The sequence below is a fragment of the Coprococcus sp. AM11-30B genome (genome assembly GCF_027674365.1).
In the GTDB taxonomy this organism is placed as follows: domain Bacteria; phylum Bacillota; class Clostridia; order Lachnospirales; family Lachnospiraceae; genus Allocoprococcus; species Allocoprococcus comes.
The window spans coordinates 54,607-112,245 of the sequence record NZ_JAQDVB010000010.1; the positions used below are offsets into that span (position 1 = coordinate 54,607).

The 57,639-nt window shown below is 41.9% G+C and carries 57 protein-coding genes, 1 tRNA gene, 1 pseudogene and 1 riboswitch (1 of these 60 only partly in view); of the genes and pseudogenes, 55 read left to right on the top strand and 4 right to left on the bottom strand.

Annotated features, from left to right (window positions below; translation table 11 throughout):
• The 13 genes from PGU50_RS08305 to PGU50_RS08365 all read left to right on the top strand — a co-directional run.
• On the top strand, positions 1 to 101 hold the end of the coding sequence (locus PGU50_RS08305; protein ID WP_270246670.1) for a Gp19/Gp15/Gp42 family protein. The gene continues 277 nt to the left of window position 1, outside the view; only the last 101 of its 378 coding nucleotides appear in the window; its start codon lies off the left edge, out of view; the stop codon is at positions 99 to 101.
• A complete protein-coding gene (locus PGU50_RS08310) occupies positions 94 to 426 on the top strand; it encodes a hypothetical protein (RefSeq protein ID WP_055296988.1) in 333 nt (110 codons plus the stop codon). Before PGU50_RS08305 ends, PGU50_RS08310 begins: the two co-directional genes overlap by 8 nt.
• Positions 419 to 643 carry a hypothetical protein gene (locus PGU50_RS08315; RefSeq protein WP_270246671.1) on the top strand — a complete coding sequence of 75 codons (225 nt, stop codon included), beginning with the start codon at positions 419 to 421 and terminating at the stop codon, positions 641 to 643. Before PGU50_RS08310 ends, PGU50_RS08315 begins: the two co-directional genes overlap by 8 nt.
• On the top strand, positions 624 to 959 hold the full coding sequence (locus tag PGU50_RS08320) for a hypothetical protein (protein WP_270246672.1): 336 nt from the start codon (positions 624 to 626) through the stop codon (positions 957 to 959). The genes PGU50_RS08315 and PGU50_RS08320 overlap by 20 nt, the downstream gene beginning before the upstream one ends.
• 15 nt (positions 960 to 974) lie before the next feature.
• Positions 975 to 1,529 carry a phage tail tube protein gene (locus PGU50_RS08325; RefSeq protein WP_270246673.1) on the top strand — a complete coding sequence of 185 codons (555 nt, stop codon included), beginning with the start codon at positions 975 to 977 and terminating at the stop codon, positions 1,527 to 1,529.
• Positions 1,529 to 1,792 (top strand): hypothetical protein, encoded by a 264-nt coding sequence (locus PGU50_RS08330; RefSeq protein ID WP_270246674.1) that lies wholly within the window; start codon positions 1,529 to 1,531, stop codon positions 1,790 to 1,792. Before PGU50_RS08325 ends, PGU50_RS08330 begins: the two co-directional genes overlap by 1 nt.
• A 185-nt stretch (positions 1,793 to 1,977) precedes the next feature.
• The gene (locus PGU50_RS08335; protein WP_270246675.1) at positions 1,978 to 2,175 is read left to right on the top strand and encodes a DUF5361 domain-containing protein; all 198 of its coding nucleotides are present in this window, start codon (positions 1,978 to 1,980) and stop codon (positions 2,173 to 2,175) included.
• Position 2,176: 1 nt separating this feature from the next.
• Positions 2,177 to 4,129, top strand: coding sequence for a phage tail protein (locus PGU50_RS08340; protein ID WP_270246676.1), 1,953 nt, complete (start codon positions 2,177 to 2,179; stop codon positions 4,127 to 4,129).
• The gene (locus tag PGU50_RS08345; protein WP_270246677.1) at positions 4,126 to 4,965 is read left to right on the top strand and encodes a hypothetical protein; all 840 of its coding nucleotides are present in this window, start codon (positions 4,126 to 4,128) and stop codon (positions 4,963 to 4,965) included. The genes PGU50_RS08340 and PGU50_RS08345 overlap by 4 nt, the downstream gene beginning before the upstream one ends.
• Positions 4,956 to 5,960, top strand: a complete 1,005-nt coding sequence (locus tag PGU50_RS08350) for a Gp37-like protein (protein ID WP_270246678.1) — start codon at positions 4,956 to 4,958, stop codon at positions 5,958 to 5,960. Before PGU50_RS08345 ends, PGU50_RS08350 begins: the two co-directional genes overlap by 10 nt.
• Positions 5,960 to 6,865, top strand: a complete 906-nt coding sequence (locus PGU50_RS08355; RefSeq protein ID WP_270246679.1) for a hypothetical protein — start codon at positions 5,960 to 5,962, stop codon at positions 6,863 to 6,865. The genes PGU50_RS08350 and PGU50_RS08355 overlap by 1 nt, the downstream gene beginning before the upstream one ends.
• Positions 6,866 to 7,297: 432 nt before the next feature.
• Positions 7,298 to 8,287, top strand: a complete 990-nt coding sequence (locus tag PGU50_RS08360) for a tyrosine-type recombinase/integrase (RefSeq protein ID WP_118199360.1) — start codon at positions 7,298 to 7,300, stop codon at positions 8,285 to 8,287.
• A gap of 239 nt (positions 8,288 to 8,526) precedes the next feature.
• Positions 8,527 to 8,772 (top strand): hypothetical protein, encoded by a 246-nt coding sequence (locus PGU50_RS08365; protein ID WP_270246680.1) that lies wholly within the window; start codon positions 8,527 to 8,529, stop codon positions 8,770 to 8,772.
• 5 nt (positions 8,773 to 8,777) lie between these two features.
• Here PGU50_RS08365 and PGU50_RS08370 read toward each other — a convergent pair whose 3' ends face one another.
• Positions 8,778 to 9,107 (bottom strand): hypothetical protein, encoded by a 330-nt coding sequence (locus tag PGU50_RS08370; protein ID WP_270246681.1) that lies wholly within the window; start codon positions 9,105 to 9,107, stop codon positions 8,778 to 8,780.
• Between the two features lie 119 nt (positions 9,108 to 9,226).
• On the opposite strand from PGU50_RS08370, the gene PGU50_RS08375 reads away from it, so the two are divergent.
• The 10 genes and pseudogenes from PGU50_RS08375 (at position 9,227) to PGU50_RS08420 (ending at position 14,121) form a co-directional block, all read left to right on the top strand.
• A complete protein-coding gene (locus PGU50_RS08375) occupies positions 9,227 to 9,598 on the top strand; it encodes a hypothetical protein (RefSeq protein WP_270246683.1) in 372 nt (123 codons plus the stop codon).
• 64 nt (positions 9,599 to 9,662) lie between these two features.
• Positions 9,663 to 9,803: a CD1375 family protein gene (locus tag PGU50_RS08380; protein ID WP_172676495.1), complete on the top strand. Its 141-nt coding sequence runs from the start codon at positions 9,663 to 9,665 to the stop codon at positions 9,801 to 9,803.
• A gap of 13 nt (positions 9,804 to 9,816) precedes the next feature.
• Positions 9,817 to 10,698 carry an Ig-like domain-containing protein gene (locus PGU50_RS08385; protein ID WP_270246684.1) on the top strand — a complete coding sequence of 294 codons (882 nt, stop codon included), beginning with the start codon at positions 9,817 to 9,819 and terminating at the stop codon, positions 10,696 to 10,698.
• An 11-nt stretch (positions 10,699 to 10,709) separates the two neighbouring features.
• Complete coding sequence (locus tag PGU50_RS08390) at positions 10,710 to 11,093, top strand: PF13754 domain-containing protein (RefSeq protein WP_270246685.1); 384 nt, start codon at positions 10,710 to 10,712, stop codon at positions 11,091 to 11,093.
• A complete protein-coding gene (locus PGU50_RS08395) occupies positions 11,080 to 11,346 on the top strand; it encodes a hypothetical protein (RefSeq protein WP_173684920.1) in 267 nt (88 codons plus the stop codon). The genes PGU50_RS08390 and PGU50_RS08395 overlap by 14 nt, the downstream gene beginning before the upstream one ends.
• The gene (locus tag PGU50_RS08400) at positions 11,346 to 11,507 is read left to right on the top strand and encodes a hypothetical protein (protein ID WP_172676494.1); all 162 of its coding nucleotides are present in this window, start codon (positions 11,346 to 11,348) and stop codon (positions 11,505 to 11,507) included. The genes PGU50_RS08395 and PGU50_RS08400 overlap by 1 nt, the downstream gene beginning before the upstream one ends.
• Before the next feature lie 16 nt (positions 11,508 to 11,523).
• Complete coding sequence (locus PGU50_RS08405) at positions 11,524 to 11,997, top strand: phage holin family protein (RefSeq protein WP_118199353.1); 474 nt, start codon at positions 11,524 to 11,526, stop codon at positions 11,995 to 11,997.
• A gap of 28 nt (positions 11,998 to 12,025) precedes the next feature.
• Positions 12,026 to 13,216 carry a GH25 family lysozyme gene (locus PGU50_RS08410; RefSeq protein WP_270246686.1) on the top strand — a complete coding sequence of 397 codons (1,191 nt, stop codon included), beginning with the start codon at positions 12,026 to 12,028 and terminating at the stop codon, positions 13,214 to 13,216.
• Positions 13,217 to 13,296: 80 nt separating this feature from the next.
• Positions 13,297 to 13,686, top strand: a pseudogene (locus PGU50_RS08415) (peptidoglycan-binding protein); the annotation flags it as partial.
• A gap of 228 nt (positions 13,687 to 13,914) precedes the next feature.
• Entirely contained in the window at positions 13,915 to 14,121 is a 207-nt protein-coding gene (locus PGU50_RS08420; protein ID WP_022220917.1) for an alpha/beta-type small acid-soluble spore protein, read from the top strand.
• Positions 14,122 to 14,211: 90 nt separating this feature from the next.
• Here the strand turns inward: PGU50_RS08420 and PGU50_RS08425 are convergent.
• Positions 14,212 to 14,284, bottom strand: a tRNA-Thr gene (locus tag PGU50_RS08425).
• 237 nt (positions 14,285 to 14,521) lie between these two features.
• Here PGU50_RS08425 and PGU50_RS08430 point away from each other — a divergent pair.
• The 6 genes from PGU50_RS08430 (at position 14,522) to PGU50_RS08455 (ending at position 22,258) form a co-directional block, all read left to right on the top strand.
• Entirely contained in the window at positions 14,522 to 15,592 is a 1,071-nt protein-coding gene (locus tag PGU50_RS08430) for a carbamoyl phosphate synthase small subunit (protein WP_117558244.1), read from the top strand.
• The gene (gene carB / locus PGU50_RS08435; RefSeq protein ID WP_270246688.1) at positions 15,592 to 18,792 is read left to right on the top strand and encodes a carbamoyl-phosphate synthase large subunit; all 3,201 of its coding nucleotides are present in this window, start codon (positions 15,592 to 15,594) and stop codon (positions 18,790 to 18,792) included. The genes PGU50_RS08430 and carB overlap by 1 nt, the downstream gene beginning before the upstream one ends.
• Before the next feature lie 156 nt (positions 18,793 to 18,948).
• Positions 18,949 to 19,440, top strand: a complete 492-nt coding sequence (locus PGU50_RS08440) for a ribonuclease Z (RefSeq protein ID WP_270246689.1) — start codon at positions 18,949 to 18,951, stop codon at positions 19,438 to 19,440.
• Positions 19,437 to 20,420 (top strand): DNA/RNA non-specific endonuclease, encoded by a 984-nt coding sequence (locus PGU50_RS08445; protein WP_270246690.1) that lies wholly within the window; start codon positions 19,437 to 19,439, stop codon positions 20,418 to 20,420. Before PGU50_RS08440 ends, PGU50_RS08445 begins: the two co-directional genes overlap by 4 nt.
• Positions 20,421 to 20,574: 154 nt before the next feature.
• The gene (locus PGU50_RS08450) at positions 20,575 to 21,861 is read left to right on the top strand and encodes an O-acetylhomoserine aminocarboxypropyltransferase/cysteine synthase family protein (protein ID WP_117558238.1); all 1,287 of its coding nucleotides are present in this window, start codon (positions 20,575 to 20,577) and stop codon (positions 21,859 to 21,861) included.
• Positions 21,862 to 21,913: 52 nt separating this feature from the next.
• Positions 21,914 to 22,258 carry a cupin domain-containing protein gene (locus PGU50_RS08455; protein ID WP_008375282.1) on the top strand — a complete coding sequence of 115 codons (345 nt, stop codon included), beginning with the start codon at positions 21,914 to 21,916 and terminating at the stop codon, positions 22,256 to 22,258.
• A 267-nt stretch (positions 22,259 to 22,525) separates the two neighbouring features.
• Here PGU50_RS08455 and PGU50_RS08460 read toward each other — a convergent pair whose 3' ends face one another.
• Entirely contained in the window at positions 22,526 to 23,620 is a 1,095-nt protein-coding gene (locus PGU50_RS08460) for a pyridoxal phosphate-dependent aminotransferase (RefSeq protein ID WP_270246691.1), read from the bottom strand.
• Positions 23,621 to 23,752: 132 nt separating this feature from the next.
• On the opposite strand from PGU50_RS08460, the gene PGU50_RS08465 reads away from it, so the two are divergent.
• The 18 genes from PGU50_RS08465 (at position 23,753) to PGU50_RS08550 (ending at position 47,513) form a co-directional block, all read left to right on the top strand.
• Entirely contained in the window at positions 23,753 to 27,046 is a 3,294-nt protein-coding gene (locus tag PGU50_RS08465) for a DUF5717 family protein (RefSeq protein ID WP_270246692.1), read from the top strand.
• A 15-nt stretch (positions 27,047 to 27,061) separates the two neighbouring features.
• Positions 27,062 to 28,351: a DUF5716 family protein gene (locus tag PGU50_RS08470; protein WP_270246693.1), complete on the top strand. Its 1,290-nt coding sequence runs from the start codon at positions 27,062 to 27,064 to the stop codon at positions 28,349 to 28,351.
• Positions 28,326 to 29,087: a hypothetical protein gene (locus PGU50_RS08475; RefSeq protein WP_008375292.1), complete on the top strand. Its 762-nt coding sequence runs from the start codon at positions 28,326 to 28,328 to the stop codon at positions 29,085 to 29,087. Before PGU50_RS08470 ends, PGU50_RS08475 begins: the two co-directional genes overlap by 26 nt.
• A gap of 104 nt (positions 29,088 to 29,191) precedes the next feature.
• Positions 29,192 to 30,628, top strand: a complete 1,437-nt coding sequence (gene purF / locus PGU50_RS08480) for an amidophosphoribosyltransferase (RefSeq protein ID WP_022220912.1) — start codon at positions 29,192 to 29,194, stop codon at positions 30,626 to 30,628.
• A gap of 13 nt (positions 30,629 to 30,641) precedes the next feature.
• A complete protein-coding gene (purB, locus tag PGU50_RS08485) occupies positions 30,642 to 32,075 on the top strand; it encodes an adenylosuccinate lyase (RefSeq protein ID WP_044999258.1) in 1,434 nt (477 codons plus the stop codon).
• A 425-nt stretch (positions 32,076 to 32,500) separates the two neighbouring features.
• The gene (locus PGU50_RS08490; protein WP_270203800.1) at positions 32,501 to 33,874 is read left to right on the top strand and encodes an alanine/glycine:cation symporter family protein; all 1,374 of its coding nucleotides are present in this window, start codon (positions 32,501 to 32,503) and stop codon (positions 33,872 to 33,874) included.
• A gap of 168 nt (positions 33,875 to 34,042) precedes the next feature.
• Positions 34,043 to 34,167, top strand: a riboswitch (glycine riboswitch).
• Between the two features lie 183 nt (positions 34,168 to 34,350).
• Positions 34,351 to 34,737, top strand: a complete 387-nt coding sequence (locus tag PGU50_RS08495; RefSeq protein ID WP_117823617.1) for a GrdX family protein — start codon at positions 34,351 to 34,353, stop codon at positions 34,735 to 34,737.
• A gap of 81 nt (positions 34,738 to 34,818) precedes the next feature.
• Entirely contained in the window at positions 34,819 to 36,099 is a 1,281-nt protein-coding gene (locus tag PGU50_RS08500) for a glycine/sarcosine/betaine reductase component B subunit (protein WP_173825755.1), read from the top strand.
• Positions 36,100 to 36,119: 20 nt separating this feature from the next.
• Complete coding sequence (gene grdB, locus PGU50_RS08505) at positions 36,120 to 37,433, top strand: glycine reductase complex selenoprotein B (protein WP_270203798.1); 1,314 nt, start codon at positions 36,120 to 36,122, stop codon at positions 37,431 to 37,433.
• Between the two features lie 48 nt (positions 37,434 to 37,481).
• Positions 37,482 to 38,429 carry a thioredoxin-disulfide reductase gene (trxB, locus tag PGU50_RS08510; protein WP_008375312.1) on the top strand — a complete coding sequence of 316 codons (948 nt, stop codon included), beginning with the start codon at positions 37,482 to 37,484 and terminating at the stop codon, positions 38,427 to 38,429.
• A 36-nt stretch (positions 38,430 to 38,465) separates the two neighbouring features.
• On the top strand, positions 38,466 to 38,783 hold the full coding sequence (gene trxA, locus PGU50_RS08515) for a thioredoxin TrxA (protein ID WP_008375313.1): 318 nt from the start codon (positions 38,466 to 38,468) through the stop codon (positions 38,781 to 38,783).
• Positions 38,784 to 38,922: 139 nt separating this feature from the next.
• Positions 38,923 to 39,396 (top strand): glycine/sarcosine/betaine reductase complex selenoprotein A, encoded by a 474-nt coding sequence (grdA, locus tag PGU50_RS08520; protein WP_117558227.1) that lies wholly within the window; start codon positions 38,923 to 38,925, stop codon positions 39,394 to 39,396.
• Between the two features lie 295 nt (positions 39,397 to 39,691).
• The gene (gene grdC / locus PGU50_RS08525) at positions 39,692 to 41,230 is read left to right on the top strand and encodes a glycine/sarcosine/betaine reductase complex component C subunit beta (RefSeq protein WP_117558301.1); all 1,539 of its coding nucleotides are present in this window, start codon (positions 39,692 to 39,694) and stop codon (positions 41,228 to 41,230) included.
• A gap of 18 nt (positions 41,231 to 41,248) precedes the next feature.
• Positions 41,249 to 42,403, top strand: a complete 1,155-nt coding sequence (grdD, locus tag PGU50_RS08530; RefSeq protein WP_118217888.1) for a glycine/sarcosine/betaine reductase complex component C subunit alpha — start codon at positions 41,249 to 41,251, stop codon at positions 42,401 to 42,403.
• Positions 42,404 to 42,649: 246 nt separating this feature from the next.
• Positions 42,650 to 43,411, top strand: coding sequence for a threonine/serine exporter family protein (locus PGU50_RS08535; protein ID WP_055297034.1), 762 nt, complete (start codon positions 42,650 to 42,652; stop codon positions 43,409 to 43,411).
• Positions 43,412 to 43,429: 18 nt separating this feature from the next.
• Positions 43,430 to 43,954 carry a threonine/serine exporter family protein gene (locus PGU50_RS08540; RefSeq protein WP_270246695.1) on the top strand — a complete coding sequence of 175 codons (525 nt, stop codon included), beginning with the start codon at positions 43,430 to 43,432 and terminating at the stop codon, positions 43,952 to 43,954.
• A 139-nt stretch (positions 43,955 to 44,093) separates the two neighbouring features.
• Positions 44,094 to 45,551 (top strand): glutamate--tRNA ligase, encoded by a 1,458-nt coding sequence (gltX, locus tag PGU50_RS08545; RefSeq protein WP_270246697.1) that lies wholly within the window; start codon positions 44,094 to 44,096, stop codon positions 45,549 to 45,551.
• A 99-nt stretch (positions 45,552 to 45,650) separates the two neighbouring features.
• Complete coding sequence (locus tag PGU50_RS08550) at positions 45,651 to 47,513, top strand: ATP-dependent helicase (protein ID WP_270246699.1); 1,863 nt, start codon at positions 45,651 to 45,653, stop codon at positions 47,511 to 47,513.
• On the opposite strand, the gene PGU50_RS08555 is transcribed toward PGU50_RS08550, so the two are convergent.
• Positions 47,514 to 47,828 (bottom strand): DUF1292 domain-containing protein, encoded by a 315-nt coding sequence (locus PGU50_RS08555; RefSeq protein ID WP_008375343.1) that lies wholly within the window; start codon positions 47,826 to 47,828, stop codon positions 47,514 to 47,516.
• 129 nt (positions 47,829 to 47,957) lie between these two features.
• Here PGU50_RS08555 and PGU50_RS08560 point away from each other — a divergent pair, with 129 nt between their 5' ends.
• The 8 genes from PGU50_RS08560 (at position 47,958) to PGU50_RS08595 (ending at position 57,257) form a co-directional block, all read left to right on the top strand.
• Positions 47,958 to 48,950 carry a sugar ABC transporter substrate-binding protein gene (locus PGU50_RS08560; RefSeq protein WP_117558217.1) on the top strand — a complete coding sequence of 331 codons (993 nt, stop codon included), beginning with the start codon at positions 47,958 to 47,960 and terminating at the stop codon, positions 48,948 to 48,950.
• Entirely contained in the window at positions 48,941 to 50,662 is a 1,722-nt protein-coding gene (locus PGU50_RS08565) for an alpha-amylase family glycosyl hydrolase (protein WP_270246700.1), read from the top strand. The genes PGU50_RS08560 and PGU50_RS08565 overlap by 10 nt, the downstream gene beginning before the upstream one ends.
• Entirely contained in the window at positions 50,659 to 51,198 is a 540-nt protein-coding gene (locus tag PGU50_RS08570) for a DUF5662 family protein (protein WP_008375346.1), read from the top strand. Before PGU50_RS08565 ends, PGU50_RS08570 begins: the two co-directional genes overlap by 4 nt.
• Positions 51,199 to 51,215: 17 nt before the next feature.
• Positions 51,216 to 51,395 (top strand): DUF4250 domain-containing protein, encoded by a 180-nt coding sequence (locus tag PGU50_RS08575; RefSeq protein ID WP_008375347.1) that lies wholly within the window; start codon positions 51,216 to 51,218, stop codon positions 51,393 to 51,395.
• Between the two features lie 15 nt (positions 51,396 to 51,410).
• Positions 51,411 to 52,859: a tRNA (N6-isopentenyl adenosine(37)-C2)-methylthiotransferase MiaB gene (miaB, locus tag PGU50_RS08580; RefSeq protein ID WP_270246701.1), complete on the top strand. Its 1,449-nt coding sequence runs from the start codon at positions 51,411 to 51,413 to the stop codon at positions 52,857 to 52,859.
• A gap of 75 nt (positions 52,860 to 52,934) precedes the next feature.
• Positions 52,935 to 53,366, top strand: coding sequence for a putative ABC transporter permease (locus PGU50_RS08585; protein WP_118217878.1), 432 nt, complete (start codon positions 52,935 to 52,937; stop codon positions 53,364 to 53,366).
• A gap of 298 nt (positions 53,367 to 53,664) precedes the next feature.
• Positions 53,665 to 55,146 (top strand): peptide MFS transporter, encoded by a 1,482-nt coding sequence (locus PGU50_RS08590; RefSeq protein WP_270246702.1) that lies wholly within the window; start codon positions 53,665 to 53,667, stop codon positions 55,144 to 55,146.
• A 335-nt stretch (positions 55,147 to 55,481) separates the two neighbouring features.
• A complete protein-coding gene (locus PGU50_RS08595) occupies positions 55,482 to 57,257 on the top strand; it encodes a helix-turn-helix domain-containing protein (protein ID WP_270246703.1) in 1,776 nt (591 codons plus the stop codon).
• Positions 57,258 to 57,639: the final 382 nt, after the last annotated feature.

Here is a 57,639-nt window from a genome sequence, read left to right on the forward strand (position 1 = left end):
ATCTGACTAAATTGGATAAGAAAATCCTTGGTGTCGGGAATCGAATTGGCTATTTTAATCCATATTCGGATTTGATGCAGGAGGAAGAGGCTGATGATTAAAGGAATACCGGTGAAGCTCTACGAACGGACCGCAAGTGGGACAGATACATTCGGACATCCGATATATACAGAGACACCTGTGACCGTGGAAGACGTGTTGGTTGCTCCGGCGTCGACAACAGAAGTGCTGGATATGCTTAATATTACTGGAAAAAAAGCAGTCTACAATATCGCAATTCCAAAAGGAGATACGCACGACTGGCAAGACTGCAGAGTGGATTTTTTTGGCACATCATGGCGGGTAATTGGATTCCCACAGCAAGGAATTGAAGAAAATATTCCAGGAAGATGGAATCAGAGATGGATGGTGGAGCGTTATGGTTAAAACGAAAGTTGAGTTAAATCGATCCGGTGTAAGAGAGTTGATGAAATCTGCAGAGATGCAGGCAATTTTACTGGAACAGGCAAATCAAATATCATCCGATGCAGAAAAAGAGTCGTATGTTGCGCAAACAAGAGCGGTTGTAAAAATAAATGGAGATGATGGAAACAACAGCTTGTTGAAAGCGATGGGTAGAAAAAATGATCGAAGAAAAGGTTAGAAAATATCTGGAAGCCATGCTTGATATTCCGGTAAGGATGGAAGAAGAGCCGGGACTTCCAGAGGAATATATTCTAATTGAAAAGACTGGATCCGGTGAAGAAAATCATATTGCATCAGCAACTCTTGCAATCCAGTCTTATTCAGGATCCCTTTATGGGGCGGCATCACTCAATGAAAGAGTGAAAGAAGCAATGGAAAAAATTGTTGAAATGGATGATATCAGTAAGTGCCAGCTTAACAGCGACTACAACTATACGGATACAACAAGGAAGAAATATCGGTATCAGGCTGTATATGATATGGTTCATTTCTGATGAAGGAGGATAAAAATGTCAGATGCTAAAAATGTAAGTACAGGCAAGCCGAAAGTAGGCGGCGCGATTTTTAGAGCACCGCTCGGAACAACATTGCCAACAGATGCAACCACAGCATTAGATGCAGCATTTAAGTCACTTGGATATTGTTCGGAGGATGGACTCACTAATTCTAATAGTCCGGAAACTGACAACAAAAATGCTTGGGGCGGCGACACAGTATTGAATATGCAGACCAGTAAGAAAGATAATTTTAAGTTTACGATGATCGAAGCCTTGAATGTAGAGGTCCTGAAGAGCGTTTACGGAGATGATAATGTTACCGGAACACTTGAGGAAGGGATTACGGTAAAAGTAAATGCAGATGAAGCGGAACAGAATGCGTGGGCTGTGGATATGATTCTGAAAGACGCAGTGAAGCGTATCGTTATTCCGTGTGCAAGCATTACGGAAGTCGGAGACATTGTATATAAGGACGATGATGCGATTGGATACGAGACAACGTTATCGGCAGTACCGGATGCGGACGGACAGACACATTACGAATATATTAAGGGGAATAAGAAATAATGAAGGGAAAAACAAGCAGTGGTTTTGAGTATGAGTTAGATGAAGCGGCGTTGGATGATTATGAACTTCTGGAAGATCTATGTGAAATGGATGAAGGAAATGTGGCGAAAATGAGTAGCATGCTGAATCGTCTGATTGGTACAGAACAGAAGGAGCGCTTAAAAGAACATTTGCGGACAGAAAATGGAAGGGTTCCAATGTCGAAAATGATGATCGAAATAGAGGAAATTTTCAAAAATGCAAAAGCAGGAAAAAACTCTTAATCCTCGCTCACATGCTTAATTTTGACAAGGATGCACTTTTGTGCGACCTTGCAGAAACATATCATATTTATGACTATAAGTCGTTACCGTGCAGAATGGTAGCGACTTTTTCTTGTGGGTTGAGGGAAAATTCAAGAATCAAAATGAAAATGGCAGGGATAGATCCTATACCGGAACAAATTCTTATGGCAGCTATTGCGGATGGAACACGGATGACTGCATGGCTACAGTCAAAAGACGGAACCACGGGAGAAAACAGACCTAAGTCCTTACTCGGAATGCTAATTGGCGATGATTCAGAACCAGATAAGGATATTCGTACATTTGCTTCTGGAGAAGAATTTGACCGAGAATGGAAGAGATTAACAGGAGAGGAGGGATAAGATGGCAACGGAACTTGCAAAGGCATATGTGCAGATCATACCTTCCGCACAAGGCATCAGTGGAAAAATTCAACAGGCGATAGAACCAGAGGCAGAAGTGGCCGGAACCTCTTTTGGCGGAAAACTTGTCAATACAATCAAGAATGTGATTGCGACTGCAGCTATCGGTAAAGCACTTGCATCGACAATCAATGAGGGTGCGGCGATCGAACAGAGCATGGGCGGAATTGAAACGTTGTTTAAGGAATCTGCGGAAAAGATGCATCAAAATGCTATCAACGCATATAAAACAGCGGGATTATCTGCAAATGCCTATATGGAGCAGTCGACATCATTTGCAGCATCTCTGTTAAGCTCGCTTGGAAATGATACGTCAAAAGCCGCTGATATAGCTGATATGGCAATGACGGACATGTCAGACAATGCAAACAAAATGGGAACCAACATGGAAGACGTCACGAATGCGTATCAGGGATTCGCAAAGCAGAATTATACGATGTTGGACAACCTAAAGCTCGGCTATGGCGGAACAAAAGGGGAGATGCAAAGGCTCCTTGATAAAGCGCAGGAACTCAGTGGAGTAGAATACAACATCGATAATCTGGCAGATGTCTATAGTGCGATTCATGTAATTCAAGGAGAACTCGGTATTACCGGAACAACGGCTGTGGAAGCGGAAGGAACAATATCCGGTTCATTTAATATGATGAAAGCATCTGCGACTAATTTCTTAGCGTCTTTAACTGGTGTGAAAGACGGAAGCGGAAATGCGATTCTTTCCGTACAAGATTCCATGAACGATCTTGTGAATTCTGCGGTTTCTTTTGCATCAAATGTCATTCCGGCGATAGGTAGTGTGATGACATCACTACCGAAAGTCATAGTGCAGGCGATACAAACCTATGGCCCGCAAGCAATAGTGGAAGTGCAAGGAATGCTGACAAATTTGTTAACATACATACCAAGTATGCTGACGAGTTTTACAACGGTTGGCGTTGAGTTACTTAATCAAATATCGAGCGGACTTGCATCTGGAATACCGATGCTTTGTGCGCAGTTTCTTCCAATGCTTGTGACGATTTCAGAAAATTTGAGAGCAAACGCCGGACAATTGATAGATGCCGGACTTAACCTGATTGAAAATCTGGCTCAGGGAATAGCGAATTCTCTACCGACTTTAATCGCAACCGTACCGCAGATCATCACCAATATTGCCGGAATCATCAATGATAACATGCCGAAAATCCTTTCGATAGGGATAGAAATCCTCATAACACTGACAAAAGGAATTATAAATGCAATTCCGACATTGATCGCAAATCTTCCGAAGATATTTACGGCAGCAGAAAGCGTATTGAGTGCGATGAACTGGCTTGGAGTTGGAAAGAATCTTATGAATCTCCTTGTTAACGGAGTAAAAGCACTAGTACATTTGCCTGGACAAATCCTTAAAGGAGCGTTTAACACGGCTAAGCAAATGATCACGACAGGCTTTTCGTGGGGAAGCGTTGGGCACAATATCATACACGGAATTGCGAACGGACTAAGTGCAGCTGGACATATGTTGTGGGACACTGTAAAAGGAATTCTCGGAAGCTTTAAGGACAATGTGCTCAGTTTTTTTGGAATTCATTCTCCGGCACGTTGGGGTGTATTTGTTGGAAAAATGATCGATGCAGGACTTGCGAATGGTTTGATCGACAACACATCACTCGTATCGAAGGCAGCAGATGAATTACAAAGGTCGCTTAAAAACCCATTCAAGGCAAGTGCGGACCTTATTACCGGAAGCACGGTTGCGAACAGCGAAAAAGATAATATTTTGTCGGCAAAACTGGAACAGCTGCTTGAATACTTAAAGCAGAAATCCAGAGGAAGTGACAAGATTGTGATCAACATGAATGACAGAGAAGTAGCAAGAGCTTTGAGAGAAATGGGGGTTGTGTTTGAATGATCGAGATTAAATATGTATGTTCCAATGGAGAAGAATACAATCTGATCGGAGACAAAATGAGAGCAACCTCCGGATATTTCCATGCTTATGAGTGGAAACCCAATACAACAGAAAGAGAAATGGGTGTAACGGTGAATGCTTTTGCAAAAGAACCGGTGACGTATGATATTACTCTTACCGTGAGAGGCAAAGAAAAAGAAAGAAAGCAGATCCTTAATAGGCTTACGAATGCTTTTGAATACGATGTGGTCAATCTGACTCCAGGAAGAATTTACTATGGCGAATACTACATTGATGGATATGTAAAAAAATCAAGCAATGAAGTATCGAGTGAAAATAATAGTCGTACAGATTGCAAGATAGAAATATACTGCCCGTATCCATTCTGGTCGATGGAGCAACAGGAAAGCTTTTATCCTGATTCTGCAAATAAAGGAAAGCCATATACATTCTTAGACTATCCGATAACGTATAATTATGATTATTCAAGAAAGAGTGCCGGAACGCAGAACTGGATTATCGATCATTTCCGAGATAATAACTTTGAAATGGTAATATATGGTCCATGCACTGATCCAAGAATACTGATAAACGGTTATCCTTATCAGATTTATGAGACGTTAGAAGCAGGTGAATATATATTAATCGCCAGCAGAGAGAAGACGATCACAAAGCATCTGAGAAATGGAACTGTGCAAAATATTTTCGCAAAAAGAGCGAAAGACAAAAGCGTATTTGCACTGATTCCGTCTGGCGTACTGACTCTTAACTGGAGTGGTGAATTCGGCTTTGATATTAAGGTATACAAAGAAAGGAGCGTGCCGGAATGGAACTGATCTATACGGATCCGATAGGCAAAGAGCTCGGATATATCTTAAATGCAAATGTAGACATGGAAATCGGAGAAGATGAGAAAAGCTCAATCAATGATTTTGAGATCGAATTTAAGAGATCCGGTTGGAATGGTACGGTTGAGTTCGGAAGTCAGGTGTATGTTCCGGACACAGAGTATGGCGGAATAGTTCGGGAGGTAACTACAAGCACAAAAGCGAATAGTATCACCGTAAAGGGATATACCTGGCGTGGAATGATGACGAAAAAAATAATCAAGCCGGAAGAAGGACAGGATTATGCGATAGCATCCGGAGAAATAAATGAAATCATCAAAGGAAAAGTAGAAGAAGCATTTCCGGGCTTTTTCTACGGAGTTGTTGAAGATACAGGCATTCAGTTGATGAACTATCAGTTTGACCGATATTGTACGTTACATGAAGGTTTAAGGAAGATGCTGCAATCCGTAGGTTACCGCTTGGAAATCAAGTATATTCAAGGCGATAAATACGAAATGGGCTATGTTCAAGTAAGGGCTGTTCCTATCGTAGATTATTCATCAGAATACGAATTTTCAAACGATCAGAACATGAATTTTACGATGGATGACAACAAAAGAGGCGTGAATCACTTAGTATGCCTTGGAAAAGGAGAGTTAAAAGACCGCCTGGTTATCCATTTGTATGTCGACGAAAAGGGAAATGTAGGACAAACGCAGTACTATCGAGGAATTGATGAAATCGAAGAAACTTACGATAGCTCCGGATCAGAATACGATGATCTACTCAAAAATGGAATTGCGAAACTTACAAATTCCAAGAATAAGACGGAATATGACATGACGATGGAGAAAATAGAAGGAAGTATGGATATTGGAGACATCGTTGGTGGCCGAGATTATCTAACCGGTGCCAGCATGAAAAAGCCGATCGGAAGGAAGATATGGACGATTTCAGCTGGCAAAGAAAAAGTAGAGTATAAATTGGAAGGAGAGTCTTAATGGATATAATTACAGGATATACCGGAAGTCCACATGTTACTGCAGAACAGGACAGAGATATCAATATTGGAATTTTTGGAAATGAATCTTATGTGCTGCAAACAGGATCACGGTTGGCTGCGGAAGTATCGTCAAACAATGAGATTAAAGTAAGAGACGGTGTGATCATGCATCAGGGGTGTTCTGCATCGATTAAAAAGAACACATACGATTCTCTCGCTATTACAAATGGATCACAGGGAATGAAAAGGGTAGACCTTATCGTTGCCAGATACAGTAGAGATCCAAGTACAAATGTAGAATCACTTGCCTTGAAAGTAATCCAGGGAACACCAAGCGAAAACAGTCCGACTGTACCAGGGTATACCACTGGAGATATACAGTCAGGAGATCTTGTAGCAGACATGCCACTTTACCAGGTCATCCTCAATGGACTTAATATCACGGAAGTTAAGAAGTTATTTAGTGTGCAGGGATCTATTGCTGAATTAAGTAGCAATTTAACAAAAGCAAATACAAAAATATCTGCTTTGAGCACAGAATTAGCAACTACAAATACCAATTTGAAAACGGCAACTGCCGATTCAGGTTGGAAATATATGACTGCGAATAATCTTTCAGAAAAGCTAAAATTTCGCAAAATAGGTCACGTGGTATTTGTTGCCGGATCGATAAGATTTTCAGATAATGGAAAATTTGCAAACGATCAATATCTAGGAAATGTCCCGTCAGGAATGACACCAAATGGTTATAACACATACGAGTGTCTTATCCCGATAGCTATGCATAATGGTGGATCTGCTGGAACACAAGCACGTATATACATAAAAAATGGTGGAGTATATATCAGCGGTACAGATAGTGCCTCATTCGTAATGATTGCAGCAACGGCTTATTTTAGCTAACTGGTATAAAAATAGCTCTTGTCGCAAAAAGAGTCCATGTACCTCCATTTTTGTACGAAGTAATATGAAGCTTATCGCCTTTGCTACATTTTCCTGCAAAAGTAGAAACTAATTTGTAATAGTTTCCGTTATTTCCCATATTTACATTGTTTAATGCACAAGAGATTTCCTGTTTATAGCTTTCACTGCTGATATTGGAGGAAACTGTAACGATAAAGGCATATGTAATGCCAGCTTTCAAAAAGCTATTGGTATCCCAATTTACTGTTCCTTGCGCAGTTGAATCAATGATTATTGGTTTTCTGTTTTCTAAAACAGTGTTAGTTTTGGCTAAATTCGCATTCGTGGTTGTTATTTTGGAATTTATATTTACTAATTTGCTACTTAATTCAGTACGCCAGTTGATATACTGAAAGCAAAAAGGAGCAATGTATGGAAGCGAAAATAATGGATGTATTGCGAAGAATGCAACCGGTTTTAGATGAAATGCAACTACGTGAGCTGAAAGAAGTGTTACAGATGACATTTACCGGATGCAGAGTAATCCAGGAAACGGACCTGCAGGTTGTAGACAGGAGCTGGGAAGTGGATCTGGAAGAGTTTCTGATGAGTAAAGCACTGGAAGGAAAAGCATCAAAGACAGTGAAGCAATATCGGTATGAACTGGTTCGGTTACTGACCTATATCAATAAGCCGGTGAAGAACATAGATTCAGGAGATATCTCTGGATTCATGCGGGCTTATAAAATGATCCGCAAGGTAGCAAACCAGACACTAAAGAACGTCCGGGCGGTGTATAGTAGCTTTTTCGGATGGCTGCGAGATCGTGACCGGATTCGGAGAAATCCGATGGTGCTGGTGGAATCTATCAAGGTAGAAAAGAAGATCCGGAAACCATATACTGATGAAGAACGGGAGCGGATGCTGCGTAAATGCAGCAGTCTTCGGGATAAAGCGTTACTAGAATTCCTATATAGCACAGCAGTCAGAGTATCGGAGCTTTCAGAGATTAACAGGGAAGATATCCGGTATGCGAATAAAGAGCTGATTGTATATGGAAAAGGAGCGAAAGAAAGGACGGTGTATATCAATGAACGAACCAACATGTACCTGAAAGAATATCTGGAAAGCAGAAAAGACAATGATCCGGCGCTATTTGTCGGAAGCAAGAAACCGAATAGCCGGCTGACGAAAACAGGAATTGAGGATATCATCCGGCGGATTGGAGAGAAGGCGGGCGTAGAAAATGCGCATCCGCATCGATTCCGGAGGACGGCTCTGACAAATGCATTGAACCGCGGAATGCCTCTGCAGGAGGCTATGATATTTGCGGGACACGCAAAGTCAGAGACAACCATGCGATATTGTACAGTGAATCAGGAAGGCGTACGGTATCATCACTTTAAATATTTAAGCGCATAAGTAAATAAACTTATTTATTTACACTCGGCATTGGTCGGGTGTTTTTGTTATGCGCTTTTATATATGTAACTTTATCAACCAGTCAAAGGAGGGATTCTGAACTAAGTAGCAAATTATCAACGGCTAATGCCTCTTTAAACGCTCTAAATAGTGTTAGTACTGTTGGTATAACGCTGAATACTACAAATGTTAAGTCTGGAGATTCGTGGGTAGAATGCAATAAGATCGGAAAAATTGTAATGGTAACAGGGTATGTTAAGATAACAAAAGCAGTAAACTCATGGACTGGATTAAATATCGCCAGAAAGCTACCTATTCCAGTTTACAATAAAGCGTTTTATACTTTTGCAGCAGCTCAAGATAACGCATTTTCAAGCTGCTTTTTTAATATTGGAAGCGCCGGTGACTTAGAACTTTTGGTAAGACATCAAAAAGCAACAGCAGGTGATACTTTTGTTTTTCAATTTTGTTATATTTGCAAATAATAAAGTTACTTAATCCGAATGGCTTGAAGCTCAATAGCATTTACATTTCTATTATGGCTACTCCAAAAAGCCACCCCGTAAGTTCCGGCAGCAACCGTTTCAACGCATACACTTTTTAAAATCGGATAAAATCCATTTCCAAAATTGATAAGATGAGAAGTTTGTGTTCTTGTCGAGCTAATACCAGATATGCCAATAGTAAACACGTCATAACTTTGCCCTTTTGCACAAGGAGCGGCTTTTGCCACAAAAATATACACGCCGGCAGGAAGTGTAAGCTTAACTGGTGTGTTGTCCCAATTGTTTTCTTTTGAGTATGAGTAATTATCTTTCACTCCGCTGTAGTATGTTTTTCCGATTATATTTTTAAAAGACGTTAAATTGTCGTTTACAGACTTTAAATTGCTATTTAATTCAGAATCCCTCTAAAAAGAAGAAAGGGGCAAACAGAAAAATGAAAATCACATTCAATGATGGTCAGGAACTGCAGATCCAGCAGGTCACTGAGCAGACGGATGGCGCACTTCTGATCAAGACCATTTCAGCATCCGAGGATCAACTGAAGACTTTATTCTCTGATCAGACAACAACTAAGAGAATGTCTGTGAGCGAACGGGATGCAGATACCGTTGTGTATGAAAATTACACGAAGCTCGATGCAATCGTGAAGTACACGGCCGGCATTCTTGGTGCGTTAATGTATCGGGAAGGAGAAGATCCGGACAGCCGGATAGCAGCTCTGGAGGCACGACTTAAAAAAGCGGAGGAGAAAAATGAAATGCTCGAGGGATGCATTCTGGAAATGTCTGAAACGGTATATCAGTAAAACGATAATTGTATTAACCATTTTATTTTTATTCATATTATTACAAATTTCAGGAGGAAAAGAAATGATGGCAATGTTATGGGCACAGCAGATTATGTTAGGAAAGAAAACTTATTCACAGGTACCGAGACTTTTAAAGGACAAGGTAAAAGAGGTCCTGATTGATTCCGGAGCAGAAGATCTGGTAACAGAAGACAAGCAGTAGAGGTGAAGCGTAGATGGCAGTAAAAACAGCTCAATATATATTTAATGGTCAGGCATACAATCTGACCTATAATTCGACCTCCGGGAAATGGGAAGCTACGGTTACAGCTCCAAGTAAGTCGAGTTACAATCAGTCGGATCATGTTCTTGGCGGAACTGTAAAAGCTACGGACATTGCTGGTAATACAACAACCGTGGATCAGAGCCATGCAACCCTTGGAGCTTCGCTGAAGGTTCGTGTAAAAGAAAAAGTGGCTCCAGTGATTTCTATTACAGCACCATCTTTAGGAGCTTATATCACAAGTACAACTCCATCCATCGAATTTACGGTCACAGATGCGGATTCCGGAGTGGCATCCATTGCAGTAACGCTTGATGGAACAGCGATTTCTTCAATTACCAAGACTGTAGTTACGGGTGGATATAAATGCACATGCAAGCCGGCATACGCACTCAAAGATGGAAGTCATACGATTTCTATTACGGCGACAGACAATGACGGCAATACATCCGCTGCGAAAACATCCACGTTCATGGTTGATACTGTACCGCCAACCTTATCCATTACCGCACCAGCAGAAGGTCTTGTAACCAATAAGACAACGGTTACGGTAACAGGTAAGACAGATGATGCAACATCCAAACCGGTTACAGTCACGGTAAATGGCGCTGTGGCTACGGTAGGAACAGATGGATCATTCAGCAAGGATGTATCTTTATCCAATGGCGCGAACAAGATTACGATTATCGCTACAGACAAGGCAGGAAAGACTACCACTGTAGTAAGAAACGTAACCTTAGACACGGCAGCGCCGGTGATCAAGTCCATCTCGATTACACCGAATCCGGTAGATTGCGGAAAGACATTTATTATTTCTGTTGAAATTACAGATTAGGCGGTGAGCCTATGATTGTAAAAGTAAGCGGAAAAGTAGATGGACAGGATGTAATCTTTGAACGTTCAGAGGGGAACCAGTGGAACATCACGGTTCCCTATGATCTGGACGGAATGTATGTGATTGAGGTGACAGCGGAAAATGACGCAGGCAATGTCGCGTACTGTACGAAGATGCTTCTGATCGTGGATCCGGCAACCTTATGTGTAAAATTAGTTCCATTGGATTACATGGTAGAAGTAGTTCCGGAAGAGTATGAGACACATATAATTCCGGAAGATTATCTGGTGGAAGTAATGGAAGAGCAGTACCAAGTTGCAACTCTTCCTGATTTGTTTTACGTAGAAGTAGTTTATCCGATACACGGAAAGGGGTGTTGTTGTGAACAAAATTAGATTTATCCTGGGCGAAGACAAGCACGTTAAGCTATTGGTGCGAAGTCCTAACGATGAGCCATTTACGATTCTGACAGCATCTTATGAGCTGGCACGTTACACAGACATCGTGGTGCAGGGAGAGTGTGATATCAATGGTCATTATCTTGACTGCAAGATCGCTCCGAAAGAAAAAGGAACACATATATTGGAAGTAACGTACACGGTTGCGGATTCGATCAGGAAGGCAAGGATAGAAGTAGAGGTGGTTTAATGCTTAAAATTACAGATGTGAAATTAAGTAAAAATACGGTTGCGACCGGGGAAAAATTTACGATTTCTGTACAGATCCAGGAAACGGTTGATTATCCGTATGACTATCCATACGATTATCCGATATCTTATACCGGAACAGCAAAGCCGGTAAATTCATAAAGAAAGAATGAGGTATATGAAAGTGGAACAGGCAAATTATATCAAAGCAATTTTTACGGCAGTATTTGCTTTCCTGTCGGCGCTTCTTGGAGTGCTTGCAGTGCCGGTGATCCTGCTGGTGGCATGTAATCTGATTGATTATGCTACCGGACTTATGGCAAGCAAATACAGAGCACAGGATATCAATTCCTATAAAAGCATCAGAGGAATCTTCAAAAAGGTATCCATGTGGCTATTGGTTGTTGTAGGAGCAATAATTGACGAAATGCTTCTATATGCATCCGCCTCAATCGGCTGGAAGTCACCGGTTACATTTCTGGTGGCGTGTGTCGTGGCAATGTGGCTGATCTGCAATGAGATTATCAGTATTTTAGAAAATATTCAGGACATGGGAGTGAATATCCCGGCATTTATGCAGCCGCTTGTGAAACACATCCGATCGCAGGTGGAAGATCAGGTGAAAGTAGATAATGATTCAGAGGGCGAATAGTCGCCCTCTTTTTGAAAGGAGAAACATTATGGCAATGAATGGAATTGATATTGCAAGTTATCAGGCAGGAATTGACCTCAGTGTGGTCCCGTGCGATTTTGTGATCGTAAAGGCAACAGAGGGAACAGGCTACGTGAATCCAGATTTCACAAGAGCTTACGCACAGGCTAAGAACGCCGGAAAGTGTCTCGGTATCTACCATTATGCGAATGGTGGAGATTACCAGAAAGAAGCAGATTACTTCCTTGATAGAATCGGAAAACGTGTAGGCGAAGCAATTCTCTGTCTTGACTGGGAGGGGAAGAGCAACCCGGCATTCGGTAGCTCGGATTTTGCATGGTGCAAGAGCTGGCTTGACTATGTATACCAGAAAACAGGCGTAAGACCTCTTTTGTATTGTTCGCAGTCTGTAGCCTATAAATTCAACAATATCGGAAACTATGGACTCTGGATTGCACAGTACGCAGACATGAACGCCACAGGCTATCAGGATAAGCCGTGGAATGAGGGAGCTTATACTTGTGTTATCCGGCAGTATAGCTCTTGTGGTAGATTGAATGGATGGGGCGGTAATCTCGATCTGGATAAATTCTACGGCGACAAGGATGCATGGAACAAGTACGCCGGAAAAGGAAACACAACCAAACCGGCAGAAACACCGAAACCGACAGTGAATACTCCGGGCGGATCCACGCTCGATCTGGTTGCTGGAGTTATGCAGGGCAAGTACGGTGATGGTGACAACCGCAAGAACGTCCTCGGAACACGGTATACGGAAGTGCAGAGCTTCATCGACCATATCTATTCTGCATCTGTAGATACACTGGTGAACGAAGTGAAAGCTGGTAAATATGGTAACGGTGACACAAGAAAGGTTGTTCTCGGTAGTCGTTACACAGAAGTCCAGAACAAGATCAACGCTGCGTCTGCCAGAAAATCAAATGAGCAGATCGCACAGGAAGTTCTTGCCGGTAAATGGGGCAACGGAAACGACAGAAAGAATCGTCTTTCAGCTGCCGGATATGACTACAATACAATTCAGAATATTGTGAATGGTAAATCCGGTGCTTCATCCGCACAGTATTACACTGTCCAGTCTGGAGATACGCTTTCTGGTATTGCAGCTAAATACGGCACGTCCTACCAGAAGGTTGCGCAGCTTAATGGGCTATCCAACCCTAATTTGATCTATGTTGGTCAGAGACTGCGGGTGAAATAAATCACGGTTGACAGCACCAAACATGAGGACTTATAATTCCCTTAAAATAAGAAGAAATAACTTTATCGGTTGTGGCAAAATGGTTGACCCAATGGGGTTCTAAAGCACTTGGTGATCAGGGGTATTCTCCGTCGGAAATCCTCCGCTATTATTACGGAGATGATATTTACATCAATACCGCTGAAGAAATTTCAGGCATTCCGTCTTCATGGCCAGGGTATACCCTTTCCCAGGGCTCTTCTGGTACAAAAGTCCGGCAAATGCAGGAACAGCTAAATGTCATTGCCGGTGCATACCCGGCAATTCCGAAAATCACAGTTGACGGTATTTATGGTCCGGCAACAGCATCGTCCGTCAGAAAATTCCAGTCGGTGTTCGGGCTTCCGGTAACCGGAACTGTTGATTACCGTACATGGTATAAAATTTCCGAAATTTATGTAGGTGTGTCCAGAATTGCAGAATTATCCTGACTTGGATTTTATATTATGATCTAAGTTTTCTCCCAAAGTCTGCTTTTATGCAAAGAATACCAAATGTGTCATGCTTCAGTTTAAAATGTTTCATACTCATCTGGTGCAGATTACTGCAAAATAAAAAATGCTAAAATTAACAAAACCTCCCAGTGTAATCTGAATTTATTCTCCATATACTAGGAGCGTAACACAAAACAAAATGTTACAAAAAAGGAGGAAATGAATATGGCAAGTCGTTCATCAAACAGAGCAGCCGTGCCAGAAGCAAAAGGTGCACTGGACAAATTTAAATACGAGGTTGCAAGCGAACTGGGAGTACCGTTATCAGACGGGTACAACGGAGACTTAACTTCAAGACAGAACGGATCTGTCGGAGGTTATATGGTCAAGAAAATGATCGAAGAACAGGAAAAACAGATGTCCGGTCGATAGGGACAGTCAGTGAAGGTATCACAGGCATTTCTGCCGGATACAAAAAGGGAATGTCTGATAAACAGGCACTCCCTTTTTCTCTGATCACTAAGCTGGAAATCGGACTTGAACCGACGACCCCTTCATTACGAGTGAAGTGCTCTACCGACTGAGCTATTCCAGCATTCGTACTGCTTTCGCAGTCACGAATTATATTATATCAAATTTTTGAATAAAAGCAACTCTTTTTTAAAAAAATTACACTTTAAAATAAACATAAAAAATAGGTATTGAAATCTGTAACCAGATATGGTAAACTTTTTACAATTTGAGAAAGTGTGGGCGCTCTGGAATTGAAAAGACTCCAAGAGTGCCCCTTTTTTGAGAATAAAAGAGTATTACGAAGGGATAAGGTGAACATATGAAAGCGTTTCTAATTTTAGAAGACGGAACTGTGTTTGAAGGCACAAGCATCGGCTCAACAAAAGATATGATTAGTGAGATTGTATTCAATACTTCAATGACTGGATACTTAGAGGTGCTGACAGACCCTTCTTACGCCGGACAGGCCGTTGTCATGACATATCCGCTGATCGGAAACTATGGTATTACACCGGATATGGAGTCCAAGAAGGCGTGGCCGGATGGTTATATTGTAAGAGAATTGTCCAGAATGCCAAGCAACTTCCGTTGTGAAGGTACAATTCAGGATTTCCTGAAAGAACAGGATATTCCGGGAATTGCAGGAATTGATACCAGAGCACTTACCAAAATCCTCCGCGAAAAGGGTACAATGAATGGTATGATCACAACGAATGAAAATTACAATCTGGACGAGGTACTTCCGAAACTTCATGCATACAAAGTAGGAGATGTAGTTTCCAAAGTAACTTGCAGTGAAAAATATGTCTTAGAAGGCAATGGACCAAAAGTTGCATTGATGGACTTTGGTGCTAAGAACAACATTGCAAGGTCTTTAAATGATCGTGGATGTGAAGTTACCGTTTACCCGGCAAATACACCTGCAGAAGAGATCATTTCCGCAAATCCGGACGGTATCATGCTGTCGAACGGACCTGGCGATCCGGCGGATTGCACTTCCATTATTAAAGAAATCAGAAAATTATACGATTCAGAGATCCCAATCTTTGCAATCTGTCTGGGACATCAGCTGATGGCACTCGCCAACGGTGGTAAGACCTATAAGTTGAAATACGGACACAGGGGCGGAAACCATCCGGTAAAAGATCTGCAGACAGGAAGAGTTTATATTTCTTCCCAGAACCATGGTTATGCTGTAGATGCTGATAGCATTCCGGAAAGCGTTGCAGTACCTGCATTTGTGAACGTAAATGACAATACAAACGAAGGAATGTCATACGTTGGAAAGAATATTTTCACAGTACAGTTCCATCCGGAAGCTTGCCCGGGACCACAGGATTCTGGTTACTTGTTTGACAGATTTATGGATATGATGGGAGGAACAAAATAATGCCAAGAAATAAAGACATAAAGAAAGTATTAGTTATTGGTTCCGGTCCAATCGTAATCGGACAGGCAGCAGAATTTGACTATGCCGGAACACAGGCATGCCGTTCACTGAAGGAAGAAGGACTTGAAGTTGTACTTCTGAATTCGAACCCGGCAACGATCATGACGGACAAAGATATTGCAGACCGCGTTTATATCGAACCACTTACGGTAGAAGTTGTAGAACAGCTGATCCTTAAAGAAAAACCGGACAGCGTACTTCCTACCCTTGGAGGCCAGGCCGGACTGAACCTTGCAATGGAACTGGAAGAAGCAGGATTCCTTAAGGAACATAATGTGAGACTGATCGGTACAACGGCGGAAACCATCAAGAAAGCAGAAGACCGTCTGGAATTTAAAGATACCATGGAAAAGATCGGTGAGCCGGTTGCAGCTTCGCTGGTCGTTGAAAATATAGAAGATGGTGTCGCGTTTGCAGATAAGATCGGATATCCTGTTGTTCTTCGTCCGGCATATACCCTCGGCGGAAGCGGTGGTGGTATCGCACATGATCAGGAACAATTGGAAGAAATCCTTGAGAACGGACTCCGTCTGTCACGTGTAGGACAGGTTCTTGTAGAGCGCTGCATTGCAGGATGGAAAGAAATCGAGTACGAAGTAATGCGAGACAGTGCCGGAAACTGTATTACTGTATGTAATATGGAAAATATTGATCCGGTCGGAGTTCATACCGGTGACAGTATCGTTGTTGCACCTTCCCAGACTCTTGGAGATAAAGAATATCAGATGCTGCGTACTTCGGCACTGAATATCATTACAGAACTGAATATTACTGGTGGATGTAACGTACAATACGCATTACATCCAGACTCTTTTGAATATTGTGTAATTGAGGTAAACCCGCGTGTAAGCCGTTCTTCTGCACTGGCTTCCAAAGCGACAGGATACCCGATCGCAAAGGTTGCTGCAAAGATTGCCCTTGGATATACACTGGACGAGATCAAGAATGCAGTTACAAAGAAAACTTATGCAAGCTTCGAGCCAATGCTTGACTACTGTGTTGTTAAGATGCCGAGACTTCCGTTCGATAAATTTATCAGTGCAAAGAGAACGTTGACGACACAGATGAAAGCTACCGGAGAAGTTATGAGTATTTGCGATAACTTTGAAGGAGCTCTTATGAAAGCAATCCGTTCTCTGGAGCAGCATGTAGACTGCCTGCTTTCTTATGATTTCTCAGCACTTTCCAAAGAAGAAATTCTGGAAAAACTGGAAATCGTAGATGACCGCAGAATCTGGATGATCGCAGAAGCACTCCGCAAAGGAATTTCTTATGACGAGATCCATGCGATCACAAAGATCGACAAATGGTTCATCGACAAGATCGCAATCCTTGTTGAGATGGAACAGGCTCTGAAGACACAGGAACTCACACCGGAACTTCTGAAAGAAGCAAAACGTATTGAATTCCCGGATAATGTTATTGCACGACTGATCGGAAAAGATGAGAGAGAAATCCACGATATGCGTCATGCAAACGGAATCGTTGCAGCATACAAGATGGTTGATACCTGTGCGGCTGAGTTCGCGGCAGAGACCCCATATTATTATTCTGTATTCGGAAGCCAGAACGAAGTAGAAGAGACTTCCGGCAAAAAGAAAGTTCTAGTACTTGGATCAGGACCGATCCGTATCGGACAGGGTATCGAGTTCGACTTCTGTTCTGTACATTGTACATGGGCATTTGCAAAAGAAGGATACGAGACTATTATCGTAAATAACAACCCGGAAACTGTAAGTACCGATTTCGATATCGCAGATAAGCTGTATTTCGAACCACTTACTCCGGAAGATGTAGAGAGCATTGTAGACCTGGAAAAACCGGACGGAGCAGTTGTTCAGTTTGGTGGACAGACTGCGATCAAATTAACAGAATCCCTGATGAAGATGGGAGTGCCGATTCTTGGAACTTCCGCAGAAGATGTAGATGCTGCAGAGGACAGAGAGCTCTTTGACGAGATCCTTGCACAGTGCAATATTCCACGTCCGAAGGGAGATACAGTATTTACCGCTGAAGAAGCAAAAGAGGTTGCCAACCGTCTTGGATATCCGGTACTGGTTCGTCCTTCTTATGTACTTGGCGGACAGGGAATGCAGATTGCAATCAACGATCATGATATTGATGAATTTATCGGAATCATCAACCGTATTGCACAGGATCACCCGATTCTGGTTGATAAGTATCTGGTCGGTAAAGAAATTGAGGTCGATGCAGTATGTGATGGAACAGACATTCTGATCCCTGGTATTATGGAACATATTGAGCGTGCCGGAATCCATTCTGGTGACAGTATTTCTGTATATCCTGCGCAGAGCATTTCTGAAGTGACAAAGCGTAAAATTGAAGAATATACAAAGCGTCTTGCAAAAGCCCTTCACGTAATTGGTATGATCAACATCCAGTTCATCGTATGTGGCGAAGATGTTTATGTCATCGAAGTAAACCCACGTTCAAGTCGTACCGTTCCTTATATCAGTAAGGTAACAGGTATCCCGATCGTTCCGCTTGCTACAAGAGCGATCATCGGACATAAGATCAGAGAAATGGGTTACACACCGGGACTTCAGAAAGAAGCTGATTATATTGCAATCAAGATGCCGGTATTCTCATTTGAGAAGATCCGTGGTGCAGATATCAGCCTTGGACCGGAAATGAAATCTACAGGTGAGTGTCTGGGAATTGCAACTACATTTAACGAGGCACTTTACAAAGCGTTCCTTGGAGCTGGAATCAACCTTCCAAAATATAAGAACATGATCATGACTGTTCGTGATGAGGATAAGGGAGAAGCTGTCGAGATCGGACGCAGATTTGAGGCACTTGGCTACCGCATCTTTGCAACACGCGGTACAGCTGATGCATTAAAAGAAGGTGGCGTAAAAGCAATTCCGGTCAATAAGATTGAGCAGGAATCACCGAACCTGATGGATCTGATCCTTGGACACGAGATCGACCTTGTAATTGATACTCCTCCACAGGGAGCAGATCATGCACGAGATGGATTTGTAATCCGTCGTAATGCAATCGAGACAGGTGTCAATGTACTGACAGCTATGGATACTGCAAGAGCACTTGTGACAAGTCTGGAAAATACAGATATCCGTCAGCTTACACTGATTGATATTGCGAAAGTTGAATAAGATGTTATGAATACGGACAGGCAGGGATTGGATTCTCTGCCTGTTTGTGTTATGGAAAATGCAGGGACGAGACGGACGCTACAGTGGCAAAAGAATGTGAAGCTGTGTAGAGAATTTCGGATATTGGCCGGAATTGCGGGGAAGGAGTTTTGTAGTGTGAAAACTATTGTATGTGTGGATAACCGGATGGGGATATGCTTTAATGGCAGGAGAGTGAGCCGGGACCGGATGGTGTCAGAGGATATTCTTGAGATGACGAGAGGGAATGTGCTCTGGATGGCGCCGGAGGCAGATAAGCTTTTTAAAGAAGTCTTTAAAGCAAAAGAAGAGGTATGCCAGGAAACTGGGACTGGGAAGAAAATACAGGACGCAGGGCACCTGGAGGATGAAAAAATGTGGAAGGTTGACCGGAATTTTCTGGAAAAGGCAGAAGAAGAGGATTTCTGTTTTGTTGAGGGGGAGAATCTGGCTGGATATGAGGGGAAGATTACAGAGATTGTTCTGTATAAATGGAACCGGGATTATCCGGCAGATGTATTTTTTGAGGTAGATTTAAGCAAGTGGAGACTGGAAGAGAGAAAAGATTTTTCCGGTTACTCCCATGATAAAATTACAAAAGAAATTTACAGTAGGCAGGGATTGCTATGAAGAAGAAAATTGGGAAAATGAGAGGTGTACTGCTTCTGGCATGTGCATTGTTTCTGACAGCGTGTGGCGTAGGTGGAACAGATGCACAAAGTGTATCGTATGAAAACAGTCGGGCAGCAGTAGTTGAAAGGAAGTCAGGTAGCGGAGAAAATGAATCGGTAGCAGATGGCAGCCAGGAGCCGGTGAATGCTACATTGGATAATATTCCGGTATACAGCGGAACGCCGTATGTAGTGATCGATGATAATGAACCGGATTTTACCGAAGATGAGCTGACAGATCAGTCTTATGAAAGCTACAGTGATCTGGATGAGCTGGGGCGGTGCGGTGTTGCCGAGTCCAGCATTGGGACAGATCTGATGCCGACTGGGAAAAGAGGAAAGATTGGACAGATAAAACCGTCCGGGTGGCAGACAATAAAATTTGACAATGTGGATGGAAAATATCTTTACAACCGTTGTCATCTGATAGGCTATCAGCTGACGGCAGAAAATGCAAACGAAAAGAATCTGATTACAGGAACCCGCTATATGAATGTGGATGGGATGCTGCCATTTGAAAATATGGTTGCCGACTACATCAAAGAGACAGATAATCATGTAATGTATCGTGTCACACCGGTATTTGAAGGGGAGAATCTGGTTGCATCCGGAGTTTTAATGGAAGCAGAATCAGTGGAGGATCATGGAGAAGGTGTGAAATTTAATGTGTATGTCTATAATGTACAGCCGGGAATTACGATTGATTATGCAACGGGAAAGGCAGTGCTTTCCGATACGGATGCGTCAGCGGGTACGGGAAAAACCAGTGGAAATACAGAGAAAAAGACGTATGTGTTGAATGAAAATACAAAGAAGTTCCATACGCCGGAGTGCTCAGGAGTAAAAGATATCAAAGAAGGAAATAAAAAAACATTTACAGGTTCAAGAGAAGAACTGATTAAAGAGGGGTATAGCCCGTGTGGGAGATGTAAACCGTAAGAGGAAAATAAAAGAAAAACTGCATATTCTACGAAAAATATAAAACAAACGGGAGATTTTTAAACAAAATCTCCCGTTTTCTGCTATAATAGAAAACATACTTAATGAATATACATTAGAGGAAATGTGTTAAAGAAAAAGGAGGAACTTTCTCATGAATACTTATCATATGGGAACAAAATGCGTGCAGGGAGGATATACACCTGGAAATGGAGAGCCGAGACAGGTTCCGATCATTCAGTCTACGACATTCAAATACAATACAAGTGAAGATATGGGAAAATTATTTGATCTGGAGGCATCCGGATATTTCTACACCCGTCTGCAGAATCCGACTAACGACCACGTAGCGGCAAAGATCGCGGCGATGGAAGGCGGAACAGCTGCAATGTTGACTTCTTCCGGACAGGCAGCGAATTTCTTTGCTATGTTCAATATCTGTGAAGCAGGAGATCATATTGTGGCTTCATCTTCGATTTATGGTGGAACCTTCAATCTGATCAGTGTGACAATGAAGAAAATGGGAATTGACGCAACATTTGTTTCTCCGGATGCAACAGAAGAAGAATTAAATGCGGCATTCCAGCCAAATACAAAGCTGATGTTTGGTGAGACGATTGCCAATCCGGCACTTACTGTTCTGGATATTGAGCTTTTTGCAAAGGTTGCACATGCGCATGGTGTACCGCTGATCGTGGATAATACCTTCCCGACACCGGTCAACTGTCATCCGATCGAATGGGGAGCAGATATTGTGACACATTCGACTACAAAATATATGGATGGACATGGAGCAGCAGTTGGTGGAGCAATCGTAGACAGTGGTAAATTTGACTGGATGGCTCATGCAGATAAATATCCCGGACTTTGCACACCGGATGAAAGCTATCATGGAATTACCTATGCTGAGAAATTCGGAAAAGAAGGCGCATTTATCACAAAATGTACTTCTCAGTTGATGCGTGATCTCGGATCGATCCAGGCACCACAGAATGCATTTATCCTGAATCTCGGACTGGAATCTCTTCATGTGCGTATGCCAAGACACGTGGAGAACGGACAGGCTGTCGCAGAATTTCTGGAGCAGCACCCAAAGGTTGCTTATGTCAATTATCCAGGACTTCCATCTAACAAATACTATGAAAGAGCAAAGAAATACATGCCAGACGGGGGCTGTGGAGTGGTATCTTTCGGATTGAAAGGTGGAAGAGAAGCTGCTTCCGTATTCATGCAGAATCTGAAGCTTGGAGCGATTGAAACCCATGTGGCAGATGCGAGAACCTGTTGCCTGAACCCGGCAACATCCACACATCGCCAGATGAATGATGAGCAGTTAAAAGAAGCAGGAGTTCCGGCAGAACTGATTCGTATCAGTCTGGGACTTGAAGATAAAGAGGATCTGATTGCAGATATTTCTGCGGCACTTGACGCAATTCAATAATCGTGTCACAATGACAGATAAAGAAATCTGATCAGACAGGAGGAAAAGAGTCATGACAAAGAAATCAGAAAGACAACCAATCAAAGCAGAAAATGTAGCGGGTGGCGCAGGCTATATCCTGAAGGAAGAACTGATCAAAGGTGAACAGCTCGGCGCGTACTGCAAGATGTTCAATGAAGTAACGTTAAAACCTGGATGTGAGATCGGATATCATGAGCATCATGGAGAGACTGAGACTTACTATCTGACAAAAGGGGCAGGCATTTACAATGATAATGGCAAAGAATATCCGGTAGAAGTTGGTGATGTGACTTTCTGCGCAGACGGAAATGGACATGGCATCAAGAATGCGGGGGAAGAAGATCTTGTGTTTGTGGCGCTTATTTTGAAAGAATAGTGTGAAGAGGGACGGATCCCGGCGCAAATGATATTGATCGTCACCTATGAAACTGTCACTGGCAGTTTCATATGGATGCATGGCAACTCCGAAGCTTGTACAAAAAAGGGGATGATGTTCGTGTGAACACGGACACCACCCCTATTTTTGTGTACTCTTAGTCGCAACGATTCAATATCATTTGCGCCGGGATCCTGTGCTGCTCAAAATTTTTAGAAATAAGAGTTGGTGATTTAGTGAATGGTCTTCTTGTGGGGATAGGAAACATTATGCAAAGAAATCCTGTATTCCTTGAAGCAGTCTCTTATTATCTTCCGGAGCCATAATGCAGAACCGGAAGTATTCCCCGCCCAGTTCTTTGAAGCTGGAGCAGTCTCTCACCATCAGACCCTGCTTGATCAGAAATTCAAACACATCCGCAGAAGTAACTCCCTCTTTTTCAATCTTTACCAGTACAAAATTCGCATAAGCAGGATACACAGTCAGCACATTGATTTTGGAGATTTCAGTGCACATTTTGTCTCGCTCGGAGAGGATCAGATCTCGTGTTTTCTGGATATACTCCTGATCCTGGAGCATCTTCTCACCAGCGTAAGCGCCGAGGCTGTTCAGACTCCATGGGTTCTGCATCAGCAGAAGATCCTGAAGAAACTGGCTGTTACTGGTTGCACCGTAGCCGAGGCGGAGACCAGGTGCGGCATAAAATTTGGATACGCCACGGAGAATCATCAGATTATCAAAACTGCTGATCAGAGACATGGAAGAAATTTCATTAATATCCGGTGCGAATTCAACGTAAGTCTCATCGATCATCAAGAAAGAGCCAGCCTCCCGGCAGCAGTCCAGAATGGTCTGGATCTCAGGCATTTTGAGAGCGGACGAAGTCGGATTGTTCGGGTTACATAATATCACCAGATCATAGCCTTTCCTGATTTCTTCGCAGAAGGCATGGATATCAAGATGGAACTGATCTGACTCTTTTAACAGGTAAGTATGGATGGAACTTCCCACCAGATCCAGTTCACGTCCATACTCGGAATAAGTTGGTCCAAGAACCAGTGTTTTTTGTGGTTTCCGTGTCTGGATCAGGAGAGAGATCAGCTCGGTAGAACCATTTCCGACGATTACATGTTCCGGTAAAATCTGGCAGTAATCGGCAATCACTTTTTTCAAAGTAGTGTAATTTCGGTCCGGATAACTACTGAGAAGATCCAGATGTGCAGCAAGATCTTTTTTCAGGTTTTTGGATAATCCAAGTGGGTTGACATTGGCTCCAAAGCAGACGATCTCGTCCACCGGTACATGATAAAATGCGGCGACAGCAGCGGTGTCACTTCCATGAAACTGCGGTTTTGCTTCCATAAATAGTATTCTCCTTTGTGTATAACAAAAATCTGTGAATTAAAAAAAACGGGTATTCCGCATTGCCTGATATGCAGAATAATGTTATAATTTATTATAATGTCTTTTTGAAAAAATGCAATGCAGAAGTAGGTGGCAAGCTTGAAGAATAAAATAAAAAAATTTTCCAAAGGAGATTTTCGAACCGTTCATCCGGAGATTGTACTGCCGGTAACGAATCTTGAGATGACGATCGGGGAAGGAGAGTCCTGCCAGGGAAGTTTCATTTTGAAGAACAGGAAAGAAGGAGATATCAGAGGACTTGTATATTCTTCTTCTTTTCGTATACATTTAGAAGAACAGGGATTTGAGGGCAACCCGGTGGAGCTCCGTTTTACTTATGATGGAAGCGGACTTGCTCCCGGGCATGTTGAACAGGGAAAGTTTACGATTGTATGTAATGGTGGAGAATTTGAGGTAAACTTTACTGCGATCATTGAAAAACCATCAGTCGAGACTTCCTGTGGAAGAGTACAGAATATCCGTGATTTTAAAAGGCTGGCGATGGAGAACTTTATTGAGGCACACCGCCTTTTCAGATCACGCGATTTTTATGACGTGATAAAGTATGAAGAGCCAAGGATAAAGGCACTTTATGATAATATTAGGAAATGGTCTCTCGGTGAGCAGGCGATGGAAGAATTTCTGGTCGGAATCAAACAGAAAGAATGTATTTTCCTGACAATGGGACGGAATCAGAGAACCTTCCGCAATTTAAAAGAAGCAACCCGTGAGATTATTCATTTTACAAAGAATACTTGGGGATTTATGCCTGTGAAGGTGCATGTGAGCGGTGATTTTATCCAGATTGGAAGGGATAACTTTACAACGGACGATTTTGTGGGAAATCTGTTTGATTTCAGTTATATCATTCATCCGGAAAAGGCTCATGCGGGAAATAATTATGGACAGATTGTTTTTGAAAGTCCGTATGAATCGCTGACCTATGAGGTAATGTTGGCCAATCACAAGGATCATGCAGAGAACAGACGTGTGGCAGATAAGACGATTGCATCAATCATAAAGGATTTCCTTGCGTGCAATGCGGAAGGAAAGGATCTGACAGCCTGGGCGGACGCAACAAGAGAAAAACTGAAGGGACTGGATATATATTCAGAAGACGGAGATGTTTATCCACTGTTTGATGCACATCTTAACCTGCTCTGTAAGGAGCCGGACAAGGCCAGTGATATTCTGGATGATTACAATTACAGCCGTTTTTCAGTGAATAAGGATTCCGTCATTTCATCGTATTATCTGTATCTGACTGCACTTTTAAGAAAATCAGGCAGCCAGGTCAACAAAGCGATTGAAGAACTGAATAAGGCATATATGAAAGAACCGACATCGTGGCAACTTGTGTGTATGCTGATTGACATTGATCCGGAATATAAAAACTACAGCAAAAAATTACAGGTTCTGGAACGCCACTGCAGCAACGGTGCGAACCAGGTAATTCTGTACTGGCAGGCATACCGGTGTTTTCTGGAGAAGCCAACCTGTCTGAAAAAGCTCTCGGCATTTGAAGTACAGATTCTCAATTTTGCGCAGAAGCACGGAGTTCTGACAAAGGAAATTGCGCTTTATATGGCGAACCTTGCATCCCAACAGCGGACTTATGATAAGAATCTGGATGTTGTGATGCGGAAGGTTTATCGGATTTTCCCGGATCCACAGATTCTGACAGCAATTTGTACCCATCTGATCCGTGGCAATCGGACAACACCGGAATGCTTCAAGTGGTATGCCTTGGCAGTAAAAGAAGATCTGAAGATTGCGCAGCTTTTTGAATATTATATGATGACTGTGGATGACAAATATCTGGACAGACAGTTTCCAAAATCCGTATTACTTTACTTCCGGCATGGAAATACACTGGAATATAAAAAAGCAGCGGTGTTGTATGCAAATCTGATTAACTGTGAGGAAGAAAGCAGTGAGCTTTACAGTGCTTACAGAGAGCAGATGGAGCGGTTTGCCTGGATGCAGCTTGAGAATCGAAGGATCAATGATATTCTGCATATTATTTACAAACGCTGCTGTACTGAGCGGGATATGACACCAGAAAGAATTCGGGCAGTTTATGATATCTGCCATGCTTATGAGATTAAGACAACGGTAAAGAACATGGCGTTTGTCATGGTGATCGAGCCTGACGGAACGATCAGTCAGAAGGTACAGTACAGTGCGGATGGAGTGATTGTATATTTATACAATAAAGACGCACGGATTGTCTGGGAATCAAAAGACGGCCGCCATTACATTGATTCCATTCCATATGAGACTATGAGGATGTTCTATGAGAACCGGTATATGGAAATCTGCAAAAAATATCAGGAAGAGCATGAGGAAGAGGAACGGAAGAAAGAGAAAAAAGAACTGACCTGGGATATGCTTAGAGAGCACGGGCTGGAGATGGCAGATGAAAAAGAAGTGTTTAAAATGTGCAGTATGCGCCTGCGTGAAGAAGGTACGGAGGAGGATGATTTTCTTCTGGCATTATGCTTTGAACTGTTTCTGAAAGATCAGTATGATAAGCAGACGCTGTCTTATCTTGCTGAGTATTATTGTGGATCGACCCGTAATATGAAGAAACTCTGGCATGTGGCAAGAGATTATGATATTACAACCTACAAGCTTTCAGAAAGAATCATTACGCAGATGCTTTTCTCGGAAACTATGTTTGGTGAGGAAGAAATTTTTGCGGATTATTATGAAGGAAGAACGTATTTCCGTTTAAAGAGAGCATATCTTGCTTATGTTTCAAGAGAATATGTGGTGAACGGACGTCAGGTAAAAGGATGTATTTTTGTAATCATCGCAAATGAATACCGCAAAGAGGAAGATCTTCCGGATATCTGTAAGATCGCCCTGCTAAAATATTATTCCAGCAGGGAAGTGCATCAGGAACTGGAACCGATGCTACGGGAATTCCTGCGCGAAATGTGTGAAAAACAGCTGTATTTTTCTTTCTATTTGAAATATCCGGAGAACTGGCTCAGAGAAGTGCAGCTTTATGATAAGACGATGATTGAATATCACGCAAAACCTGGAAGCAAAGTGGCAATTTCCTACCAGATACGGAAAGGCGAAAGTGATAATATGAATTATCAGGAAGAAATACTGCTTCCGGCATATGAAGACACTTATATCAAGAGCTTTATTTTGTTTGGTGATGAATCTCTGCGTTATTATTTTACAGAGACGAATAAGGATAAGGTGACGGTTACGGAAAAATGTGACTATAAGCCGCGTGAGGTGAGACCAATCGGAAAATTTGGAAGACTGAATGATATGACATCACTGAAGAATGAAGCACTGGCAATCGCGATGAAGGAATTTGCAACAGAAAAACAGCTTGCTGAGGATATTTTTGTTGCTTACTAAAGGAGGAAATACTTCATGACACATGGAAGTATTATAGGATATGACATCAATGCAAAGATGTGTCAGATCAGTTATTATAATGAAAAAACACAGGAACCGGAGACGGTGGATACCGGAATTGAAAAAGAGAACAATCAGATTCCTCTGGTGATGAACTATTATAAAGAGACCTGGACTTACGGAAGACAGGCAAGAAGGATGTCTACGGTAAGGGACAGTATCAGCGTGGAAGGGATCTGGGAGTGTGCGCTTGGCAATAGGAAAATTGAGGTAGACGGACAGGAATATGAAGGCGTCCAGCTGCTGGCGGATTTTGTAAAGTATACGTTGAATGGATTTGAAGAAATTGAAAGCATCACGTTTACAGTCCCGGAGAAAAACGAAGACATCCGCGTCCTGCTGAAGGGAATCGGACAGAAACTCGGAGTGGCAAAGGAAAATATTTATGTTCAGGACTACAAGGAAAGCTTCTGTCATTATATGTTTAACCAGCCGAAAGAATTATGGCAGTATGAAGCGGCACTTTTTTACTGTGACGAGGATGTGATCCGGGCATATATGTTGCGGGAACTGAAGAACAGTTCGCAGAAAAGCAGAGAAAGCTTTGTGACGGTGGACAAGGTGGCAGATGCACGTATGGAAGAACTGGAAGCAGTTTATCCGGTGCTGCATGTTGAGAAGGCAAAAGCAGCAGATGAGCATTTTAAACGTTTTATCCAGAGTGTATTTAACAAGAAGATGATCTCTTCTGTCTTTTTGACAGGAGATGGATTTGAAAATAACTGGTATCCGAATTCTCTGCGCGTTCTCTGTAACGGACGCCGTGCGTTTATGGGAAATAATCTGTACAGTAAAGGAGCGTGTTATACAGCGCAGCGCAGAAAAGAGGAACAGTCAGATGCACCAGTCTACCTGGATGAGACAAAACTGACCGAGCAGATTTCCGTGCGGATGCGCGTGAATGGAGAAGAAGGCTGGTACCCACTTGTATCCTGGGGCAATCACTGGTACGAATCAGACAGACAGTTCGAGGTACTTCTTGGTGATACAGAGGATATTGAGATCCATGTGGATTCCCTGGTGACCGGCAGACATCTTGTGGAGCCGGTTTCCCTGAAAGGTATGCCGGACCGGAAAAATTATGCGCTTCGTCTGAAGATTAATACATTTTTCTCGGATGAAAAGACCTGTCATATTATTTTTGAAGATATGGGATTTGGCGAATTCTTTGCGCCGTCAGGATTCCGGGTGGAGAAGATCATTGAATTAGGAGGCAGCAATGGGCAGTTTAATTCTTTGTCATAAGAAAAAGGCAAAACATCCCTATGAAATTTCGAGGATCCATACAAGGATCAGTACATTGGAAGAACTGTGTTATTATCTGTGCAACAATCTGTATCTGATTGATTATACGATCATGAATGAGCAACTCTGCAGATGGATCGCAGATGAACTGGAAATGCAGGATCTTGCAGTAAAGCTGGTGGAACTGATCCGGAATCATGGTTCCGTGGAGAAATTTGTGGTTCTTGTGCTACATGAATCCAGAATCTACACACCGGGTGAAATGGCACACATCCAGAATGTTCTGGAGAAACTCAAGAACCAGAAAGAAGTAGAACGTCAGAAATACAAAGCAGATAAGCTGATGGAAAGTGGAGAACTGGAATCGGCAATCCTGGTTTACATGTCGATCGTCAACGGAGAAAAGGATGATTCAGTAGATAAGCGTTTTTATGGTCGCGTGTCTGCGTGCCTTGCCGGAGCATATGGGAGAGCATTTCTGTATGAAGAGTCGGCGAGAATGTATGAGAAGGCGTATAAGATCTGTGAAGATAATAAAATGCTCGAAGGTTATCTGTATGCAAGTTCCAGATACATGCCGCAGGATGAATATCAGAAGATGGTCATGGGCAATGAAATCCTTTTGGAAATTGACAACAAACTTACAGAAAAGATAGAAAAAGTGAGAGAAAATATCAACATCGAACCGTCAAAGGAATTGTTTGAAGAATGGAAAAAAGAGTACAGAAGAGCATAGTGTACGGGAGAAAGTTCAAGGCTGTGTATTGATTTTCGGAAAATCATGTATTATACTCTCTATGTAAAATTAAGCGGATACAACAAATAGGAGAAGACAAAACGATGAGCGAACTTGAAAGAGTAGAGACTGGTTTAGGTGAAGAATGTGGTGTATTCGGTGCCTATGATATGGATGGTGGCGATGTTGCGCCGTCAGTGTACTATGGTTTGTTTGCCCTTCAGCACAGAGGGCAGGAAAGCTGCGGAATTGCAGTGACAGATACCTATGGCAAGCGGAAAGTTCATTTCAGAAAGGGACTAGGACTTGTCAATGAAGTATTCGATGAGGAAGAACTTGGCAAATTAAAGGGAAACCTTGGTGTCGGACATGTGCGGTATTCGACAGCAGGGGGAACTCGTGCGGAAAATGCACAGCCACTGGTTCTGAATTATGTGAAAGGTACATTGGTGATTGCCCATAATGGTAATCTGACGAATGCAATCGAGCTTCGTCATGAACTGGAATATACCGGAGCAATCTTCCAGACAACGATTGATTCGGAAGTGATTGCCTATCATATTGCAAGAGAGCGTCTGAAGGTTTCAAAGGCAGAGGATGCGGTCAGGAATGCAATGAAGAAAATTGAAGGCGCATATGCACTGGTTGTATCAAGCCCGCGTAAGATGATTGGAGCGAGAGATCCATTTGGTCTCAAACCACTCTGTATCGGCAAGCGAGATAATACCTGGTTCCTGGCATCGGAAAGCTGTGCCCTTGCAGCAGTTGGTGCAGACTTTATCCGTGACGTGGAACCGGGAGAGATTGTCAGCTTTACAAAGCATGGAGTATCTTCGGACAAAAGTATGCAGATTCCACTTGAAAAGCAGGCACGTTGTATTTTTGAGTACATTTATTTTGCACGTATGGACAGCGTGATCGACAACATCAATGTATATCATGCAAGGATTGTTGCAGGAAAGGCTCTTGCACAGTCTTATCCGGTAGAGGCCGATCTGGTTGTCGGTGTGCCGGATTCCGGACTGGTTGCGGCAAAAGGATATTCGGAATATTCCGGAATCCCTTACGGTATGGCATTCCACAAGAACAGTTATGTAGGAAGAACCTTTATCAAGCCGAAGCAGAGCCAGAGAGAGTCCAGTGTGAAGATCAAACTGAATGTTATTGAAGAGGTTGTACGGGGCAAGCGTATTGTTATGGTAGATGATTCCATCGTCCGTGGAACGACCTGTGCAAATATCATCAAGATGCTCAAGAAAGCAGGAGCAAAAGAAGTTCATGTAAGAATCAGTTCGCCGCCGTTTTTACATCCTTGTTATTTTGGTACAGATGTACCGTCGAATGATCAGCTCATTGCTCATTCGCATACAACGGAGCAGATCCGTGAAATGATCGGAGCAGATTCTCTTGGATATATGGAAATAGATAAGCTGAAAGACATGGTTGGAGATCTTGGATACTGCGATGCATGTTTTACAGGAAATTACCCGATGCGCGTTCCGGGAAAAGATATTTCCCACGCGTTTGAGTCAGAAGAATAGGGAGGATAAGACTATGGGATACGACAAGTATGTAAGTCCGCTTTCGGAGCGGTATGCCAGCAAGGAGATGCAGTATATTTTTTCTCCGGACATGAAATTTAAGACATGGAGAAAACTCTGGATCGCACTTGCAGAGACAGAAAAAGAGCTGGGGCTCAATATTACAGATGAACAGATCGCAGAACTGAAAGAGCATGCAGAGGATATCAATTACGATGTCGCAAAAGCACGTGAAAAAGTAGTGCGCCATGATGTGATGTCTCATGTATATGCATATGGACAGCAGTGCCCGAAAGCAAAAGGGATCATTCATCTGGGAGCAACTTCCTGTTATGTAGGTGATAATACCGATATCATTATCATGGCAGAGGCTCTGAAACTTGTTAAGAAAAAGCTGGTTAATGTTCTGGATGAACTTTCAAAGTTTGCAGATCAGTATAAAGATCTTCCGACACTTGCATTTACTCATTTCCAGCCAGCACAGCCGACAACGGTTGGAAAGAGAGCAACTCTGTGGATGCAGGAATTTTCTATGGATCTTGCAGATCTTGATTATGTGCTTGGAAGCTTGAAACTTCTTGGATCAAAAGGAACAACCGGTACACAGGCAAGCTTCCTGGAACTGTTTGAGGGAGATCAGGAGACTATTGATAAGATCGATCCGATGATTGCTAAGAAGATGGGATTTGAAGCATGCTATCCGGTATCCGGACAGACCTATTCCCGTAAAGTGGATACAAGAGTTGTGAATGTTCTTGCCGGAATTGCAGCAAGTGCACACAAATTCTCTAATGACATCCGTCTTCTCCAGCATCTGAAAGAAGTGGAAGAGCCGTTTGAAAAGACACAGATCGGATCTTCTGCAATGGCATATAAGAGAAATCCAATGAGAAGCGAACGAATCGCATCTCTGTCCCGTTACGTGATGATTGATGCACTGAACCCGGCGATCACTTCTGCTACACAGTGGTTTGAACGTACTCTGGATGACTCTGCGAACAAGCGCCTGAGTGTACCGGAAGGTTTTCTTGCGATTGACGGTATTCTGGATCTGTGCCTGAATGTCGTTGACGGACTGGTTGTATATCCGAAAGTAATTGAAAAACGTCTGATGTCTGAACTTCCGTTCATGGCAACAGAGAATATTATGATGGATGCAGTAAAAGCTGGTGGAGACCGTCAGGAACTGCATGAAAGAATCCGTGAACTTTCAATGGAAGCAGGAAAGAATGTTAAAGAAAAAGGTCTGGACAACAACCTTCTTGAACTGATCGCGTCAGATGATGCATTTAATCTGAGTCTGGAAGATCTTCAGAAAACAATGGATCCATCCAAATATGTAGGACGTTCCAAAGAACAGGTCGAAGCATTCCTTAAGAATGTGATCCGGCCGATCCTGGATGAAAATAAAGAGCTGCTTGGTGTAAAAGCAGAGATCAATGTATAGAATAACTGAATAAACAGAATGGAAGAGCAGGAAGCAGATTTCCGGGTAAGACGGAAGATTGTTTCCTGCTTTTTATTTATGTTTCATGGTCTGAAATTAACTTCTTTGAAATATCAATATAGTAAAGAATTAATGCGTTCATCTGAAGGAATCTATAAATCCCATGGAAATGTATAGATATTAAATCGTCATTAATTAGACAATTTGACGAAAAATATGAAAACTGAGTTTTTGACAAACATAGAAAAGCGCGAAAAAAGGCACTTATTTAGAGCAAATTTATTATGTTATCGCAATAACATGGTGATAATACACAAAAAATAAATAAGTTAACTGAAAATATTGCATAAAAACTATAAATAGGTTATTATAGATTCAACAGATAAAAACTATAAGGGATGTCTATTAAAAAGGAGGGTTAATGTATGAGTATTAACGATTTAGTATTAAAGGTAAATGATGTCCTAACAGGATCGGTGCTGATCATAGCACTTGTAGGTATTGGCTTGCTGTTCACATTTAAGCTTGGATTTATCCAGATCCGTGGTTTTAAAGATGGATGGAACAGAACCTTTGGAGGTCTTTTTAGTAAGAAAGGGGATGCCGGAAAAGACGGAATGTCTTCTTTCCAGGCACTTGCAACGGCGATCGCTGCTCAGGTTGGTACCGGTAATATCGCCGGAGCTGCAACTGCAATTGCAGTCGGTGGTCCGGGAGCAATCTTCTGGATGTGGATCAGCGCATTCCTCGGAATGTCAACGATCTTTGCAGAAGCGGTTATGGCTCAGAAGTTCAAACAGGTCAGTGATGACGGAACCGTAACAGGTGGTCCGGTATATTACATACGAGCGGCATTTAAAGGAACGTTCGGAAAAGTTCTGGCAGCTATTTTTGCAGTCCTGATAATCTTTGCACTTGGGTTCATGGGCAATGCGGTTCAGTCTAACTCGATCGCAGCATCATGGAACACTGCATTCGGAATTCCGAAGATTGCAATGGGTATTTTTGTAGCAGTTGTTTCCCTGTTTGTATTCACAGGTGGTATGAAGCGAATCGCAAAAGTTACTGAACTGATCGTGCCGATCATGGCAGCATTTTATATATTAGGTTCTTTGATCGTAATTTTTGCAAACGTTACAGCAATCCCGGCAGCATTCCATGACATTATTATCGGTGCGTTTAAACCGGCAGCAGTAGCAGGTGGTGCAATGGGCGCAACCTTGAAGCTTGCAGTACAGAAAGGTGTGGCAAGAGGTCTCTTCTCCAATGAAGCTGGTATGGGTTCTACACCACACGCACATGCAGTAGCAAAAGTAAACCATCCGGTTGAACAGGGCTTTGTAGCTATGATCGGTGTGTTCATTGATACATTCGTAATTCTTAACCTGACAGCACTTGTTATTATTACAACAGGATCAAGAACAAGCGGTTTTACAGGCGCAGAACTTAGCCAGTATGCTTTCTCTACTTTATATGGTAAGTTCGGTGAGATCTTTATCGCGATCTGTATGTTATTCTTCGCATTCTCAACGATCATCGGATGGTATTTCTTCGGTGAAGCAAACATCCGTTATCTGTTTGGAGCAAAAGCTGTTAAAATTTACTCAATCATTGTATGTATCTGCGTAGTGCTTGGATCACTTCAGGAAGTAGAACTTGTATGGAATATGGCAGACTGCTTCAACAGTTTAATGGTTATCCCGAATGCGATTGCACTGATAGCACTCAGTGGTCTTGTTAAGAAGACACATGACGATTACTATAATAATTTCCTGCCAAATCGGAAAAAAGGCAAATAGATAATTTGTATAATAGCTGGAAAACAGTTATAGAAAAAAACAATAAGAAATATACAAAAAAATCTATAAAAAGACTAGCATTTTGTATAAAAGTGTGTTATAGTTATCATGTCAGCAAGAAAGATGCTGCAAAATAAATAAAAAGATGCAGTCAATTAGATAGTAGGTTGATATTTCCTGCGAGAGAATCATTTATAAAGATATTTGATAAATGGTCGCCGAAGATGCAAGCCGTAGAGCAGTGAAGCTCGCTGAATGGTGAAACTTTCAGGCAAAAGGATCGGGAAAGGTACTACACTCTGAATCCGGAATTACCGAATTTGCAAGGAAACAGAAAGGGCGTTTAAAACAGAGAAGTTGTTTTGGCGTCCTTTTTTGATACCAGATATATGTTAAAAAATTATCTGGAGTATTTCAGACACAGGGAGTCAAAAAAGACCGCATAAACGGACAGGGGACGAAAGGAAGAAGCGGCTATGAATACTGGATTTATGATTATCACAAATAATCCACTGGTAAAAGAAAAACTTGGGAAAGATTATCATGTGGAATACGAAGAGCTTTCTTATGAGGACACACTTAAAAAAGTTCAGAAGATGATCTTCCAGGGATACAGACTTTTGACACATCCGCTGTCCGGAAGCGTAAAACCGAATGAGACTCCATATAAGTCGGTTATGCTCTCGGAAACGCCGGAAGGTCTGGATGCACAGGCAATGCAGATCATTGCAAGCGCTATTCAGGCGTGCGGCAAATTTCAGTTTAAGTCTGATCTTTATAAACCACAGGTTTATGCAGACTTTCAACTTGTAGATTACACATTGATCTCAAGTGCTCTGCCGTCAGCGGAAAGCTGGCGCTAGAAAAAAGGCTGTAGAAGTACATGCGGTTTGGTGTACTTTTGAGCATACAACAAACACATTCAAAAAAGGAGGGAATTTACAGTGAAATTAGAAGTAGGTCACATTTTTATTAACGACATTCAGTTCGCATCTGAATCAAAGATCGAAAATGGTGTTCTTTATGTTGACGAAGAAGCTGTAAAGGCAATCGTTCTCGAGGACGAAAAAATCAAAAGTGTTAAATTTGATATCGCAAAACCAGGTGAAAGCGTTCGTATCACACCGGTTAAAGATGTTATTGAACCACGTGTTAAAGTTGAAGGAAGAGGGGGAGTCTTCCCGGGCGTTATCGCAAAAGTTGACACTGTAGGAAGTGGTAAGACATATGCATTAAAGGGAATGGCTGTTGTAACAGCTGGTAAGATCGTTGGTTTCCAGGAAGGTATCATCGATATGTCAGGCCCAGGTGCAGAATACACTCCATTTTCAAAGCTGAACAACTTAGTTGTTGTCTGCGAACCGGTTGAAGGAATCAAACAGCATGAATATGAAAAAGCTGTTCGTCTTGCTGGATTCAGAGTAGCAGTTTACCTTGGAGAACTTGCTCGTGAACTTACACCAGATGAAACAAAAGTATATGAAACATACGGAATCATGGAAGGAAAAGAAAAATTCCCAAATCTTCCGAGAGTTGCATATGTACAGATGCTTCAGAGCCAGGGACTTCTTCATGACACATATGTATACGGTGTTGATGCTAAGAGAACACTCTCTACTATCATGAATCCGACAGAAGTTATGGACGGAGCTATTGTATCTGGTAACTGTGTATCAGCATGTGATAAAAACCCAACATACGTTCATGAAAACAACCCGGTTGTACATGACCTCTTTGAAGAACACGGAAAAACAATTAACTTTGTTTGCCAGATTCTTACAAACGAAAACGTATACCTTGCAGATAAGATGCGTTCATCTGACTGGACAGCTAAAATGTGTCGTCTGTTAGACCTTGATGCAGTTATCGTATCTCAGGAAGGATTCGGTAACCCGGATACTGACCTTATCATGAACTGCAAGAAGATTGAAGCTGAAGGCGTTAAGACTGTAATCATTACAGACGAATATGCTGGACGTGATGGAAAATCTCAGTCACTCGCTGACGCTGATCCGGCTGCAGATGCAGTTGTAACTGGTGGAAATGCTAACCAGGTAATCGTACTTCCTAAGATGGATAAAGTAATCGGAACAGAAGATTTCGTTACAATCATTGCTGGTGGTAATGAACATTCTCATCGTGAAGATGGAACAATCGAAGTTGAAATTCAGGCCATTACCGGTGCTACAAATGAAACCGGATTTGGATATCTGAGTGCACGTTAGGAATGGAGGACGTAAAGATAATGAGTAAAATTAAAGTTGTACATTATATCAATCAGTTCTTCGCTCAGATCGGTGGAGAAGAAAAAGCTGATTATCCTGCTGAACTTCGCGTAGGCGAAATCGTTGGACCTGGACAGGCTCTGACACAGCAGTTTGGAGAAGAAGCAGAGATCGTAGCTACAATCGTTTGTGGTGACTCTTACTTCAATGAAAACCTTGACAAAGCAAAAGCTGATATTCTTGAAATGGTTAAGAGCCAGAATCCTGATATCTTCATCGCTGGACCTGCTTTCAACGCTGGACGTTACGGTGTTGCTTGCGGAACTATCTGTGATGCAGTACAGGAAGAACTTGGAATCCCGGCAGTAACTGGTATGTATGTAGAAAACCCAGGTGCTGATATGTTCAAGAACAAAGTTTATACAGTATCTACAAAGAACAGCGCAGCTGGTATGAGAGATGCAGTTAAGAAACTTGCTCCTCTTGCTCTTAAGATCGCTAAAGGCGAAAAGATCGGTGCTTCTTGCCAGGAAGGTTATATGCCGAACGGAGTTCGTGTAAACTTCTTCGAAAAAGAACGTGGATCTAAGAGAGCTGTTAAGATGCTCCTTAAAAAACTGGCAGACAAGCCGTTCGAGACAGAGTATCCAATGCCATCATTCGACCGTGTTGATCCACAGCCGGCTATCAAAGACCTTAGCAAGGCTACAATCGCACTTTGCACTTCAGGTGGAATCGTTCCGAAAGGAAATCCGGACCACATCGAAAGTTCAAATGCTTCTCACTACGGAGAATATGACATCACAGGCGTTATGGATCTTACAGAAGAAACATACGAAACAGCTCATGGTGGATATGACCCGGTATACGCTAACGAAGATGCAGACCGTGTACTTCCTGTAGACGTTATGCGTGAATTCGAAAAAGAAGGCGTTATCGGAAAACTTCACAACAAATTCTATACAACAGTTGGTAACGGTACAGCCGTAGCTTCTGCAAAAGCTTTCGCTGAGGAATATGCTCAGAAACTTATAGCAGACGGTGTTGACGCAGTTATCATGACCTCTACTTGAGGTACCTGTACACGTTGCGGTGCAACAATGGTAAAAGCAATTGAAGCAGCTGGACTCCCGGTAGTTCATATGTGTACAGTAACTCCGATTTCCATGACAGTTGGTGCGAACAGAATCGTTCCTACGATTGCTATTCCTCATCCACTTGGAAATCCGGCTCTTGAAAAAGATGAAGAGTATGCTCTTCGTAAGGGTCTTGTTGAAAAAGCTCTGAAAGCTCTTACAACAGAAGTAGACGGACAGACAATCTTTGACAACTAAATCATAGTTAGAAGGTCATGTAATTTTATTAAAAAAGGAGAGAACGTTATGAGCAAAGTTTATGACGTGATCGTCCTGGGTGCGGGACCTGCAGGCTTAGCTGCAGGTCTGTACGCAGGAAGAAGCCGTCTTTCAACACTGGTTATTGAGAAAGGTAAAGATGGCGGACAGATCGCAATCACAGATGACATCGAAAATTATCCTGGACAGATCGTAGAAGGGGAAAGCGGTCCTTCTCTTATCGCAAGAATGACACAGCAGTGTGAAAAATTCGGCGTTGAGAGAGCATCAGATGTAATTAACGAAGTACACCTGGACGGCGATATCAAAGTACTGAAGAGTGCGAAGGCTGAATATCAGTCAAAGACGGTTATCATCGCAACCGGAGCTTTTGCAAGACCGATCGGATGCAAAGGCGAAAAAGAATTCATGGGTAAGGGCGTTTCTTACTGCGCTACCTGTGATGCAAACTTCTTTGAAGATTTTGAAGTATACGTAGTAGGTGGAGGAGACTCTGCTGTAGAAGAAGCTATGTACCTTACAAAATTTGCAAGAAAAGTTACCATTATTCACAGACGTGATGAGCTTCGTGCAGCAAAATCCATCCAGGAAAAAGCTTTCAAGAACGAAAAACTTCACTTTATGTGGGATACGGTTGTAGAAGAAGTTGGCGGTGACGGAATCCTTTCTGAGATGACTGTTAAGAATGTTAAAACAGGTGAACTCACTAAGATCGTAGCTGATGAAGATGACGGAATGTTTGGTGTATTCGGATTTATCGGAACACTTCCAAACTCAAAGATCTATGAAGGAACAGGTCTTGAGATGGATGAAAGAGGATATATTCCGACAGATGCAGATATGCACACTAATATCCCAGGCGTATTCGCAGCAGGCGATATCCGCGTTAAGAGCTTAAGACAGGTTGTTACAGCTGCAGCTGATGGAGCAATCGCAGCTACACAGGCAGAAAAGTATATTAACGAGTTAAAATAATAAACACTTTTTAATAGAGTGAGGAGGACATTTGACATGTTAGAAGTAGATAAGAAAACATTTGAAGACGAAGTCTTAAAAGCAGAAGGTTATGTATTCGTAGATTTCTTTGGTGATGGATGCGTTCCATGCCAGGCTCTGATGCCGTTCGTACATGAAATGGCAGACAAATACGGAGATAAGATCAAATTCACATCTCTGAATACAACAAAAGCTCGTCGTCTTGCTATCGGACAGAAGATCCTTGGTCTTCCGGTTATGGCTATTTACAAAGATGGCGAAAAAGTAGAAGAAGTAGTAAAAGATGATGCTACACAGGAAAGCATCGAAGCAATGATTAAGAAATATATCTAATCATTAAACCAATTTAATTCGGTGAGCCGCGCACAGGCGGCAAAGAGCTGTCTGTGTGCTCACAATATATAATCGCGTAAAGCGTGTAAAACTATTAACAAAACAAAATTTTAAAAGAAAGGAAGGAGGAAAAGACATCATGGCAATTTTAAAAGATAAAAAAGTTGTTATTATCGGTGACCGTGACGGTGTACCGGGACCAGCAATCGCAGAATGCGTAAAGACAGCTGGCGGAGATGTAGTTTTTTCTTCAACAGAATGTTTCGTCTGAACTAGCGCAGGCGCAATGGATCTGGAGAATCAGAAAAGGGTAAAAGAATTTGCTGAGGAGTACGGCCCGGAAAACGTAGTCGTAATCGTAGGCGCAGCTGAAGGAGAAGCAGCAGGACTTGCTGCAGAAACCGTTACAGCAGGAGACCCGACATTCGCAGGTCCGTTGACAGGGGTCCAGCTTGGACTCACGACATATCACGTATGTGAACCAGAGTTAAAAGAAGAATTTGACCCGGCTGTTTACGATGAACAGGTAGGCATGATGGAAATGGTCCTTGATGTTGATGATATCGTAGACGAAATGTCAGCAATCCGCGACGAATATTGCAAATACCTCTAAGATAAAGAGGGGTATACCTTCAAAGCGGAATATCTGAGATAGAGGTACAGGCGGCAGGATTCTTCCTGTCGCCTGTTTTATTGCCAGGCATATCGGGAACATGCTGGTGTTGCATTAGTGAGTTGCCTAGCAGATCAGAAGTGTGCCAGTGATACACTTCTGATGAAAAGCTTGTTTAGCGCATTCTGCCAAAATTCTTTTAAATCAGGCAGGTAGATTATACGCGCATATCACGGAGAAATGAATGATGGTGACATTCGTAAAAAGAGAATGTCAGGAAAGGTGGAAACCAGCGATGAACAGTGTAATTAAAGGAGCAGGATATGTACTCGTACATACCCCGGAAATGGTAGTTTACAACGGAACAACACAGACAACAGAAAGAGTTGTTAATCCGGAATCAGAATATTTAAAAGAACTTAGAGATCATCTTCGGTCATATGAAGCATGTGTAAATTATTGGCCGAATCAGGTATATATCGGAAATGCAACACCGGACGACCTTGCCCAGGTTGAATTTCCATACTACGACAAAGTAAAAGAAGGCGCAGAGCGTTACGGAAAATACGGTGAGATTATGCCGGAAGACGAATTCCTTCTTTTAGCTCAGGCTTGCGACATGTTCGAAGTTGTTATGCTTGAAAAAGGATTTGTAGCAGCTACAAAAGAAAAATTTGCAGCAGATCCGATCATCACAGATGATATCGTAGAAAAAGTAATCGAGGGATTTGAAATCTCAGAAATTGAACATTTTGTAAATGAAGAGCATGCTGAAGGTCTGTATCATGAAAACAAACTGGTAGGCTGTGTAAAGAGAGCGCATGACATTGATGCAAACCTTTCAGCTCATGTTATGCATGAAAACATTATGAGTAAGGCATCCAGCGTGCTCGCCCTCCTCTATGGTGTAAGAAACGCAGGAATCGAAAAGACAGACGTTGAGTATGTCATCGACTGTGCAGAAGAAGCTTGTGGTGATATGAACCAGCGTGGTGGCGGTAACTTCGCAAAAGCAGCAGCTGAAGTTGCAGGACTTCTGAACGCAACAGGTTCTGACTCACGTGGATTCTGTGCCGGACCATCTCACGCACTGATCGAAGCAGCAGCTCTCGTAAAATCAGGCGCATACAAATGTGTAGCTGTAACAGCTGGTGGTTGTACAGCAAAACTTGGTATGAACGGTAAAGACCATGTAAAGAAAGGCCTTCCGATCCTGGAAGACTGCCTTGGTGGATTCTGTGTAATCATCGCAGAAAACGATGGCGTAAACCCGGAAATCAACCTGGATATCCTTGGACGCCATACAGTAGGAACAGGAAGTGCTCCGCAGAACGTAATCGGAAGCCTTGTAGCTGATCCACTGGAAAGAGCAGGACTTAAGATCACAGATATCGATAAATTCTCTCCGGAAATGCAGAACCCGGATATCACAAAACCGGCAGGAGCTGGAGATGTACCGCTTGCTAACTACAAGATGATCGCAGCTCTCGCAGTTAAGAGAGGCGAACTTGACAGAAAAGAACTTGCAAGTTTTGCAGGAGAACACGGACTGACAGGATGGGCTCCGACTCAGGGACATATTCCTTCAGGTGTACCGTACATCGGATTTGCAAGAGAAGATATCCTTGCAGGAAAGATCAATAAAGCCATGATCATCGGAAAAGGAAGTCTGTTCCTTGGACGTATGACCAACCTCTTCGACGGTGTATCTTTCGTAATCCAGGCAAATACTGGTGCAGAAGATAACAGCGGCGTATCAGAAGAAGAAGTAAAAGGACTGATCGCAAAAGCAATGAAAGATTTTGCAGCATCATTAATGGCAACAGAAGAATAAGAAAGGTGGACAAACAAAATGGCAAATGGAATTGAAAGAATGATTGCCGACACCTTTATGGAGATGGCGCAGGGACTGGAGACAGGAAGCTTCGGAAAGCGCCCGAAAGTTGCACTGACCGGAATGGGAAGCGAACATGGAGAAGAAAACTCTATGGCAGCGGCAATTGAAGCGGCAAAAGACGGAATTGATGTATATTATATTGGAACATTAGAAGCAGAAGGCGTTACAACTGTTAAAGTGGCTAACGATGAAGAAGGTCATGATAAGATGGAAGAAATGCTGAAGAATGGAGAAGTAGATGCAGCAGTAACCATGCACTTTCCATTCCCGATCGGTGTATCTACAGTAGGACGCTGTGTAACACCGGCAACTGCAAAAGAAATGTTCATCGCTAATACAACAGGAACATCCAGCACAGACCGTATTGAAGGAATGATCAAAAATGCGATCTACGGAATCATCGCTGCAAAAGCTTGTGGCAAGAAGAATCCGACCGTTGGTATCCTGAATGTAGACGGTGCACGTCAGACAGAGAAAGCTCTGAAGAAACTGCAGGAGAACGGGTATCCGATCGAATTTGCAGAATCAGGAAGAGCAGATGGCGGATGCGTTATGAGAGGAAATGACGTCCTTCAGGCATCCCCAGATATCATGGTAACAGATTCCCTTACCGGAAATATCATGGTGAAGATGCTTTCTTCTTTCACAACAGGTGGAAGCTTTGAAGCAACAGGATTCGGATACGGACCTGGAATCGGAGAAGGATATGAACAGCTTGTTATGATCGTATCCAGAGCATCCGGAGCACCGGTTATCGCAAATGCGATCCGTTACGCAGCACAGCTGGTAAGAGGAAAAGTATTTGAAGTAGCGAAAGAAGAATTTGCAGCTGTTAAGAAAGCTGGATTAAAAGAAATCCTTGATGAGCACAAAGCTTCTCAGAAACCGGCAGCGGCTGAAGAAGAAGTAAAAGAGCCACCGAAGGAAATCGTTACAGCACAGATTCCAGGTATTGAAGTAATGGATCTGGAAGACGCAGTCAAAGTACTGTGGAAACTCGGCATCTATGCAGAAAGCGGAATGGGATGCACCGGACCAATCATCCGTGTATCAGACGCAAACCTCGCAAAAGCTGAGGAAGAACTGAAAAAGAGCGGATATATTAACTAATAAAATCTGCCTTTTTATAAACACTCTCACTCTAATTCAGGAAGATGGGCTTTCCGGTCATAAGACCGGGAAGCCTTTTTCCTTGCGAAAAACTGTTTTTGCAGAAAGATTATACATTATTTGTCACAGATACTGTGAACAGTAATGATTGTACTGTTTGTGTACGAAAAAATTTTTGGTTGATTTTTAGAATAGGAAATAGTATCATGACAGTTATAAATCTGAAAAAGTGAGAGGGAGAAAGTCATGGATACGCAATTATTACTGAAAACGGCGATGCTTGCCGGTGAAATAATGCTGCGAAGCGGAGCGGAAACGTATCGTGTGGAAGATACCATGCATCATATACTGAAGACGGCGGATCACATCGAGATGGCAGAAGTTCTGGTGATCATGACCGGAATTTCCGCGACGATCAAACTGGAGAACGAAAAGGCAGTTACTGTTACAAAGAGAGTAGAAGAACGGGATACCAATCTAAAGCTCGTCGTAGATGTTAATGAGATTTCCAGGCAGTATTGTGGAGATGATCTGACACTAGAGCAGGCATATGAGAAGCTTTCGACGTTAAAACAGTTCGAGTTCAGCCGCAAGACAACCAACCTGGCAATGATGGGGGTTGGTGTGGGATTTACAATTTTTTTTGGTGGATCCATTGCAGATACCGGGGCAGCCATCGTTGTAGGACTTTTTCTTGTTGCCTTTGTATCAGCGGGACAGGATCTGAAATTTCACCCATTTATTCAGGATATTTTCGCAGGATTTGGTGTTGCATTTGCCTGCTGCCTTCTAAAAGAAGGTCTGGGTGATCAGATGAATATGGATACTGTTATGATAGGAAGTTTCATGCCTCTTGTACCGGGAATGGCAATCACCAATGCTGTCAGGGATACCTTGCGGGGGGATTATCTTTCCGGTGGTGCAAGAGTGATGGAAGCTTTCTTAAAAGCACTTGGGATTGCAATTGGAATTGGTATTGGGCTGGCGCTTTGCGCAAAGATTTTTTAGCAGGAAGGAGAGCAAAAAATGAACAGTACTGTTTTTGAAATGATCATCCGGGTATTTGGAGCGTTTTTATCTATTTACAGTTTTGCGGTTCTCCTTCAGGTTCCGCGCCGCTTTGTTCTTCAGGCTGGTATTGTAGGAGCAATTGGTGGATTTGTTTATCTGCTTGCAATACATTTTGGCAGAGGAGATTTGATGGCATCTTTATATTCAGCAGTTGCAGCTGCAGTTGTTTCGCATATTTTTGCGAGAGTTTATAAGACACCGGTTACGTTGTTTCTGATTGCCGGGGTTCTTCCGACTGTTCCCGGAAACGGGATGTACCAGACGGTTCATTATCTGATCGACGGGAACGAGGCGATGTCCGAATTTTATCTGATCCAGACATTGGAGATCGCAGGCGTGATCTCTCTTGCAATTTTTGTCGTGGATACCTTTTTCCAGGCTTTTCAGAAGAGTGAATGGAAGCAGAATTCCATGAAGTATGTCCGAAAGATCGTTCCTGGAGCTGAGGAACTGCAAAATATAGAAAAACGGGAAAAATAGTGGCTTCGGAATGCTTGAAGTAAAAAAGGGAATGTGTTAGTATTATAAAGATGAACATATATTTGAATGTCATAGAGAACTGTGAATAGTTTATTTTCACAGTGAAAATAAAACAGAAGTTAAAGAGAGGAACACTAAAATGAAAAAAGTCAGAACAAGATTTGCACCGAGTCCGACAGGTAGAATGCATGTCGGTAATTTGCGTACTGCATTATATGCATACCTGATCGCAAAACATGAAGGCGGAGATTTTATGCTCCGTATTGAAGATACAGATCAGGAAAGATATGTAGAAGGTGCATTGGATATTATTTACAGAACACTGGAGAAGACAGGCCTTGTTCATGATGAAGGACCAGATAAAGATGGCGGTGTCGGACCATACGTTCAGAGTGAAAGACAGGCTTCAGGAATTTACATGAAGTATGCTAAGCAGTTAATTGAACAGGGAGAAGCATACTACTGTTTCTGTGATAAAGAACGTCTGGAATCTTTGAAGACTTCTGTATCAGAGGATGGAACACAGATTGTGAATTATGACAAGCATTGTCTGCATCTGAGTAAAGAAGAGATAGAAGCAAACCTTGCAGCCGGAAAGCCATATGTAGTCCGTATCAATATGCCGACAGAGGGAACCACAACTTTCCATGATGAAATTTATGGAGATATTACCGTTCCGAATGCGGAACTGGATGATATGATCCTGATCAAATCAGACGGATATCCGACTTATAATTTTGCGAACGTTATTGATGATCATTTGATGAATATTACACACGTTGTCCGAGGGAATGAATATCTTTCTTCAGCACCGAAGTACAACCGTCTTTACGAAGCATTTGGATGGGAAGTACCGGTCTATGTACATTGCCCGCTGATTACAGATGAGAACCATAAAAAGCTCAGCAAGAGATGTGGACATTCTTCTTACGAAGATCTTCTGGATCAGGGATTTGTAAGTGAAGCAATTGTAAATTATGTGGCACTTCTTGGATGGTGTCCGCAGGATAACAGAGAGATCTTCTCACTGCCGGAACTTGTTGAAGCATTTGACTATCATCATATGAGCAAATCACCGGCTGTATTTGATATCAATAAGCTGAAGTGGATGAACGGGGAATATCTGAAGGCTATGGATTTTGATAAATTCTATGAACTTGCAGAGCCGTATATCAAGAAAGTGATCACAAAGGATTATGATCTGAAAAAGATTGCGTCTCTGATCAAGAGCCGTATCGAAATCCTTCCTGATATCAAAGACCAGATTGATTTCTTTGAAGCTGTTCCGGAATATGATACTGCAATGTATTGCCATAAGAAGATGAAGACTAACGAAGAGACTTCTCTGGAAGTATTAAAAGAAATTCTTCCAAGACTGGAAGCATGGGATGATTACAGTAATGACGCATTATTCGGGCTGCTGAAGGGATTTGCAGAAGAAAAAGGTTATAAGAACGGATATGTGATGTGGCCGGTAAGAACTGCAGTTTCAGGAAAGCAGAATACTCCGGGTGGAGCGACTGAGATCATGGAAGTTCTTGGTAAGGCAGAATCTGTAGAAAGAATCAAGAATGCAATAGAATTATTAAGCAGATAATATACAGATATAAAAGTATGCATGGGGGACGGATTTCTTTTTTCGCGTAATGCGGAAGAGGAATCCGTTCTGTTGTATTACATATGAGAAGGGGAGTTCATGAAACTAAACAGAGGACAGGATGAAGCGATAAAGCACGGGAATGGACCGTGTATGGTGCTGGCACCTCCGGGTTCGGGAAAGACGCTTATTGTCACAGAACGTACCCGTTATCTGATCGAGGAGAGCGGAGTACGCCCGGATCAGATTCTTGTAATTACTTTTACAAGATTTGCAGCACGTGAAATGAAAGAACGTTTTGAAAGGCTGACTGCCGGAAAAAATTATCCGGTAACGTTTGGGACCTTTCACAGTATTTTTTATGGGATTCTAAAATGTGCCTATGGGATTGGTGCGAATAATCTGATGTCTGAAAAAGAGTCCTCTGTACTTTTACAGGAGGTATTAGACCGGACCGATATCGAATCAACACCTGAGGTAGAAGATGAAGAGGAACTGGTGAGAGAACTTCTGCGGGAAGTCGGCATGGTAAAGAACGGACTTTGTCATCTGAAAGATTTTCACAGTAAGTATCTTACACAAGATGAGTTTGCAGAAGTGTTCCGCAGCTATGAGCATCAGAAAAAAGAACTGAAAAAATTTGATTTTGATGATATGTTGGTACAGTGTTATGCACTTTTCCGGAAAAAGCCGGAGATTCTGCAAGGATGGCAGAAGCGTTTCCAGTATATCCTGATCGATGAATTCCAGGATATCAACCGTGTGCAGTATGAAGTGATCCGGATGCTTGCAGCACCGAGGTACAATTTGTTTGTAGTCGGGGATGATGATCAGTCCATTTATGGATTTCGTGGAGCAAAGCCGGAGCTGATGCTTTATATGAAGCAGGAATTCCCGTCACTTCGAACCATTTCGCTGACGGTGAATTATCGTTCTACCGAATTTATTACCGGAGCAGCGGCAAGAGTGATTTTGCATAATGATACCCGTTTTTATAAGCGTGTACAGTCATTTCGGGGAAGAGGACAGAATGTTCATGTGCAGGAAGTCCTGGATGAGCAGGAAGAGGCGCAGTATGTAACGGAAGAGATCCAGAAAAAACTGGACCAGGGAATAAAGCCGGGAGAAATTGCTGTACTTTTCCGGGCAGCAGTCCAGGCGCGAATGATTTCGGAAATATTAAGCGAACACCATATCCCGTTTGAAATGCGAGATTATGTGACAAATTTTTACAGGCATTTTATTGTAAAAGATATGATGGCATATCTGCAGTTGGCAGCAGGAAAGCGGGACAGGTCGCTTTTCCTGACAATCTGTAACCGACCACTCAGGTATCTGGCACGGAACAGTATGGAGAACCGGCAGGTAAATTTTGAGGATCTGCGTAAATTTTATTGCGATAAGGACTGGATGCTGGATATTATTGACCAGTTTGATGTGGATGTCCGTATGATGAAGAATATGGCACCTTATGCGGCAATCCAGTATATCCGGAAAAAGATCGGATATGATGATTTTCTGAAGGAATATGCCGAAAAACATCAGATTTCGTGGAAGCAGCTGATGGATGTGATGGCAGAGCTTGAGGAGAGGAGTAAAAACTTCAAATCCTATGATGAATGGGAAATCCATATTGCAAAATATACGCAGGAGCTGGAAGAACAGCAGGCAAAGGCAAGGAAGATCAAAGGAGAGCGGGAGAATAAGGTACAGCTGATGACGATCCATTCAGCGAAAGGACTGGAATTTGAGGATGTATTTGTGATCCATGCCAATGAGGGTGAGATTCCGCATCAGAAGGCAGAAAAGAAAGACGAGATTGAAGAAGAGAGAAGACTTTTTTATGTAGCATTAACCCGTGCGAAGAATAATCTCTGTATTTCCTATATTACACAAAAAAACGGGAACAGTATCAAACCGTCCCGTTTTGTGGAAGAGCTTTTAGGTCAGAGAATAAAATAATTATTCTTCAATATCAAAGCCTTCAAATTCCTGTGTATCAAGCCATTCATCAAACTTATCCGCAGCGCGGTCATACTCATCATCATCTTCGATATTCTGAAGATCATGATCGGAGCCGCCTGTGGTATCACGGATAAAGCGATAGATCCATACGTCTCCGTCCTCATTTCCACCGTCTTCATCAAGCGGAAGAAGTGCAATGTATTCGGTAGAATCCATATTAAAAGTTGTGATAATGGCGCATTCGATTTCCACATCGTCATCAAGTGTCAGTGTGACAACATCGGATTCAAGCAGATTATGTTCCTTTTCCATTGTTCAGTTCTCCTTTCAATCTGATACTATCACTCTAACAGAGTATGGGGATATTTGCAAGGGGAAAAGTATTGACATTAGCGGTAAAAAAGATACAATAAAAGAAAGGTTTCAGGGAGGTTTATCTATATGAAGAAAAAGATTTTTTCTATCTTTCTTGTGATGGTTCTCTGTATTGGCATGACTGCAGGCTGTAAGAAGAATGTTGGGACAAGCCAGGACAATGCAATAGCAGAAGAGGACGATGACAGCAAGGAAGAGGCAAAAAGCTATCGTTTTGGATTTAGTTGTATTACCATGGAAAATCCATACTATATTACACTTGAGCAGGCACTGAGAGAAGCAGTCGAAGCACAGGGAAGTACGCTGGTGACAAAAGATCCGGCACTGAATGTAGACACCCAGATCGAGCAGATCCATCAGATGATCAAAGACGGACTGGATGCCATTTTTCTGTGTCCGGTATCAAGAGATGCGATCACACCTGCTCTGGAAGAGCTTAAGGAAGCCGATGTTAAGATCATCAATATTGATACGGAAGTTAAGGATACGGATTATATTGAAGCTTTTATTGGTTCGGATAATAAAGCTGCCGGACAGCTTTGTGGAGAAGATCTGATACAGCAGAGTCCGGATGGTGGAAAGATTGTAATTCTTGAAGGTCTTACACAGAATTCTATTGTAGAGAGAATTACAGGCTTTGAGGAAGCAATTGCCGGAAAGGGATTTGAGATTGTAGGAAGAGCAGATGTCAGTGGAGATTTGAACGAGGCAAGAGAAGCAGCTAACAAGATTTTTGCAGAGAATAAGGATGTTACGGCAGTAATGTGCGGGAACGACCAGATTGCGCTTGGGGCACTGGTTGCAGCAAGAACAGCCGGTCTTACTGATGTAAAGATTTACGGGGTAGATGGTTCTCCAGATCTGAAAAAAGAACTTCAGAAGACGGATTCCCTGATTCGCGGAACAAGTGCGCAATCACCGATCAAACTCGGAAAAGAATCGGCCAAAATCGGTTTTGCTATTTTAAACGGGGATGATTATGAAAAGACAACGTATCTGGATGTATTTTTTATTGATGCCTCGAATGTAGATATGTATGGAGTTGACGGATGGCAGTAACAGGGGGAACAGTGGATATGAAGACAGCAGTGGGATTTCCGTTTCCACAGGGATGTACTGTGGAAGGACAGACAGCGAATTTTTCGGTAGCAGTTCCGGAAGGACAGACATGTGAGCTGATCATTTATAAAAAAGGTGCCAGGGCTTCAGCATTTTCACAGGAGATGCCATACTCTGATGTGGCAGGAAATCTGCACTTCCTCTCCGTGGTGCTGGAACAACCGGAAGATTATGAATATTGTTATAAAATCGGTGGAAAGATAGTTCCGGATCCATATGGAAAAGCATTTTCAGGCAGAGAACACTGGTCTGTGTCAAAGGGAAAGGAAAAGAGAAAGCTGCGTACCCGGATCGTAACAGATACATTTGACTGGGGAAAGTCGCAATTTCCACATCTGAAAAAGGAAGATGTGATCGCCTACAGTCTTCATGTCCGTGGATTTACAAAACACAGTTCGTCCGGAGTCGCACACAAAGGAACGTTTGACGGAGTTACGGAGAAACTGCCCTATCTTCAAAAATTGGGGATTAACCAGATCCATCTGATGCCGGTTTATGAATTTGATGAGAATCAGAGGCATGTGAATTACTGGGGATATGGAAAAGCATATTTCTTTGCACCAAAAGCATCATATGCGGCAGGAGATCCGGTGAATGAGATGAAGTCACTTGTTCGTCAGATGCATCTTGCAGGGATTGAAGTTATTCTTGAGATGCCTTTCACAGAGGGAACTACGTTTTCTCTGATTTTAGATTGTCTGCGTTACTGGGTGATGCAGTATCATGTGGATGGATTTATTGTGAATCCATATATCTGCAATCCGGATGAATTTGCAAAGGATCCTGTGCTTGCGAAAAGTAAGATCCTCAAAAAAGAAGACGGATTCCAGAATGTGATGCGCCGTTTCTTAAAGGGAGATGAGGGCATGATCCAGGATGTGATCTGCCAGCTGAAGAATCAGGATACACAGCTGTATAATTATATTGCAAGCCACAACGGATTTACGCTCTGTGATGTAGTTTCCTATGATGGAAAGCACAACGAAGCAAATGGTGAGAATAATCTGGATGGTCCGGATTACAATTACAGCTGGAACTGTGGGGCAGAAGGGAACAGCCGGAAAAAGGCGGTTAACGAGTTGCGGAAGAATCAGATATTTAATGCGTTCTTTTTACTTTTATTTGCACAGGGAATGCCGTGTATCCTTTCCGGGGATGAATTTATGAATACCCAGAAAGGGAATAATAATGCATACTGTCAGGATAATCTGATATCATGGCTTGACTGGAACCAGCTTTCCAGACAGGAAGAATTATATACATTTGTATGTCGACTGATTGCACTTCGTAAAGCCTGTATGAAGCAGATAGCGAAAAAATCAGAAGACACGATGGGCAGAAGCGGAATCCCTCAGATTTCCTATCATGGGGAGGATGCGTGGCAGATGCCGGCAGGGCGTGCAAGCAGACAGCTTGGTGTATTCTATCATGAAGAAAGTACAGAGAAGGACTTTTATATTGCATATAATATGCACTGGCTTTCTCATTCATTTGCACTTCCTTCCCTTCCAAAAGGAATGGAATGGGTGTGTATGGCAGGGACAAAAGAAGGAGTCCTGGATGAAAAAGAAGCAGTTCCGGTAAAAGATAAGAAGGTTCAGCTGGAGGAGCGAACGATCAAAGTTTTTGTTGGAAGGCGGGCTAAAGAATGAAAATCTGGAAACATTTTTGCACCATAACACATCACAAATATCTGGTTATGAAGAACTGCTTTAAGGTAGGACTTTACAGACAGGGACTTTTGCATGATATGTCGAAGTACTCTCCGGCGGAGTTCTGGGTTGGGTGCAGGTATTTCCAGGGAAACCGGAGCCCGAATAACGCAGAAAGAGAAGAAAAGGGCTATTCTTCGGCATGGCTGCATCATAAAGGGCGCAATAAACATCATTATGAATACTGGATTGACTACGGACTGGAAGGGGAACCAATGCTTACCGGGATGAAGATGCCCAAAAAGTATGTGGTCGAGATGTTAATGGACCGGATCGCAGCATCCAAGATTTATATGAAAGATAAATATACGGATACGTCACCGCTTGAATATTATCTTCACGGTATTGCAGGGGACTGGATGCATAAGGATACCAGAGCACTTCTGGAAGAACTTCTCTATATGCTCGCGGCAGACGGGGAAGAGAAAACTTTTGATTATATCCGGAATACCGTGTTGAAAACGAGAGATTATTAGAAAAAGAGGATAAAAACATGGCAGATTTACCAAAGGATCCAATGATTCTTCTGAGTGTGGTCAATACAAAATTACGGGATTTTTATGCAGATCTGGATACTCTTTGCCAGGAGATGCAGATTGAGAAAAAAGAACTGACAGAGAAACTGGCATCCATTGATTATGAATATGATGCAGGGCTGAACCAGTTTGTATAGAGAGGTTAATAACATATGAATAATATTGATTTTGATGCAATAGATCTTACCAAAGAAGCTCCGGTCACTGAGCCGGAGAGACAGTACTATTACATTGCCAAAGCGCGGAAGTATGTAAGCGAAAAAGCACAGGAAATCGGAAGAGATCTGACTTTTTGCGTGACGACTTTCGGTTGTCAGATGAACGCTCGTGACTCCGAAAAGCTGGTCGGTGTTCTGGAACTGATCGGATACAAGGAAGAGCCGGATGAAGAGAAAGCAGACTTCGTTATCTACAACACCTGTACTGTCCGTGAAAATGCGAATCTGCGTGTTTACGGACGTCTGGGACAGCTTGGTGCAAAGAAGAAAAAGAATCCGCATATGTTCATCGGACTCTGCGGATGTATGATGCAGGAACCGACTGTTGTAGAGAAGATCAAGAAGAGCTATCGGTTTGTTGACCTGATCTTTGGAACTCACAATATTTATAAATTTGCAGAACTGATCGTGACAAGATTTGAATCTGAGAGAATGGTGATTGATATCTGGAAGGATACTGATAAGATTGTGGAGGATCTTCCGAGCGAACGTAAATTTTCCTTCAAATCCGGTGTTAACATCATGTTCGGATGTAACAATTTCTGCAGCTACTGTATCGTACCGTATGTGCGTGGACGTGAGAGAAGCCGTAATCCAAAAGATATCATTCGCGAGATTGAAGGACTTGTAGCAGATGGTGTGGTAGAAGTTATGCTCCTTGGTCAGAATGTAAACTCTTATGGAAAGAATCTGGAAGAACCGATGACATTTGCGCAGCTTCTTCAGGAGATTGAGAAGATTGAAGGATTGGAGAGAATCCGCTTTATGACTTCCCATCCAAAGGATTTATCAGATGAACTGATTGAGGTAATGGCACATTCCAAGAAAATCTGCAAGCATCTGCATCTTCCGGTTCAGTCAGGAAGCAGCAGGATCCTGCAGAAGATGAACCGCCATTACACCAAGGAGCATTATCTTGAGGTGGTAAGAAAGATCCGCGAAGCAGTGCCGGATATTTCCCTTACAACGGATATCATCGTCGGATTCCCTGGGGAGACAGAGGAAGATTTCCAGGATACTCTGGATATTGTAAGACAGGTGCGTTATGACAGTGCCTTTACTTTTATCTATTCCAAGAGAACAGGAACCCCTGCGGCAGCAATGGAAGATCAAGTTCCTGACGACGTGGTAAAAGACCGTTTTGATCGCCTTTTAAAAGAGGTGCAGCAGATTTCAGCGGAAGTATGCTCTGTACATCAGGGAACCACACAGGATGTGCTGGTAGAAAGTGTCAACGATCATGATCCGTCATTGGTGACAGGACGAATGAGCAACAACCTCCTGGTACATTTCCCGGGAGATGAAAGCATGATCGGTAAGATCGTGACAGTTTACTTAAAAGAGGCAAAAGGTTTCTATTATATGGGAGAACTCTGTAAATAAATCCAATGATTTGTGATAAAATCCAAAAGAAACGCTCATGCTATGTAAGAGATTTGCATAGTGAGGGCGTTTTTTATGGTGAAAAGAGTGAGTAAAAGGGTAAGTGAGATAGTCTTTCTGATAGCAGCAGGGGGAAGCATCTATTATCTGATCGAGATCTGGTTTCGTGGATTTTCTCATTGGACCATGTTTGTGCTTGGAGGAGTTACATTGACATTTTGTAGTTTTCAGGGCGAGGTAATGCACTGGTCTGAGCCGATGTGGATTCAGATTATCCGGGCAGTGCTTTTCCTGACATCCCTGGAATTCATGACGGGGATTATCTGTAATAAATGGCTGAAGATCGGGATCTGGGATTACCGAGATCAGCCGTTCCAACTGTGTGGTCAGATCTGTCTGCCATTTGTGGTGATGTTTTCAGGACTTTTATGCCTTGCGATCGTCCTTGGAGGAGTGGTGCTCTGGGGCGTATATGGGGAGGAAAAGCCGGAGTTTCATGTGTTGTAAAAGGGACTTAAGCATTTTTTTATATGTGAAAAATGACGAAATTAAGATGAAAAGAGTCGTGGGAAACCAAACTCTTTTCATCTTTTTTTGTGGATGTTTACAAAAATGAGCATAAATGCATTTTGTTAAATGTAAAATGTTGACAATTTTCGAAGAATTCAGTAAGATACAAGAAAGGTTCAAGATAAAAAACAAGTGAATATAATCATGGAAAAAGGAGGGAAGCAGGAAAAATCGGGGAAAATATAAACTGTTTTTATTGAATGAGAAGTATATGTTATTTGGAGGAAAAATAAAAATGAATCAATATGATGAAGCCTTAAAAAAGGAGACCGCGTTTTTAGGTCAGCCTAGGGGAGTGGGGACTCTCAGTTTTGTACAGCTTTGTTCATCTTTTTCAAGTTACGCAATGAGTGCTATAATGATCTATTACCTGTATGCAAATGCACCTGCAGGTCTTGGATTCGATAAAGCGGATGCAGCACAGTTGATTTCTTTATACGCAACTGTAGTCGGAATGACAACCATCATCGGAAGCTATGTCTGCGATCGTATCCTTGGATGTCGTAGGTCACTGCTTGTAGCCAGAGTTACCGGATTTATCGGTTATACTTTACTTGCATTTCCACTTGGGGTAGTAGGATATGCAGCAGCTATGGGATGTATGGTATTCGGTTCGCTCTTCGCAGGAAGATGTATCGAAACTCTGATCGGTAAATTCTATGATGAGAACGATGGAAGACGTGACAGTGCCTTCACAATTTCTTACGTAATTTCCAACATCGGTGCAGCAACTCCGGCTCTTGCGGGTGTAATTGCAGCGAAATGCGGATACCACGCAGCATTCGCATTAGCAGCAGTTCTCTCATTCTTAGGTACTGTTGCTTATATTGCTACTTACAAAAAATTCTTCGGAAATATCGGTTTGGAACCGGATGATCCGCTTCCGGCAGATAAGAAACGTTCTTTCGTTGTAAAAATGCTTATTGTTGTTGCTATCGTAGGAACAGCTTTAGCAGTTTCATTTGCAACAGGAAAGCTGAAAATATCTTCCTTTGCAAACGTAGTAAGTACTATTTCTATCTTTATCCCGCTTGCTTATCTTGTCTTCATCTACTCAAGCAAGAAGACAGAAAAGCATGAGAAAAAGAAAGTGCTTTGTCTGCTTCCGCCATTTATTTGTAATGCCGTTACACTTTTGATCTGGACACAGACAATTTCAATCCTTGCTATCTTCTATGAAGAAAAAGTAAACCGTGTGATCTTCGGAGTAGAAATTCCGGCAGCTTCCTTCCAGACAATCCCGGCAATCTTTGCGGTTTGCTTTGGTAGCTTCCTTACTATGCTTTGGACAAAACTTGGCAAGAAACAGCCATTCGGAACAACAAAGATGGGATTCGGAACGATTTTGTGGGGACTTGGCGCAATGATCATTGCACTCCTTTATATCATCTACCCAGGCGATGCAAAAGTAAATGCATGGTGGATCGTATTGTTCTATGCAGTACTGATGTTTGCTGAAGGATTTACATGCCCGATCGGATATTCGATCACAGCAGTAGCAGCGCCAAAAGCCTTTGTAACACAGATGATGACTGTATGGTCAATGTCTCAGTCAGTAGGAGCTGCTCTTAACATGATCCTCGTTAACTTCTATAAAGAAGGAAGCGAAGTGCCGTTCTTCATCGGAATCGGCGCGGTGGTAGCGATTCTGGGTGCAGTTGTACTTGTATTCAGCAAGAAGCTTGCAGAAGGAATGGGAATGGAAAGAGAAGCGTAGGAAGTTTCTCGAGAATAAATCAAATAAATGTCCTCTTAAAGAAGAAATAATAAAAAGTATCAAAAAAAGATCCTTGGCAGGCAGAGATGTCCGGCAAGGATTTTATAATTCTATAACATTTTGCAATAAAGGAGTGTCCTAAGTGCAAAAAGAGCAAGCCTGTGAGGCATAGTGGCTTTTCTTGGGTTTATGTGGAGAACGGGGAAGGAAATGTAATCGAAAAAGAGGAAATAAAAGTAAAGCTCTCTTCTATAATGACGGGAAAAGACAGTTATGTTATACTAAAAAACAAATGATTCAAGATTACTCTTTATCCACTAGAGATGAGGTGAAAGATGGCTAAAGTAAAAGAAAGCGGAATAGGAAGAATGATTTTTGATTTGCGAGTAAAATCAGAATACACATTAAACCAACTCGCTAAAGGTGTATGTTCTGTTTCAGAATTGTCGAAATTTGAATCGGATGAGATTATGTTAAACTTTTTTCAAATAGATAGATTATTTTCCAGACTTGGAAAAACACCTACAAAGCTTGAATACGTGCTTTCAAAAGAAGCTTATGAGATTTATAAACTCAGATATTACATAGAGAAAAATGTTGCAACTAGATCACTTAATAAGGCAAAGTATTATTTAAATGAATATGAAAGTTTGAAACAATCAAAAGAACCTCTGCACAGACAATTTATCGAGATGCAAAAGGCTCAAATTGCATGGATGGAAGAAAAAGATTTTAATGAAATAATAGATTTGTGTGAGCAGGCTATTCATAGAACAATATTTGATACAGATATACCAAAAAATCGTTCTCTGCTAAGTTCGGATGAACTTAATTTAATCTTGTTTTATTGGGAGATAAGTTACGAAGGAGGGAAAGGAAAAGCAACTAAAGAAATAAAAGATGTTTTAACATATTCGGAATATCATTTTGTAGATCATGAAGAATTAGCTCGAGTATATCCTTATGCTGCTTTGTTGGCAGCAAAATATCCTTCTTCTATTTTTAGCAATGATGAGATAGTACTTATTCTTAGAAAGGCAATAGAATTATTAAGAGATGAAGGAAAGCTATTTTTGTTGCCAGAGATTATTAAAGAATATGAAAAGTATAATAACATTATTACAGAAAAAAGTGATTTAACTCGATTCATAAATGCTAGAAAATCTTTGATTGAAATTGGGAAAATATACCAAATCAATTATAATAAATTGCGTTTATTTGAACAAATAAGCCGAGATTTTAAATTGGATTATGAAATAATACGTAAGAATAGAATTGCAGAAAAAATGTCACAAGAAAAAATGAGTGAAGAAGTTTGTACGAGAGAAACATTATCACGAATTGAGAGGGGCGTAACCTGTCCAACACAAAAAAATTTAGAAAAATTGTTATTGAAATTAAATCGCGAAGGAAGGAGAGTAGACACTGAGATTATAACTGATTTTAACGTGTTAGAAAAAAAGAAAAAATATTCAACATATGTTTATCGTTTAGAATATGATAAAGCGGATTTGATTTTAGAAGAATTAAAAGAAGATTTAGATCAAACAATTCTAAAAAATAAACAATACATTCTAGGTGAAGTACTCCGGAGAAAATTACGTGATGGAATTCTTTCATATGAAGAAGCTGTAATTCTTTTATATGAAATTTTAAATTTAACAGTAAATGTGGAAAATATTTTTGAGTATACACTTACCTCATATGAGATCAATTTATTAAATCAGATAGCCATCATATATTCAAAGAACGGAAATATCGATTTGGGAATTGGAATATATGAAGAAATATTGCGTAATCTTGATGAAAGTGAGTTAGAAGTGGTTTTTCGTATGCAGGATTGGGATTTGGTTATGTCTAATCAGGCTTCTTTTTTAGAAATAAATAATCAGCCTCAAAACGCAATAAAATTAACAAAAAATCGTATTAAAACATCCCTTGAAATAGGTAGAGGAATCGATCTTGGAAGGGCATTATCCACTATGGCGTGTGCCTTAGAGCAAGAGAATAAGGCAGAGTGTAAGTACTATTTTAATTTATCTGCTGATATTTTATTCTTAATGAAAAATTATAAAAGATATGAACTGATAATGAAATACTTAGATAGATAAACTTATAAGTTAATAAAAGTCTATGACATTTGTTGAAATAAATATTTTATCAGATATCGTAGAAAAATACATTATATAATGATAATTTAATTCTAACAAACAAAGGAGGAGGTGTATAAATATGGAAATTCTCAAGCAAAAGAATGATAATTTGATTGAAAGAATTAAACATGTTAACATGGCTACAAATGGAAATTGTGGACCAGGTGCTTGTGGTAATCAATGCAGAAACTAATAAGTAATAGAATGTGTGAGTTGGTTATTACTATATAATATGACTAAACTCACACATTTTATTAAAGCATATAGGAAAGCTACTATTTTGAAAATACAAAAATGAGGAATAAAAATGTACTATATAGTTGGATGTCTTGAAGAAAGA

Coding starts and splice junctions, on each gene's coding strand:
- PGU50_RS08345 (WP_270246677.1), top strand. CDS start 4,126: ATGATCGAGATTAAATATGTATGTTCCAATGGAGAAGAATACAATCTG.
- PGU50_RS08320 (WP_270246672.1), top strand. CDS start 624: ATGATCGAAGAAAAGGTTAGAAAATATCTGGAAGCCATGCTTGATATT.
- PGU50_RS08390 (WP_270246685.1), top strand. CDS start 10,710: ATGATTGTAAAAGTAAGCGGAAAAGTAGATGGACAGGATGTAATCTTT.
- PGU50_RS08495 (WP_117823617.1), top strand. CDS start 34,351: ATGAATACTGGATTTATGATTATCACAAATAATCCACTGGTAAAAGAA.
- PGU50_RS08490 (WP_270203800.1), top strand. CDS start 32,501: ATGAGTATTAACGATTTAGTATTAAAGGTAAATGATGTCCTAACAGGA.
- PGU50_RS08350 (WP_270246678.1), top strand. CDS start 4,956: ATGGAACTGATCTATACGGATCCGATAGGCAAAGAGCTCGGATATATC.
- purB (WP_044999258.1), top strand. CDS start 30,642: ATGGGATACGACAAGTATGTAAGTCCGCTTTCGGAGCGGTATGCCAGC.
- gltX (WP_270246697.1), top strand. CDS start 44,094: ATGAAAAAAGTCAGAACAAGATTTGCACCGAGTCCGACAGGTAGAATG.
- PGU50_RS08565 (WP_270246700.1), top strand. CDS start 48,941: ATGGCAGTAACAGGGGGAACAGTGGATATGAAGACAGCAGTGGGATTT.
- PGU50_RS08540 (WP_270246695.1), top strand. CDS start 43,430: ATGAACAGTACTGTTTTTGAAATGATCATCCGGGTATTTGGAGCGTTT.
- PGU50_RS08385 (WP_270246684.1), top strand. CDS start 9,817: ATGGCAGTAAAAACAGCTCAATATATATTTAATGGTCAGGCATACAAT.
- PGU50_RS08535 (WP_055297034.1), top strand. CDS start 42,650: ATGGATACGCAATTATTACTGAAAACGGCGATGCTTGCCGGTGAAATA.
- PGU50_RS08380 (WP_172676495.1), top strand. CDS start 9,663: ATGATGGCAATGTTATGGGCACAGCAGATTATGTTAGGAAAGAAAACT.
- PGU50_RS08570 (WP_008375346.1), top strand. CDS start 50,659: ATGAAAATCTGGAAACATTTTTGCACCATAACACATCACAAATATCTG.
- PGU50_RS08410 (WP_270246686.1), top strand. CDS start 12,026: ATGGCAATGAATGGAATTGATATTGCAAGTTATCAGGCAGGAATTGAC.
- PGU50_RS08355 (WP_270246679.1), top strand. CDS start 5,960: ATGGATATAATTACAGGATATACCGGAAGTCCACATGTTACTGCAGAA.
- PGU50_RS08475 (WP_008375292.1), top strand. CDS start 28,326: ATGGGCAGTTTAATTCTTTGTCATAAGAAAAAGGCAAAACATCCCTAT.
- grdC (WP_117558301.1), top strand. CDS start 39,692: ATGAACAGTGTAATTAAAGGAGCAGGATATGTACTCGTACATACCCCG.
- trxB (WP_008375312.1), top strand. CDS start 37,482: ATGAGCAAAGTTTATGACGTGATCGTCCTGGGTGCGGGACCTGCAGGC.
- PGU50_RS08430 (WP_117558244.1), top strand. CDS start 14,522: ATGAAAGCGTTTCTAATTTTAGAAGACGGAACTGTGTTTGAAGGCACA.
- miaB (WP_270246701.1), top strand. CDS start 51,411: ATGAATAATATTGATTTTGATGCAATAGATCTTACCAAAGAAGCTCCG.
- PGU50_RS08560 (WP_117558217.1), top strand. CDS start 47,958: ATGAAGAAAAAGATTTTTTCTATCTTTCTTGTGATGGTTCTCTGTATT.
- PGU50_RS08310 (WP_055296988.1), top strand. CDS start 94: ATGATTAAAGGAATACCGGTGAAGCTCTACGAACGGACCGCAAGTGGG.
- PGU50_RS08595 (WP_270246703.1), top strand. CDS start 55,482: ATGGCTAAAGTAAAAGAAAGCGGAATAGGAAGAATGATTTTTGATTTG.
- PGU50_RS08330 (WP_270246674.1), top strand. CDS start 1,529: ATGAAGGGAAAAACAAGCAGTGGTTTTGAGTATGAGTTAGATGAAGCG.
- PGU50_RS08325 (WP_270246673.1), top strand. CDS start 975: ATGTCAGATGCTAAAAATGTAAGTACAGGCAAGCCGAAAGTAGGCGGC.
- purF (WP_022220912.1), top strand. CDS start 29,192: ATGAGCGAACTTGAAAGAGTAGAGACTGGTTTAGGTGAAGAATGTGGT.
- PGU50_RS08590 (WP_270246702.1), top strand. CDS start 53,665: ATGAATCAATATGATGAAGCCTTAAAAAAGGAGACCGCGTTTTTAGGT.
- PGU50_RS08450 (WP_117558238.1), top strand. CDS start 20,575: ATGAATACTTATCATATGGGAACAAAATGCGTGCAGGGAGGATATACA.
- PGU50_RS08575 (WP_008375347.1), top strand. CDS start 51,216: ATGGCAGATTTACCAAAGGATCCAATGATTCTTCTGAGTGTGGTCAAT.
- trxA (WP_008375313.1), top strand. CDS start 38,466: ATGTTAGAAGTAGATAAGAAAACATTTGAAGACGAAGTCTTAAAAGCA.
- PGU50_RS08460 (WP_270246691.1), bottom strand. CDS start 23,620: ATGGAAGCAAAACCGCAGTTTCATGGAAGTGACACCGCTGCTGTCGCC.
- PGU50_RS08405 (WP_118199353.1), top strand. CDS start 11,524: ATGAAAGTGGAACAGGCAAATTATATCAAAGCAATTTTTACGGCAGTA.
- PGU50_RS08340 (WP_270246676.1), top strand. CDS start 2,177: ATGGCAACGGAACTTGCAAAGGCATATGTGCAGATCATACCTTCCGCA.
- PGU50_RS08375 (WP_270246683.1), top strand. CDS start 9,227: ATGAAAATCACATTCAATGATGGTCAGGAACTGCAGATCCAGCAGGTC.
- PGU50_RS08470 (WP_270246693.1), top strand. CDS start 27,062: ATGACACATGGAAGTATTATAGGATATGACATCAATGCAAAGATGTGT.
- PGU50_RS08585 (WP_118217878.1), top strand. CDS start 52,935: ATGGTGAAAAGAGTGAGTAAAAGGGTAAGTGAGATAGTCTTTCTGATA.
- PGU50_RS08360 (WP_118199360.1), top strand. CDS start 7,298: ATGGAAGCGAAAATAATGGATGTATTGCGAAGAATGCAACCGGTTTTA.
- PGU50_RS08550 (WP_270246699.1), top strand. CDS start 45,651: ATGAAACTAAACAGAGGACAGGATGAAGCGATAAAGCACGGGAATGGA.
- PGU50_RS08455 (WP_008375282.1), top strand. CDS start 21,914: ATGACAAAGAAATCAGAAAGACAACCAATCAAAGCAGAAAATGTAGCG.
- carB (WP_270246688.1), top strand. CDS start 15,592: ATGCCAAGAAATAAAGACATAAAGAAAGTATTAGTTATTGGTTCCGGT.
- PGU50_RS08400 (WP_172676494.1), top strand. CDS start 11,346: ATGCTTAAAATTACAGATGTGAAATTAAGTAAAAATACGGTTGCGACC.
- grdD (WP_118217888.1), top strand. CDS start 41,249: ATGGCAAATGGAATTGAAAGAATGATTGCCGACACCTTTATGGAGATG.
- PGU50_RS08365 (WP_270246680.1), top strand. CDS start 8,527: ATGGTAACAGGGTATGTTAAGATAACAAAAGCAGTAAACTCATGGACT.
- PGU50_RS08555 (WP_008375343.1), bottom strand. CDS start 47,828: ATGGAAAAGGAACATAATCTGCTTGAATCCGATGTTGTCACACTGACA.
- PGU50_RS08335 (WP_270246675.1), top strand. CDS start 1,978: ATGGCAGCTATTGCGGATGGAACACGGATGACTGCATGGCTACAGTCA.
- PGU50_RS08445 (WP_270246690.1), top strand. CDS start 19,437: ATGAAGAAGAAAATTGGGAAAATGAGAGGTGTACTGCTTCTGGCATGT.
- PGU50_RS08420 (WP_022220917.1), top strand. CDS start 13,915: ATGGCAAGTCGTTCATCAAACAGAGCAGCCGTGCCAGAAGCAAAAGGT.
- PGU50_RS08315 (WP_270246671.1), top strand. CDS start 419: ATGGTTAAAACGAAAGTTGAGTTAAATCGATCCGGTGTAAGAGAGTTG.